The organism is Ornithinibacillus gellani, assembly GCF_003730295.1.
In the GTDB taxonomy this organism is placed as follows: domain Bacteria; phylum Bacillota; class Bacilli; order Bacillales; family Amphibacillaceae; genus Ornithinibacillus_A; species Ornithinibacillus_A gellani.
The window spans coordinates 173,014-230,684 of record NZ_QTSZ01000047.1; the positions used below are offsets into that span (position 1 = coordinate 173,014).

Sequence of the window (57,671 nt, forward strand, 5' to 3'; positions counted from 1 at the left end):
AGGCTTGAAGGCTGTAAAAGGATTTAGCGATTTAAATATCAAAACGAATGTTACATTGATATTTAATGCCAATCAAGCATTACTAGCAGCACGTGCTGGTGCAACGTATGTGTCACCATTTCTTGGACGCTTGGATGATATCGGTCAAGATGGTATGACACTTGTGGCAACAATAGCAGAAATCTTTGAACGTCATGACATCAAGACGGAAATAATTGCTGCATCTATTCGCCATCCGATGCATGTAACAGATGCTGCACTTCATGGCGCACATATTGCTACCATTCCATTCAATGTCTTGAATCAACTTGTGAAACACCCATTGACAGATCAAGGAATTGAAAAGTTTCTTGCGGATTGGAATAAGCAGTCAAAATAATTTTTTACAACCAACGATTACAAGCAGAATTGCTGTTCATTCATTATGATTTTGAACAAGGACATATTAGGATCGTTCAGAACAAATCATTTCGAACAGCCTCTAAAAGTGAGGTTTTATCATGCAGAAAATGTTAGTTGAAGGTGGACATCCATTAAATGGGAAGGTGCGGGTCAGCGGTGCAAAAAACAGTGCTGTTGCCCTTCTGCCAGCAGCTATTTTAGCAGATTCACAGGTAACAATAGAAGGCTTGCCAGATATCTCCGATGTATATACGCTTGGCGAATTATTGGAGGAAATCGGTGGGCGTGTCGTATGGGATGGTCAAACGGTTCACATTGATCCAGAACATATGATTTCGATGCCATTACCAAATGGACAGGTGAAAAAGCTGCGCGCTTCCTATTATTTTATGGGAGCCATGCTTGGTAAGTTTAAGCAAGCAGTCATCGGTCTCCCAGGCGGATGCTATCTTGGTCCACGCCCGATTGATCAACATATAAAGGGCTTTGAAGCACTTGGAGCAGAGGTAACCAATGAGCATGGTGCCATTTATATTCGTGCCAAAGAACTTATTGGGGCCCGTATCTATCTGGATGTGGTGAGTGTCGGTGCAACGATTAATATTATGCTTGCAGCCGTACGAGCCAAAGGCAGAACGATTATAGAAAATGCTGCCAAGGAACCAGAAATTATTGATGTTGCAACATTGCTCACGAATATGGGGGCTAAAATTAAAGGCGTAGGAACAGATGTGATTCGTATCGATGGGGTGCCTTCCTTACATGGCTGCCGTCATACAATTATCCCGGACCGTATTGAGGCAGGTACCTATGCGATTACTGCAGCTGCAGTTGGGAATGAAGTAATTATCGATAACGTCATTCCCCAGCATTTGGAATCTTTGCTAGCTAAATTACGGGAAATGGGTGTAACCGTTGAAGAAAGCGATGAACAACTATACATTGCTGCAAGAGACCCACTGAAAAGCGTTGATATTAAAACCTTGGTATATCCAGGCTTTCCAACAGATTTGCAACAGCCATTTACAAGTTTGTTAACGAAAGCCTCATCAACTGGTGTCATAACAGATACGATATACTCTGCCAGAATGAAGCATGTGGATGAGCTAAGGCGTATGAATGCGAACATTAAGGTGGAGGGTGGATCGATTATTGTTTCTGGACCAAATAAGCTCGCAGGTGCACGCGTAAAAGCGAGTGATCTTCGAGCAGGGGCTGCACTTATTATTGCTGGCTTAATGGCAGATGGTATCACAGAAATAACCGGTCTGGAACATATCGATCGTGGTTATGAGAATATCACCGAAAAATTAAATCAGCTTGGTGCGAATATCTGGCGTGAAGAAATGTCCGAACGGGAAGTTGTCCAATTTAAAAATTCCTAATCACTTCATCGCTTCATCACTCGATATAGAATCCATGTCAAACTCGCCTATTTTCATAAAGACCGTCTTGGGATGAGGGGATTTCTGAAAAAGGGAGAGGGATGCAACATGGAAAGAAGTTTAACGATGGAATTGGTCCGCGTGACAGAAGCAGCTGCCTTATCTTCAGCCCGCTGGATGGGAAGAGGCTTAAGGAATGAAGCAGATGACGCTGCTACTTCAGCAATGCGCACCGTTTTTGATACGATTCCGATGCAGGGTGTTGTCGTGATTGGTGAAGGAGAGATGGATGAAGCACCAATGCTTTATATTGGCGAAAAGCTTGGTACTGGTGTTGGTCCCGCAGTTGATGTTGCTGTTGACCCTTTGGAAGGAACCAATATTGTAGCCCAAGGAACCTGGAATGCGCTGGCTGTTATCGCCATTGCGGACAAAGGGAATTTATTGCATGCGCCGGATATGTATATGGAAAAGATTGCGGTAGGTACAGAAGCCGTTGGTAAAGTAGATATCAATGCATCGACTTATGAGAATTTACAAGCCGTTGCCGATGCGAAAAAGAAGGATATTGAAGATGTCGTCGCCATTGTATTGGATCGGCCGCGTCATCAGCAGCTTATCCAGGAAATTCGTCAAGCAGGGGCCCGTATTAAGCTTATTCCAGATGGCGATGTAGCTGCAGCAATTAATACCGCCTTTGATGAAACAGGAGTAGATATCTTATTTGGCATTGGTGGTGCCCCAGAGGGCGTGCTTGCTGCAGTCGCTTTAAAATGCCTTGGCGGTGAAATTCAAGGAAAACTCGTTCCAAAAGATGAAGCGGAGCGTGCCCGCTGTGAAAAGATGGGCATTAAAGATTTGGATCGTGTATTTTACATGGAGGATTTCTGCAAGGGTGATGATGCTATCTTTGCTGCTACAGGTGTAACGGACGGGGAGCTATTAAAAGGTGTCCAATTCAAAGGCACCAGGGCTACAACACAAACCGTTGTCATGCGTGCTAAAAGTGGTACTGTTCGCTTTATCGATGGTGAGCATAGCCTCAAGAAAAAACCAAATTTGGTCATGGAACCATAAATATAGAGAGAGAAAACAGGCAGCTGAACAATTTTTGTTATGCTGCCTGTTCTTCCCATCTAAGGGACTATGTTCATGTATGAATGACGGAATCCTCACATTTTTCTCCATCTAAAGGATTATTTTATTAGGAAAAGTTGAACAATAGTTTAAAAAAAGGTAATATGAGAAGGGCTTCATTTTTATATAAATATAATAAGAATTTACGGAAAAGTAGTGAATTGGTCTTCCAACCAACAACTTATTGCAACGATGCAATCTTCTATTCTAGCTTCATTTATCGCATGGACAAGAATACCCGGGGAAATTCCAAAGAATGATAAGGGAATTCAAGTCTACATATCTCCAAGGAAAAACTATCTGCATAGAAGTAGGAATCATGATATCGGGGCACTGGGATAGGAATCCCACTGGAAATAGGGTTCTCCTTCATTTTCTCCGTTTATATATAAAAGAAAATAATAGGCGTGGTGATTCGATGGGTGCATTAACAATTTCACACCTGGAAACATTAACATTAAAAGAAATTTATTCATTGGCAAGAGAGTATAAGGTATCGTATTATGCCAAGCTTACCAAAAAGGAATTAATTTTTGCTATTTTAAAAGCGCAAGCGGAAAAAGACGGTTTTTTATTTATGGACGGTATTTTAGAAATCATTCCTTCTGAAGGCTTTGGTTTTTTGCGTCCAATAAACTATTCGCCGAGCGCAGAGGATATTTATATATCAGCCTCACAGATTAGAAGATTTGATTTACGTAATGGGGATAAAGTATCTGGAAAGGTACGTCCGCCAAAAGAAAATGAACGTTATTATGGCCTGTTACATGTAGATGCCGTCAATGGCGACAATCCTGAGAATGCGAAAGAACGTGTTCATTTTCCTGCTTTAACGGCATTATATCCGGATCGCTTTATGAAGCTGGAAACAGAAACACATAAGTTATCTACACGCATTATGGATTTGATGACACCAGTTGGGTTCGGGCAGCGTGGTTTAATTGTTGCTCCACCAAAAGCTGGAAAAACGATGCTGTTGAAGGAAATGGCGAATAGTATTTCCAAAAACCATCCAGAAGCAAAGCTGATTATTTTACTTGTGGACGAGCGTCCCGAGGAAGTAACAGATATTGAACGATCCGTACATCCGGATGTAGATGTGGTCAGTTCAACATTTGACGAGGTACCTGAAAGTCATATCAAGGTTTCGGAGCTTGTGTTAGAGCGTGCCATGCGCTTGGTTGAGCATAAGCAAGACGTGATTATTTTGATGGATAGTATTACCCGCTTAGCACGGGCGTATAACTTGGTAATTCCGCCAAGTGGACGGACATTATCGGGTGGTATTGATCCGGCTGCTTTCCACCGTCCAAAACGATTCTTTGGTGCGGCGCGTAATATTGAAGAGGGTGGCAGCTTCACCATTTTGGCGACCGCACTTGTCGATACGGGTTCGCGTATGGATGACGTGATTTATGAGGAATTTAAAGGTACCGGAAATATGGAGCTGCATTTAGACCGCAGTCTTGCAGAACGGAGAATATTCCCGGCAATTGATATCCTTCGCTCTGGTACCCGGAAGGAAGAACTTTTGGTTGATAAAGGTCATCTGGAAAAAATGTGGGCCATTCGTAAAACCATGCAGGATTCCAGTGACTTTTTGGAACGTTTCTTAAGAAGAATGCGTGCCTCTAAATCGAATGAGGAGTTCTTGCAAAAAATGGATGAAGAGATGAAGCGCCGCGGGACAAAAAGATAATCGATATTGTTTTCCTTGTAATGTAATTTAGTCTTGCAATCATCTAATGACACTGTTATAATCTTAACGTGAGTTTAGAAAAGGTTAAAACCTGCGACGGCTCTTAGAATAAACTCTGTTACCAAAGGTATCAGGGCAAAAAGGAGTGGAAAGAAATGAAAAAGGATATCCATCCGGAATACAGAAAAGTAGTATTTCTTGATACAAGCTCGGATTTTAAATTCCTAAGTGGTTCTACACGTGAATCGGATGAAACAATTGAATGGGAAGATGGCAACACATACCCGTTAATTCGTGTTGAAATCAGCTCAGATTCACATCCATTCTACACAGGCAAGCAGAAGGCTGATAAAGTCGGTGGCCGTGTGGATCGCTTCAAGAAGAAATATAATATGAAATAAGCTGTCGGGAAACCGACTGAAACAGGCAAAGCGCTTTAACATTTGCCTGTTTTTTTACTGCCTATGAATGGTGTCGAGGCATATATTTGCGTCATTTGTGGTAAATAAACAGTAGCATGTTGTAAAAATATTCGCTAACAAAGTCGAATTTCATGATAAACTATAATTTATCACAGCCCCCACATCAAGCATTTTTGTTAATAACAAGAATAGTAATTGGGTGATCAACAGCCAGTAAAGACCTGATTGGTTCAACTAACAATCCGTGGGAAGTGCAAAAATACCCACTGATTGAAGTTTCACCTTATACATAGAGAATAACAATCGTTAAAGGAGTGCCTTCAGCATGTATGTAATGAAGCAGAATGGATGGATGGAAGTTATTTGTGGAAGTATGTTTTCTGGTAAATCAGAGGAATTGATAAGACGTGTACGACGTGCAACCTATGGCAACTTATCTGTTCGTGTATTTAAACCGGAAATTGATAATCGTTATGAAAAGGATTCAGTTGTATCTCATAATGGTTCTTCCATCATTGCCCGTCCTGTTAAACAATCAAAGGATATATTGGAGCATGTTAGTCAGGATATAGATGTAGTAGGAATCGATGAAGCACAATTTTTCGACGCTGATATCTTTCATGTAGCAGATGAACTGGCTAATCAAGGTATACGTGTTATTCTCGCTGGTCTTGATTCTGATTTTCGTGGAGAACCATTCGGACCAATGCCGAAGCTGATGTCGATGGCAGAGTCTGTTACGAAGCTAAATGCCATTTGCCCTGTTTGCGGTTCCCCTGCAAGTAGAACACAGCGTTTAATCAATGGAAAGCCCGCTTCATATGATGATCCAATTATATTGGTTGGTGCAGCGGAGTCATATGAACCACGTTGTCGTCATCACCATGAAGTACCCAATAAGCCGACAACGGTTGAAAAAAAACAAATCGTTCATAATAAATAGGTCGTTTACAGATTAACTGGTTGTAAGCCCCCCACATCAACCATTTTTGTTGATAACAAGAATTGTAAGTGGGGAATTAACAGTCAGTAAGGGCTTGATTCGTTCAACTTACAATCCGTGGGGGAAGTGCGCCCCCCCCACGAATTAAGGTTTCACTTTATTTTAAAAACTGCAATTGGTGAGAAGCAATCATCACCAATTGCAGTTTTTTATTTGTTTTTATCTGTTTCCGGAGCAATAATCTTCAACGGTCGCATCATATCATAGTCTTCATGCTCTAAAATATGACAATGCCAGACATAATCCCCCGTATATGGTTCGAATGTTGCGATGACGCGTGTAATTTCTCCACTATGTGCTGCTACTGTATCCTTCCATCCCCGTTCATTTGGTGCTGGTGGAACTGGGGAACCAGTATAGACAATGCTTCCATCCTTGTTGTAACGTGCTAAATCAAACGGTCGTCGGTCCAATACTTGGAATTGTATCAGGTGAATATGAATGGGATGGGTAAAATCAGTTACATTCATAAGTGACCAAATTTCTGTTGATCCAGCAGTGGGCGTTTCCGTTACAGGTTCCATCCATCCTTTGCCATCAAGCAGAAACAAGGGTCTGCCGATGTCATCAACTGTTCCATTCAGCTTAAGGTTTCGCAGTGTTTGGACAGGCTGATTGGATAAGGAAGGAATATGTGAGAGTGTGTTTGGAAGTGATGAGGTATCAGCATGTTGTTTCGAATTTTTTACGCGAAATTGCATGATTTCTGTTGTTCGATCATCTGGAGATGCATCTGGACCAAGATCATTTTTTAAATGAATTGTTTGGTTCGCATAATGGGTAAAATCAAGAATGAGATCGATTCTTTCAGCCGGTTCCAAGGAAATAGAATTCGTTGCATGGGTTCGTTTTAGCAGGCCACCGTCTGAGCCAATTTGATAAAATGGCTGATCCGAGTCAAGATAAATGGTATATGCCCTTGTATTAGAGGCATTTAATAGACGAAATCGATATTTTCGAGGTTCCACTTCCAAATAGGGCCATATTTTTCCGTTTACTACATTGACATCCCCAAGGAAAAATGGCCGGATGGAAGGGTTAGGCCAATGCGGTTCTGGGTCATCGGGTTGGGATGGATATGCAAGCCTGCCATCCTTATGAAAGGAGCGGTCCATTAAGATAAGCGGAATTTCATAATCACCAGCTGGGAGGTTTAGCCGCTTTTCGTGTTGATCACGAATGAGATACATTCCAACGAGTCCAGCATAAACGTTTAAACGCGTGATACCCATCGCATGATCATGATACCAAAGTGCAGCTGCCCGTTGATCATTGGGATATTCATATATCTCTCTTTCAAAAAAGGGACCAACCTCTCGGAAGTGCTTGGTGTACCAAGCTTCTGGATAGCCATCACTGTCTGCCTTTGTTTTCCCGCCATGTAAATGGGTAACGGTTCGCACCTCTGGCAGGCTGCCAGTATCATGAACCGTTTGATCGATTGGTAAAAAATGCTGGTCGGGCAGGTCATTGATCCACTTGACTTGAATAGGTCTGCCACGTGGAACATCAAATAAAGGGCCGGGAAATAAGCCGTGATATCCCCATAAACGGGTTGGCGGTAAGTCACGATGTACTTTTTGGCGAAACTCCTTCATACGCACTTCGTAAAAGTCATTATATTTATCCGTTCGCGTGGGCTGAATCGTCTGCAGTCGCGGTAGTGGATCCACATATGGTTGTAATCCTTGCACTTTTTTTCCTCCTTTCCATTGATCATTAGTATAGTAAATGATAAAGACCTCCATTCTGCGCGGGCATTTTGAAAAAAAGATATAGGATAGGGAGAAAATATGCATGCACATCTTCGTTTGTGTAAAAGGTTGAAGGGAGAACCTATACCCCATCATCGGTATAGCAATTGTGAAACTTCAAGATGCCTCGTAATCGAAGCGGGGTAGTACGTGATAAATCAATGGATATGCTAATAATGCAATACAGTTAGGAGGACTTTAAGATCCCCCATAATTACTTGACTCCACCGAATCAAAAATAACTTTGCCCCAAATTGTAATATATACTATAATTGTACTGTTAAATGAAAGAGGTGACCGTGATGCTGGAACGTTTGCAATCACTGGAGGATCGTTATAATAAATTAAATGAGCTATTAAGTGATCCGGAAATAGCGAGTGATCCGAAAAAACTTAGAGATTATGGAAAAGAACAATCCGATCTAGAGGATGTTGTCATGGCATATCGTGAATACAAGCAGGTTGTATCCGAATTGAAGGATGCAAAAGAAATGCTTCAAGAAGACCTGGATGCTGATATGAGCGATATGGTGAAAGCCGAGATTAGTGAGCTGCAACAACGGCAGGAAGTATTAGAAGAAGATATGAAAATTCTGCTGTTACCAAAAGATCCGAATGATGATAAAAACGTATTTATGGAAATTCGTGGTGCTGCAGGTGGTGATGAGGCAGCGTTATTTGCAGGTGACTTATACCGTATGTATTCCCGCTATGCAGAGGGCCAGGGCTGGAAAACAGAAGTCATGGAGGCGCATACGACTGGTGTCGGAGGCTATAAAGAAATTATTTTTATGATTACTGGTAAAGGTGCCTATTCCAAGCTTAAATTCGAAAACGGTGCACACCGTGTACAACGAGTTCCAGAAACAGAATCAGGTGGCCGTATTCATACATCAACTGCAACGGTCGCTGTTTTGCCGGAAGCGGAGGATGTGGAAGTTGAAGTACATGAAAAAGACATTCGTGTAGATACTTTTGCTTCAAGTGGCCCTGGTGGACAGAGTGTGAACACAACCATGTCTGCTGTTCGTTTGACACATGAACCAACCGGAATTGTTGTTTCCATTCAGGACGAAAAGTCTCAAATAAAGAACAAAGAAAAAGCGATGAAGGTATTACGCGCTCGTATTTATGATAAATATCAGCAGGAAGCCCAGGCTGAATATGATGAAACCCGGAAATCTGCCGTTGGTACTGGGGACCGTTCAGAGCGTATACGCACCTATAATTTTCCGCAAAATCGTGTAACAGACCATCGAATTGGATTGACCATTCAAAAGCTGGATCAAATTTTAGACGGCAGCTTAGATGAGTTTATTGAGGCATTGATTGTAGAAGAACAAACGAAAAAATTAGATCAGATTGGTGAATAATATGGAAAAGCCAGCAATGCAATATGAAGTCCTCAAATGGGCTTCTCTTTTTTTAGAGAAACATCATCGTGAACCGTATGTTGCAGAGCTATTATTGCAGCATCACTTGCAGCAGGAGCGGGCTGCTTTTTATGCCAATATGCGTGAACTGGTCCCTGCAGATGTTGTAGAACGATGGAAAGCAGACGTGATCAAGCATGCCCAGACAGGAATACCGATTCAGCATATCATTGGTGAGGCAGATTTTTACGGTCGAAGCTTTCAGGTGAATGATCAAGTGCTTATTCCACGAATGGAAACAGAGGAACTAGTGGAGCGGGTGATTGCATATGCAACATCACGTTTTTCCACCGATGAACGGTTTACCTTGGTCGATGTCGGTACAGGTAGCGGGATTATTGCGATTACATTAGCATTGGAGCTGCCCCAGGCAACTGTATATGCGGTTGATATATCCGAGTCTGCACTAGAGGTTGCATCCTTTAATGCGAAAAGACTTGGGGCAGATTGCACGTTTTTATTGGGAAATTTCTTGGAGCCAATAGCGGCAATAGGGGAGAAAATGCAAATCATCGTTTCGAATCCACCTTATATTGCCAAGACGGAAAGAGACGCTCTTGCCGATACCGTAAGGGACTTTGATCCGGAATTAGCGTTGTTTGCAGCCGACAATGGGCTAGCCGCTTATAAAAAAATAAGCACGCAGGTCCCACAGGTTTTGGCGAAAGATGGTGCAGTATTTTTAGAAATTGGCATGAGTCAAGGACCAGCTGTACAAGAGCTTCTTACTAAATCATTACCAAACCATAAAACTAAAGTACATCAAGATATTAATGGGAAGGATCGAATGGTTTCCAGCACACCTATCATCTAAAATTTATAAATAAAAAGCAGTCGGGATTCTAAGTACTAGAAAACCGTCTGCTTTTATTTATCACAGATCAACAGCCAGTAAAGGCCTGATTGGTTCAACTAACAATCCGTGGGGAAGCGCGAAAACCCCCCCACAGATTGAAGTTTCACTTTATTTTCACATTGGATGAATGATGATGAACAGTGAAAATATATATTGACAAAATAAATAATAGATTACTAGTTTAAAAGAAGTTTTTCCTGGCGATACTGCTGTTAAAGACATACACAGGGAGCGGGAAATGATGAAAAAAGCGATTTTATTGATTGGACTATGTGGCATGATTATGATCATATTTATGTTGGATTCAAAGCAAAGTGCAAGTGCAGATTATGAAGTTATTCCGGACGACGCCATCCGCTTGCGAATTTTAGCAAATAGTGATTCCGAAGCAGATCAACGTACGAAACGTTTAATCCGGGATCAAGTGAATGAAACAATTTCCGGCTGGGTAGCAGCTATTGACGATAAAGAAGAGGCGAAGCAGCTTATTGCATCACGAATTCCTGAATTGAACCAATTGATTGGAAAAGAGCTAGCAGCAGCTGGCATGGATATAGCCTATGAGGTGGAATATGATCGCAGTGTATCCTTTCCGACGAAGGTATATGGTAATTATTTATATCCTGCTGGTGAATATGAAGCGGTATTGATTACGTTGGGAGCTGGTAAAGGTGCCAATTGGTGGTGTGTACTTTTTCCACCACTTTGCTTCCTTGATTTTGGAAATGGTATTAGTACGGCAGATGCTGCTGCAGACATATCTGAGCAAGAAGAAGAACCGGTGAAGGTAAAGTTTTTTTTATGGGAATGGCTTGGTTGGTCATAAGCTGGACATTCTATGCATAGCATGATAGTAAATAACGGCTAAATGATAAAATGATGAATCAAAGCAGAGGTGGTAGCAAATGAAAATCATTCCCGCAGTAAAAGCCAATGAGGAAAAAGTAGCAGCATTTACAGAAATCAATCAAGAAATCGATAAAGAAAGGCTGTTAAGTGCTGGTTATGTGGTCGAAATCCAACAGGAAATACAAGGCTGCTTTGTGTTATCCACAATGGAGGAAGCAGATGAGTATTGGTTACAACAGCTTTTTATTACGAAGCAAGCGATGTCAAACCTGCCAGTCTTATTAGAAATGATTGTTGTCATAACGAAAGGAAAGCAAGCCAAAAAACTCTATATCCATAGCCACCAACCAGTAGTGGACTTGCTTCTCGATGCCCTGCAATTTCATGAGCAACAGCATCATACCCTTCCAAACCAAGCAAGAAAACAAGGGAAGTGGTGGGCGTACCACGTTTCTTAAATATCAACAGCATATCCACAATTTTTGTGTATAACCCGTCTTATATGTGGATAATTATATAAAAAATGTGAATAAGCTGTAAAACCCTGTGGATACGTTTTGGAAATCGTATCGTTACAGTGGTGATTGTGGATAAGTTATTTCGAATTCCTCCTCTCCTGTGGTGAATATCCACAGGATTTTTCTTTTGCGTAAACCGCATTGTTCCATTAATATGGAATAGAAATGAGGTTACAGCAATGAAAGATACGATCAGATGGACAATAGATATACCATTATCAGCACAAAATAAAAAGGATATAAATAAAGCAGCAAGATTGATTCAGCAAGGGGCTACAGTTGCGTTCCCAACGGAGACAGTTTATGGATTGGGGGCGGATGCAACAAATGAAAACGCAGTTGCAAACATCTTTCAAGCGAAAGGCCGTCCACAAGATAATCCACTTATTGCTCACGTAGCAACGAAGGAACAGTTGATGCAGCTTGTGCAAGACGTACCAGACTATGTTGGGACATTAATTGATACCTTTTCACCTGGTCCAATCACTTATGTATTGCCTAGCAATGGTGTGTGCGCAGTAAATGTAACAGCGGGGTTATCCACAATTGGCGTTCGTATTCCAGATCACCCGGTGGCGTATCAATTACTGTTGCAAGCAGATCGGCCAATTGCGGCTCCTAGCGCAAATTTATCTGGGAAACCAAGCCCAACATTGGCGCAGCATGTGTGGAATGATTTAGCGGGGAGGATGGATGGCCTTTTGGACGGTGGACCAACAGGTGTTGGAGTCGAATCAACTGTAGTAGATTGTACAGGTACGTTACCGATGATTTTGCGCCCGGGCGGGGTCACAAAGGAGCAGCTTGAACAAGTAATCGGAGAGGTGAAACAAGACCCAGCCTTGCAGCATAGTAAAGAACAACCTCGGTCACCCGGAATGAAGTACAAGCATTATTCGCCAGAGGTCCCGCTTTGGCTTATCCATGGTTCTGCAGAAGAAATCCAACAGCTTATTATACAAGAGCAGGAAAAAGGGAAGCGAATAGGTGTGTTGGCTAGTGAGCAAACCGCTGCAAAGTTGAATGCTCCGATTATATACTCACTTGGCAGCAATATGTCTGAAATTGCGAAGGCTCTATATCATCAACTTCGCAGTTTCAGTAGCGAGGCATTTGATCTGATTATATGTGAAGCTTTTTGTGAAGAAGGACTTGGGAAAGCGGTCATGAATCGTCTGCGCAAGGCCGCTAGTGAATATATGGATCTGAATAAATAATCTCATAATCCCCTTAGGACATGCATATAGTTAACAAGCATGTCCTAGGGGGATTGGTATGTCAGAAACGATGTTGGGCGAATTATCGTCATTGCTGTTAATGGCCATTGCATTGGGCATGGATGCCTTTTCTGTTGGGCTCGGTTTAGGGATGAAATTGCTCAGGTTAAAGCGTATTGCAATAATCGGTTTAACGATTGGATTATTTCATGTATGGATGCCTTTTACTGGGATTATGCTTGGTAAGGTGTTGTCCATTCAAGCAGGTGCTGCAGCGCAACTATTTGGTGGACTCCTCGTCACAGGTATTGGTGCACATATGTTATTTTCTGCTTTTAATCATGAACAAAAACGAGACTGGCAACCCATTGGGTTAGGTCTGATGCTTTTGTCATTTAGTGTAAGTCTGGATAGTTTTTCAGCAGGAATTGGCTTAGGTCTGTCAGGTGTGAAGACTGCTTTTGTTTTATTGTTATTCGGTATTACCAGTATGCTATTAACATGGAGTGGTCTATTGCTTGGGCGAAAAACACGACATGTGCTAGGGGCTTATAGTGAAATTTTAGGTGGAAGTATGCTCATGGCACTTGGCATGTATTTTATACTCGGTTAATAGCTATCCATTCCCAATTTTCATCGTGTGCAGTATGTTCGACTGGTTAACAGTGCCGTTTCAATTATGGTATATTAGGGAGTAGACCATGTACGATGTTGGAACAAAACAAGCTAGAATACCTATTTGGCATTGGAGGAGCAGGAATGAAAATACTTTTTGTTTGCACGGGAAATACATGCCGTAGCCCCATGGCAGAGGCGTTACTGAAAGCCGCAAGTCCAGATGTAGAGGTGCAGTCAGCGGGTGTGTATGCAGGAAATGGTGAACAAGCAAATCGCAATGCAATCCTATCTCTTGAAAATCGCGGTATTGACTTGGATCATCAATCCCAGCAGATTAATAAGCGTTTACTGAATTGGGCAGATTTAGTCTTAACGATGACTACACAGCATAAGCAATTGCTCATTGTAAAATTCCCCAACTTTCAAAATAAATATTTTACCCTTAAAGAATATGTCTCGGAAGCCGATAAAAAGATATGGGATGAGCTAAAAGTCCTATATGCCAATTATGAGGAAAAACGGTCGCTATTTATTCAAGCAAACCAGCATAAATTAGATAATGTCATCCTTGACCAGCAGTTGGCGGCGCATTTGCGTGAAGAAATTGAGCAAATTAGACAGCTGGAAGGAAATTTAATCAACTACGATATAACAGATCCCTTTGGGGGTGACCTTCAAGTTTATGAAGCGGCATTGGGAGAAATTGCTGATCAAATCGACCTGTTGGCAGAGAAGCTACAACAAAATACATAATGGGGTTGAAGCGGTAACATGAAAAAGCGCTATCGGTTTGGTCTACGGGTGAAGCTCATGCTGTTCACCACTATTTTGGCTGGTATAACGTATACGACCAGTGCATTTTTTCTGTACGTTTTATATGATATCGTACAGAAGTATTGGAATATTTCACTGGAGTTTTTCGCAGTCATTACACTTTTACTTGGAATCATTTGGTCTGGGATTCTAGCATACGTAGCAGCGGGTTTTATTACGAAATCGCTGGAAAAACTAGAACGTGCAGCTGCCCGAGCCGCAGATGGAGACTTGGAGCAAACCATTGCAGTTTCTTCATCGGATGATGAGATTCGTGCACTTGGGTTGTCATTTGAATCGATGCTGCAAAAATTAAACAGTATGGTGAACAACATTGAGACCCACTTTTCACACACGAATGCTTCTGTTATGGAAATTAAGGAAGCAACAGGGAAAGCAGCTGAACACTCTACGCTTATTGCTGCATCGATACAAGATATTTCCAAAGGGGCAGAGGGTTCCTCAGATGCAATTCAGCAAACAGTGGAAGCAGTAGAAACAGCAACGGAACTTGCAGAACAGGTACAGGATAAAGCGAAACAGTCCATGAGCAAGGCGAGTACCATGCTACAAACTTTGGAAGCAAGCAGACAGGTCGTTCGTGAATTGGTAGATGGTATTCAGATGCTCGCCAATGCACAGCAAGCATCCCTTCAAGACGTCGACCATTTAAAGCAAAATGCATTACAGGTAGAATCTATCATTACGATGGTTGGCGCCATTGCAGAACAGACGAATTTATTAGCATTAAATGCATCTATTGAAGCAGCGAGGGCTGGCGAACATGGTCGGGGATTTGCCGTTGTAGCAGAGGAAATTCGCAAGCTGGCAGATCAGAGTGCCCAAGCTGTTCAACGTATTTCTTCCTTAATTGAAGCGATTCAGCATGACGTGAATAAGGTGGTCGAAAAAATTAATGACAATGTCGACCACGCTAAAAAGGAAGCTGGACGTGGTGAACAAACCAATGTCACCTTTGCAGAAATGTCAGGTTCTGTGGAGGGAGTGGCGAATGAAATTAGTATCATTTCCGAGCTGGTGAATGAACAATTAGATTCTATTCGCTCCACTGCCTCTCAATCACAGGAGGTGGCAGCTATTGCTGAAGAAACATCTGCAGGTGCAGAAGAGGTAAATGCTGCCATTCAGGAACAAACGAGTACGATAGATAGCGTTGACCAGTTAGCCGTTGATCTGGAAGCTCAAGCAAAGCAATTACAGCAGCAAATTGCACAATTTAAGCTCGATTAGCCATATGGGACAATCACCTTTCTTTCGTGATTGTCCTTTTTCGGTTATGATAAGAATAGAAATGGAACATTATTGAAAGGGAGCTGCATCAACATGAAAGTAATTATTTCTGCGGACCATGCAGGTATGACGATTCGAAATGAAGTAAAAAATCTGTTGGAAGAAATGAATATTGAATTTGAAGATACTGGCTGCACCTGTGAGACATCAGTTGATTATCCCGACTATGCGCTTCCAGCTGCTGAACGAGTTGCTTCAGGAGAATTTGATGCGGGCATTTTAATTTGTGGTACAGGTATTGGTATGTCCATTGCTGCCAATAAAGTAAAAGGTATTCGCTGTGCATTGGTACACGATGTATATAGTGCGAAGCTAACCCGACAGCATAATGATTCCAACATGATTGCCATGGGAGAACGGGTTATTGGTCCTGGACTTGCCCGTGAGATTGCGAAGGTTTGGCTTGAAACAGCATTTGACGGCGGACGTCACGCCAACCGTATTGGTAAAATTTCCAAATACGAAACAGAACATTAATCAAAAAAGCTTCGCACCCCATCTTTTTACGCTTCAGATGAGGTGTTCCAAAAAGGGCCGCAGTCTCATATATTGCTGCTCTTTTTTACATTCTTTTGGAGGTGGTTGGAATGACTTCGATTTTAAAGCAAGTGGAAAAGGATATGAATAGCCTAATAGATGCATGGGTAGCTGATTATGAGTTGCAGCCTGGTCAACTATTTGTAATCGGCTGTTCTACAAGTGAAGTAGCCGGCAAACAAATTGGTACGGCAGGAAGTGAAGATATAGCAGCCGTTATTTATAAAAGCCTAACGAAACTACGGGAACAGACAGGAATCCGTCTTGTATTTCAATGCTGTGAGCATTTGAACCGGGCATTGGTAATGGAAAGACAGACAATGGAAGAAAATCGATTGGAAGCAGTTTATGTGATTCCTGTACCGGAAGCAGGTGGTTCAATGGCATCCTTTGCGTACAAGCAATTGAAAGATCCAGTTGTGGTGGAAACCGTTCAAGCACATGCAGGAATAGATATCGGTGAAACGATGATTGGCATGCAACTGAAGCCTGTAGCGGTACCACTTCGATTCGCTGTAAAACAGATTGGCAATGCCCGATTGAATGGTGCCTTAACACGGCCAAAGCGAATTGGCGGCGCCCGTGCTGTATATGCTTAAAAATAAGAAAGATCAGCTGGTAGTATTTTCACACGGAAATGCTGCCAGCTTTTCTATTTTTCACTAGTTTTCATTCTTTTTCAATTTATCACAGATTAACTGGCTGTAAGCCCCCACCAAGAATTTTAGTTGATAACAAGAATGATAAGTGGGGGGCAACAGCCAGTAAAGGCCTGATTGGTTCAACTAACAATCAGTGGGTGAAGTGCATAAAGCCCCCACTGATTGAAGTTTCACTGATATGAACGAAAATATCAAGTCCTAGCACAAAATTTCATTCGATGAACTGTTTTTGGCAATACGAAGCTAGAAGCACTAATTTTAGTGTTTCTTCTAGAAAAACTTTATATGGAGAGGCGGGTATGATAACCTCATTGGTGTAGCCGAATGATTCTTTAAATTTGGCGCTTGGCGTAAGAATCATGCCCGCAGAGGCTCCGTGTCAAGTTTTTCGTTCTCGAATTGAGAGTATATATAGGTACTTAAATCGTTAAACACACGGCACGAAGGCAAAACTACTCTACGACGGTAGGCAAACTGATATCCGTGGGTTTTCACATTTAATCTTTCCGTCTGGGGAGCTTCCGCGAACTTTATGCGTGAGTCAGTTCAAATTCTCAACTGTCACAAGTGAAACTCGTGGATTCTCCTTTCCGGTTTTTGACTTTGCCTTCGAGCCCTATGTTTAAATCCATCTTTCCCTATTTAAAAATATCTTGTTCCGAAATAAATTTTTATCATTTTGTTTTATGCTGCGTTCTTTTCTTTATCCCTAGCTAACTCTACTTCATTTGCAATTGCCCAAATAAATCCAGCTAATTCTCTAGCCACCGCAGTAATGGCTTTTCCGGGGGCTTTGCCCCTTCCGATCAAACGATTAAATTTGTTGTGTAAACGTTGTTGTGCCTTCCAAGATATGGCGGTAATAGAAGCAGGTTGTCCTTCCTGTCGTTTTTTTAAATTGCCTTTAACCACAGGTTTATATCGATAACTCCAAGCAGACTCAATTAATAACCATCGAACGTGCTTATTTCCTGTTTTTGTAATTTTTCCTTGTTTCCTAATTTCACCACTGGATTCCTCACTTGGAACTAACCCATTGTATGCCATAAATTGACCAGCCTTTTTAAATCGACGAAATGAACCAATCTCAGCGACTAAAGCAGTAGCCGAAAGGACACTTATCCCTCTCAACACCTGAAGTGCTTGAATCATAGGGGCATGAAATCCCTCTTCCGCTTGCTTTTGAATTTCTTTTTCAAAACGTTGCATTCGTTGTTCAAGTTCTACCAATTGTTGAAGGTATTCTTGAAAAACAATGTTTAAAGTGGATGATTCAAAGGAGAGTTTATCTAACCACTCCCGATAGGCATAGGTCCACTTCTTCTTAATTGTATTTGGCGGATTGATATCACGACGTAATAGGAACTTCGTCAAACGTTGTTTTGCACGTAATAAATCCTCTTTTGTGTCTTCTCTTGCACGAACTAAATCCCTTAATATCTCATCCTCTTCTGTAGGAACATGAATAGGTGTCAGTTCGCCTGCGCGATATAGTGTAGCTAAACGCAAGGCATCACGACGATCTGTTTTAACACGGTCACCAGGTCTTTTGGGAATTAGTCCTGGTGCAATTACCTCACAATCTATTCCTAAACTAAATAGATAGCGATAAATACCGTAGCCCGTTGGACCAGCTTCATAACATACCTTTAAATTATCAGGATTTCCTAATTTCTTCATTACCGTTCTTATCGCTGCCGGTGAATTTGGAATCATTCCGTAATATCTTGGTTCCGCTCTTCCCTCATCAGCAACCGCAACTGCAATTTTTTCCTTAGACACGTCTAAACCTACGTATTTTGTGTTATCCTTCATATTAATGGCCCCTTTCGTAATGTAGCTCTGATTTGTATTTCTTTTGTACTCAGTATTGCCAAATCAACCTACGAAATTACGATTAAGGAGCTATTTTCGTTCATGATAACTTTATCACAGATTAACTGGCTGTAAGCCCCCCCACCAAGAATTTTAGTTGATAACAAGAATGATAAGTGGGGGGCGCAACAGTCAGTAAAGGCCTGATTGGTTCAACTAACAATCAGTGGGTGAAGTGCATAAAACCCCCACTGATTGAAGTTTCACTTTATGGTCGACCAATTTTGATTTTTTAGATAGAATAAAAGAGTTGGTAGGGATGCATTCCCAAATGGGACGGTTTCCACTATAATTGGATGTAATATGTACAGGAGGGTATACATAATGAACCATGTAAAGCAGACAGATCAGGATTTATTTAATGCAATTCAGGCGGAAAAAAAGCGTCAGCAGGAAAAAATTGAACTGATTGCCTCAGAAAACTTCGTATCCGAATCCGTTATGGAGGCAATGGGCTCTGTATTGACGAATAAATATGCAGAGGGTTATCCAGGTAGAAGATATTATGGTGGGTGTGAGCACGTGGATGTCGTGGAGAACCTTGCACGTGATCGAGCCAAAGAATTATTCGGAGCGGAGCACGTGAATGTACAACCCCATTCAGGCGCTCAAGCGAATATGGCGGTTTATTTTACAGTTTTGAAGCCAGGTGATACCGTGCTGGGCATGAATTTAAGTCATGGTGGTCATTTGACACATGGTAGCCCAGTTAATTTTAGTGGAGAGCTATACAACTTCGAAGAGTACGGTGTGAATGAAGAAACAGAAGAGCTTGATTATGATGTAGTTTTGGAGAAAGCTAAAGAAGTGAAGCCAAAATTAATCGTTGCAGGTGCAAGTGCATATGCACGTACAATCGATTTTGCTAAATTTCGTGAAATTGCAGACGCAGTAGGTGCTTATCTATTGGTTGATATGGCACATATTGCAGGATTGGTTGCAGCTGGTTTGCATCAAAATCCGGTTCCATACGCGGATTTTGTTACAACGACAACACATAAAACCTTGCGTGGCCCACGTGGCGGTATGATTTTATGTAAAGAAGAATTTGGCCGAAAAATTGATAAAACCGTATTCCCTGGAATGCAGGGTGGCCCATTAATGCATGTCATTGCAGCAAAGGCTACATCCTTTAAAGAAGCATTATCTGATGATTTCAAGACTTATGCCAAACATATTATTGAAAATGCCAAAGCGCTTGCTGATGCTTTAACTGAAGAAGGTATCCGCATTGTTTCTGGTGGTACAGACAATCATCTACTATTATTAGATGTTTCCCAGCTTGGTTTAACAGGGAAAATTGCTGAGGAAGTATTGGACGAGATTGGTATTACAACAAATAAAAATACGATTCCTTTTGATAAGGAAAGCCCATTTGTAACAAGTGGCGTTCGCATTGGAACAGCTGCCGTTACGACACGTGGCTTCCAAGGGGAAGAAATGCAGGAAATCGCTGCAATTATTTCCTTAACCTTAAAAAATCATGAGGATCAATCTGTATTGGAACAAGCGGCGGCACGCGTTAGTGCACTAACTGCTAAATTCCCACTATATGCATAATAAAGGAGGATGCTCTATTGGAGTATCCTCCTTTCCGTGTGTTTAAGGCTGTATGTATGAAATTTTTCTATCCATGATACGTTTTCTTGAAAGTCATGACGATTTTCTGTACAATTTTAAAGATGGATTCATTGTAGAATTTTGACAGATGGGGATAATATCTCTAGTCTGCTAACTGCAATGTGAATGAAAAAGAATGGAATAATTTGAAGGAGGATCAACAAAATGGGAAATGTTCACGTACTGGATCATCCACTCATTCAGCATAAGCTGACATATATTCGCGATAAAAATACTGGCACAAAGGAATTTAGAGAGCTGGTAGATGAGGTTGCTATGCTAATGGCATTTGAAATTACAAGAAACCTTCCACTTCAAGATCAAACTGTGGAAACCCCGGTGATGGAAACAAAGGCAAAAGTATTAGCTGGTAAAAAAATCGGTCTCATTCCAATTTTACGTGCTGGATTGGGAATGGTTGATGGCATGCTTAATTTGCTTCCGGCCGCCCGTGTCGGACATGTTGGCTTATACCGTGACCCTGAAACGCTGGAGCCAGTTGAATACTATATCAAATTGCCAAAGGACATTTCCGAACGTGAGTTGATCGTACTAGATCCAATGCTTGCAACTGGTGGTTCTGCAAATGATGCGATTCATTCCTTGAAAAAACGTGGTGGCAAACAGATTCGTTTAATGTGTCTTGTTGGTGCCCCGGAAGGTGTGGAACGTATTCAGCAGGAGCATCCAGATGTCGATATTTACTTAGCAGCAATGGATGAAAAATTAAATGACCACGGTTATATCGTTCCAGGACTTGGTGACGCTGGAGACCGTTTATTCGGAACAAAGTAATAATGGAAAAAGTTGCATGAATCAATCAATCGGACTATTAGGCAGGCTCGCCTAGTGTCTGTTGGAGCAGGAGTGACAGCTAATATGGGGAAACGCAAAAAGGTAATGACGATTTTCGGGACAAGACCGGAAGCAATTAAAATGGCACCACTTGTAAAGGAATTGCAAAGTAGATCAGATGAATTTGAAGCAATCGTTGCAGTGACTGCCCAGCATCGGGAAATGCTTGATCAGGTGCTACAAGTATTTCAAATTACACCAGATTTTGATTTGAATATTATGAAACAGAAGCAGACACTCGCCCAGATAACGACCAAAGTGCTGGAAGGTCTGGACGACATCATGAAAACAGCGAAACCTGACATCGTTCTCGTCCATGGGGATACAACGACGACTTTCGCTGCATCACTTGCCGCTTTTTATAATCAAATTGCAGTGGGACATGTGGAAGCTGGTTTACGGACGTGGAATAAATATTCACCATATCCCGAAGAAATGAATCGTCAACTCACAGGCATCATGGCCGATTTGCATTTTTCACCTACGGAACTATCGAAACAAAATTTATTAAATGAAAATAAGCCAGCTGATCGTATATCCGTAACTGGTAATACCGTAATCGATGCGCTGCAAACCACTGTGGATATGCATTATTCGCATCCAATTTTGGAAAAAATGGGCGATAAGCGACTTGTCCTCATGACGGCTCATCGTCGTGAGAATCTCGGCAGTAATATGGAGCAAATGTTCCGCGCTATTAAACGATTAGTAGAAACCCATGATGATATTCATGTGATCTATCCGATCCACATGAATCCAGTTGTGCGGGAAACTGCCAATCAAATCCTGGGAGACGATGAACGGATTGAAATCATTGAACCATTGGGATTGGTAGATTTTCATAATTTTATGGCTAAATCATACTTAATCTTAACGGATTCGGGCGGGCTTCAAGAGGAAGCGCCATCACTTGGTGTGCCGGTATTGGTATTACGAGATACAACAGAACGTCCAGAAGGAATTAAAGCAGGCACTTTGAAGCTGGCGGGAACAGATGAGGATACGATTTTCAACATGGCCAATGAATTGCTTTCAGATGAAGCGGCTCATGATGCCATGGCAAAAGCATCCAATCCATATGGAGATGGCCAAGCTTCAAGACGTATTGCCGATGAAATAACGAAATACTTTCAATGATGGATAAAACCCTTCTACCTCGTGTGGAAGGGTTTTTTAAGTTAAAAAATTGTATTCGTGCTGAATTCTATTGCATAAGGAGTTTGTCTCCAGTTAAAGCTAATGAAAAAAAGGAGCAAGCCCACATGCGTAAACTGCTACAATTTATCCTGCTGATTGTATTTTTGACTGGTCTTACTTACTTATATACTCCGCCTGTTGCTGCATTAGAAAAAACAAAGGATGCTATCATCGTGGAGGTAGAGGGAGATCCACATGAGCATGAACAATACATAACAAAGTACCATCCGGAGGTTCAGGTGGTAGCAGTTTATGATCAGTTGTTAACTGGGTTGGCGCTTCAAGGCGAACCGAAACAGCTGGCAAAAATGACGACACTAGCGTTCGTGAAAGCCGTACATCCGACCACAGTGTACCAAATCGATACAGGGACAAATGGATCACCTGCTCCAACCGTTACAGAGCTGGAAGACAAACTTCCTGACCTTGTATTCCCCCATGTGATGAATGATACGCGCTATACTGGTAAAGGGGTGAAAATTGGTGTAATTGATACTGGAATAGATTATACCCATCCAGATTTGGAAAAAAATTATGCTGGAGGATATGATTTGGTTGATTTAGATGATGATCCGATGGAAACAACGATAGAAGAAGGAAAGCCCACTTTACATGGTTCTCATGTAGCGGGAATTATTGCCGCAAATGGCGATGTACAGGGCGTGGCGCCAGATGCTAGTTTATATGCTTATCGGGCATTGGGTCCAGGCGGTACAGGTACGTCGATTCAAGTCATAGCTGCTATGGAAGAAGCTTTGAAGGATGGCATGGACATCATGAATCTATCACTTGGTAATGCGATTAATGGACCCGATTTTCCGACAAGTATGGCTGTAAATCGAGCGATGGAGCTTGGTGTGCTTGTCGTCATCGCAGCAGGAAATAGCGGACCGGACAATTGGACGGTTGGTGCACCTGCAACTGCAACAAAAGCATTATCAGTAGGTGCGGCCGCTCATACAAGCAAGCTTCCTTACTTAGTTGAACCAAACACAGAAAAACATATTCCTATCCAGCCCATCCAAGGATCTCCAGTATGGGATTTGAAAAAGGATTACCCATTTACACAATCGCCTCAAGAGGCCACTGGACATATACTCCTTATTTCTGATAAGCAAAAAAATATTTTAAAGCATGTCCAGCAAGCAGAGCAATCAGATGTCGTTGCGATTTTGATTGAAAAAACGATAGAGGATACAGAGCGTCCACCCATAGACTGGACTGCCATTTCATTTCAGGTTCCAATCGCCAATATTTCCACCAAGCAGGCAAAATCGTTGCGTGAGGTAGCACAAACGAAACAAATTTATTTGGAAACGAAAGAACGAACTTTTAATCCGGGTGTTGCTTCTTTTAGTTCCAGAGGTCCAGTTGTAGCAAATTGGGATTTAAAACCAGACTTAATTGCACCTGGAACAAATATTGTCAGTACCGTTCCAGGCGGTTACCAAGCGCTACAGGGAACAAGTATGGCCGCTCCACATATTGCGGGTGCCACCGCGCTTTTGAAAGAGGCGCATCCGGACTGGTCCAATGAGAAAATAATTGCGGCATTAAAAACAACTGCAAAACAAATGTATAATGAGGAGAATGAATGGTTAGATCCTATTGTGCAAGGAACCGGATTGGCACAACCAAAACGAGCGATTGAAGCTCGTACTATCGTCTACAATTCCTCTTTTGCCATCGGAATGCCTGAAGGAGCTTTTGATGATAAGAAAATACAGCTAAAGATTGAAAATACTACAGATGATCCGATACGTTATTCTTTTTCCATTCCCCATGTCCAACCTGGCATAAGCTGGCAGCTACCACTAACCTTTGAATTGCAGGGAAATGAGATGCGCACAATGACAGTGGATACCAGGCTTAAGCAAACATTGCTTAAAGATAACATACATCAAGGCTGGCTCACATTAAACGGCTCTACAGAAACGATTTCCCTTCCATATGTTTTGGTACATCCGGAAGCAAGCTATCCAAAGGCGATGGGATTTGGTATTTCCCCAAATGCTTATCAACCAAAGACATGGAGCTATCAAATTTATGTAACAAAGGATGTGGAGCAGGTAGCGGTTCATTTATATAATCCCGATACGCTGATGTATGATCGAAGACTACTCTTAATTGATGACCCAGCTGTTGGCATGAACGAAGGAGAACTTACTGCAGATGAAGTAGGGGAATCCGGGTTTTATACAGCACTCATCACCATACAGCTCACAGATGGAACTTGGAAAACAGAACCAACCCCATTACTTATTGAAAATGAAACGTATGAGAAAACGGATGATGAATCCAGTTGAATCTTATTGGATGAACATTAAGAAGTCAGGGCGCGCTGGGTTCATTTTGTAATTGAAAAAGTGAACATGAACCTAAAGCGCCCTGAACATCAAATATCGGTGAACATATGTGGATAGCCTCATGTTTTGTATAGTAACCGTGAAGATAAGTTAAGCGTAATAACCCAAAAGATGTATTTTGCCTATCTCACAATTGAAAAAAACGCAGCGCATTAGGGGGGAATAGCCTCGGCACTCGTCAAAAAATTCGTCTTTTGAAGGATAAAACTAAACGGAAGAGCCCGTATCGTCAAAAAATCTGCCATCGCAAGCCTAAAACTAAACGAATCACTCCGTATCGTCAAAAAATCCGCCTTCGGGAGAATAAAACTAAACGAATCACTCCGAATCGTCAAAAAATCTGCCATCGAGAGGATAAAACTAAACTGATTCACCCGAATCGTCAAAAAATTCGCCATCGAGAGGATAAAACTAAACGAATCACTCCGAATCGTCAAAAAATCTGCCATCGAGAGTATAAAACTAAACGGATCACTCCGTATCGTCAAAAAATTCGCCATCGCAAGCCTAAAACTAAACGAAACCACTCGAATCGTCAAAAAATCCATCATCGCAAGCTTAAAACTAAACGATTCCCCCTCTGATCCTCCAAATAATCCAGCTGGGACGAACTGAGTCTTGATATACGTACCATTATCCTAACCTATACGATTTACCAAAAATTCCTTACGATCTACAAAAAATTGTCGAATAGAAAGCATTCCACTATGATTGTAGTGTAAAGTTGATATATGAACAATTTGTTCACAGAAATGTCAATTATTCACGCGAAACCCAATGCAAGGATATTGTAGAATTATCCGTGGGATGACTGTTCGATATCATTCTTTATTGAAAAATAAAAAGCGGCTTGTTTCACAAAAGCGAAAGTGATGGGATTTACCCGTCGAAAATACCCCGTTCACAGCGGTTAAAATGACGAATTCACCCCTGTTAATTTCCATTTTTGTGAAACCATAAACCGATTGACATTGAGTTGTTGCTACGGTACACTTCTTAGTGTAGAATGATAAGGTTTTCAATATAATGCTCGAAATATGCTTTCTTATAGGAAAACCTACATAATTATAAAGATGCATTTTCTTGGTATGAATCGGTTACCGGTATCATTTCGTAATTATTCCATACAGCTTTGGAGATTTGGGATGAATCATGGAAGGAAATGCTTGAAACGTGGGGAGAAGCAGAAAACATGTCGCAATATGAAAACATGGTGAAACGCCAAAGGAAATGGATGCTCTATCTTCTCTCAATCCTAGTGTTAGGGGCTGCATTGACCCCGTACAAGCATATTTTTTTTGGGCTTTTATTGGGAAGTACAGTCAGTTTCTATAATCTTTATTTGTTGCAGCGGAAGATTGATGATTTTTCAGAAGCGGTTGTTAAACAAACGCGTCCGAAAGGTCTTGGTATGATTTCTCGATTTGCTGCGGCTGCACTGGCAGTTATCCTGGCAATCCGCTTTAAAGAGCATGTGGATATGATTGCCGTCATTATTGGGTTGATGACGTCCTACCTCGTCATTATGCTTGATTTTATTTTTTACAGGAGCAAGGAATAGCGCTTGGAAAAGGGGTGAATAAGGTGGATCACGGAGCACCAATGTTAGAAAATGTTTTTGGTATTTCTTGGCTCGATTTTAACCTGTCCAACGTATTCATGATTTTTGTAACGACACTGGTTGTTTTTGTGCTATGTGTGTTAGGAGCACGAAAACTGCAAATGAAGCCAACTGGTGCACAAAACTTCATGGAATGGATTCTGGAGTTTGTCAAGGGAATCATCAATGACACAATGGATTGGAAAACAGGCAAAACCTTTTTGCCACTGGCACTAACATTATTCACATACATACTTGTGGGAAATATGCTTGGTGTCATCACGAATGGTGTGTATCAAGGAGAGGTTTGGTGGAAATCGCCAACAGCCGATCCGGCACTTACATTGACACTGTCAGGAATGGTAATTGTATTATCTCATTTCTATGGCGTGAAAATGAAAGGCGGAAAAGAGTACTTCAAAGACTACTTCCGTCCGATGTGGTTCCTATTTCCAATTAAAATCATCGAGGAGTTTGCCAATACGCTGACACTCGGTCTGCGTTTATTTGGTAACTTGTATGCGGGTGAAGTGCTGCTTGCGCTACTCGTAGGACTAACAACTTCTGGAGTGTTTGGATTTATTGGAGGATTTATTCCGTTTCTTGCATGGCAAGGTTTCAGTGTGTTTATCGGAGGAATCCAAGCATTTATCTTCACCATGCTATCCATGGTGTACATCTCGCATAAAGTCAGCGAGGATCATTAATTTTTGTTAATTAACCAGTTTTGATAACCATTATTAAAACCGGGAATTATCACTACATTTTACAACCATTTTAGAGGAGGAATTATATTATGACAGCTTTAGCAGCTGCAATCGCAGTAGGATTAGGTGCACTTGGTGCAGGTATTGGTAACGGGTTAATCGTTAGTAAAACAGTAGAAGGGATTGCACGTCAGCCAGAACTTCGTGGACAATTGCAAACAACAATGTTTATTGGTATCGGGTTGGTTGAAGCGATGCCGATCATTGCTGTTGTTATCGCATTAATGGTAATGTAATACAACTCTTAAAATGGCGAAGTTCATTGATTCTCGAATCTTCGCCGTTGTTTATGCTTGGAAATGACGATAACAAATGTATCGACGCTATTGTTTATGAATGTTGGCGAAAGGAGTGAATGATGTGCAGGCATTTACTGGTGTATCTACACTAAATGCAGTATGGGGTTTCAACGTAGGAGATATGCTCATGCAATTATTCTTCTTTCTAATTCTCATCGTATTGGTTCGCAAATTTGCTTGGGGACCGGTCATGGATATGATGCAAAAGCGGGAAGAATATGTCGCAAATGAAATAGACGCTGCTGAAAAAAGCCGTGCGGAAGCGGAAAAAGCTGCAGCTGAAGCAGCAGAACAGCTGAAGCAAACGAAGCAAGAAGCACAAGCGATTATCGAGGATGCAAAGACAGCAGGTGTTCGTCAAGAGCAAGATATTATCGAATCTGCTCGTCAAGAGGCTAATCGCATTAAGAAAGCAGCTCAAGAAGAAATTCAGAACGAAAAGGAAAAGGCATTACAAGCATTACAGGATAAGGTTGCATCCCTATCTGTTCTGATTGCGAGCAAGGTTATTGAAAAAGAAATTAGTGCACAGGATCAGGAGAAGCTGATTCATGATTATATTAAAGAGGTAGGAGAAGAGCGATGAGTGAAGCAGTAGTTGCCAAACGTTATGCAGATGCTCTTTTCCAACTCGGTGTAGAACAAGCCAACTTGGACCAGCTTTCTGAAGAATTAAAGCAGGTTCGTACGGTTTTTCTTACAACAAATCAACTGACTGATTTCTTGGAGCATCCACGCATTTCAAATGAAAAAAAGAAACAATTTTTGGATGAAGTGTTTCAGGATGTCCATATACATGTTAAAAATTTATTAAAGCTGTTGGTTGAACGTCATCGCATCAATGTAATTCCAGCGATTGCGGACCAGCTTGTGCTTCGTATGAACGAAGCAAAGGGAGTAGCTGAAGCAACCGTTTATTCGGTGCGCGAGCTATCGAATGAAGAACAAAAACAACTGGAACTTACATTGGCTAAGCGATTCAACAAGCATGCAATCCAGTTAGAAAATAAGCTTGATCCTTCTATTATTGGTGGTATCAGAGTTCAAATGGGTAATACCATTGTTGATGGATCCATTAAAGGCAAGCTGAATCGCATAGAACGGGAAATTGTTACAGCGAACAATTGATGATAGGGGTGAAATGGTATGAGCATAAAAGCTGAAGAAATTAGCAAGCTGATTAAACAGCAAATCGAAACATTCGATTCAGATATTGAAGTTAGCGATGTCGGCACGGTTATTGAAATCGGGGATGGTATCGCACGTGCTCATGGGCTGGACAATGTCATGGCCGGTGAGCTTGTTGAGTTTTCTAATGGCGTCATGGGTATGGCGCAGAACCTGGAAGAGAGCAACGTCGGTATCGTTATTCTTGGTCCATATCGCGACATTAAGGAAGGCGATGAGGTTCGCCGTACTGGACGTATCATGCAAGTACCTGTTGGTGAGGAATTATTAGGACGCGTGGTGAACCCACTAGGACAACCAATTGATGGTCGTGGTCCAATCGAAACATCCAAAACACGTCCAATTGAATCAGAAGCACCTGGTGTAATGGCTCGTAAATCCGTTCATGAACCATTACAAACAGGTATTAAAGCGATTGACGCACTTGTACCAATTGGTCGTGGTCAGCGTGAGCTTATCATTGGAGACCGTCAAACTGGTAAAACAACCGTTGCAGTAGATACGATTTTGAACCAAGCAGATCAGGATATGATTTGTATTTATGTTGCAATCGGACAAAAGGAATCTACAGTTAGAAGTACAGTTGAAACCTTCCGCCGTTATGGCGCATTGGATTATACCATTGTTGTGTCTGCAGGTGCATCTGATCCTGCTCCACTACTATACTTAGCACCATATGCTGGTGTATCCATGGGTGAAGAGTTTATGTACAATGGCAAGCACGTGCTTGTTGTCTATGATGACTTGTCTAAACAAGCTGCTGCTTATCGTGAACTTTCCTTATTGCTTCGGAGACCACCAGGTCGTGAGGCTTTCCCAGGTGACGTTTTCTACTTGCACTCCCGTCTATTGGAGCGTGCAGCGAAGCTAAGTGACGCACTGGGTGGAGGTTCTTTAACAGCACTTCCATTTGTTGAAACACAAGCGGGCGATATTTCTGCTTATATTCCAACAAACGTTATTTCCATTACTGATGGACAAATCTTCTTGCAGTCTGACCTATTCTTCTCGGGCGTACGTCCTGCAATCAATGCGGGTCTATCCGTTTCCCGTGTTGGTGGTTCCGCACAAATTAGTGCGATGAAGAAGGTTGCTGGTACATTGCGTTTGGACTTGGCTTCCTTCCGTGAACTAGAAGCATTTGCACAGTTTGGATCTGATTTGGATAGTGCAACACAAGCGAAGCTAAACCGTGGTCAGCGTACAGTTGAAGTATTGAAGCAAGGTCTGCATAAGCCACTTGTTGTTGAAAAGCAGGTTATGATTCTATATGCCTTGACACGTGGATTCTTGGACGATGTTCCTGTAGAAGATATCACACGCTTTGAGGAAGAATTCCACCTATGGATGGATCAGAATTCAGAAGCATTACTTACAACGATTCGCGAAACAGGCAAGCTAGCTGATGAGAGCGAAATGAACGGTGCAATTGAAGGATTTAAGAAGACCTTCTTACCGACTGAACATAAATAAACAATAAATATAGGAAAGCGACGCGAAATGTATCGGCATTCCGGTCGCTATCCATTCCATATTGATACGATATGAAACAAGCAACCTTTTAAATGAAAGGGTGGTGAATAAGCTTGGCATCACTTCGAGACATACAAAATCGGATTAATTCCACAACAAAAACGAAACAGATTACCAAAGCGATGGAAATGGTTTCTGCTTCCAAAATGAGTAAAGCTGAAATGAATGCACGTGCATTTGTACCATACAGCGAAAAAATAAAGGAAGTAGTTGCACAAATCGCATCTAGCAGTGTGGATGCAGAACATCCGATGTTAAAAACGCGTGATATTAAAAAGACAGGCTATCTTGTTATTACCTCAGACCGTGGTCTTGCAGGTGCATATAACAGTAGCGTGTTACGAAAACTGCATCAAACAGTTACCGAACGTCACCAATCCGAGAACGAGTATACCGTTATCGCGATTGGTCGAATGGGATATGAATTTTGCCGTAAGCGCAATATGCCAGTTGCCAAGAGTATTCTTGGTCTAGCTGATCAGCCTAGCTTTGCAGATATTAAAGAGCTCGCATCAGAGACAGTGCAAATGTTTACGGATGAAGAAATTGATGAATTGGTTATTATTTATAACCATTACATCAGTGCGATTTCACAAGAGGTTACAACAAATAAATTATTGCCGATTACAGACTTCGGTACAGAAGGAACTGCACCTGGCAGCCAGTACGAATATGAACCAAATCAAGAGCAAATTTTGGAAGTATTGCTTCCTCAATATGCAGAAAGCTTGATATATGGTGCGTTATTGGATGGAAAAGCCAGTGAACATGCGGCACGTATGACGGCAATGCGTAGTGCTACGGATAATGCAGAGGAATTGATTGATGATTTGACACTGTCCTTTAACCGAGCACGCCAGGCAGCAATCACTCAAGAAATTACCGAAATTATTGGTGGGGTAGCTGCATTAGAATAGAGCTCCAAGGAGCCATTCGCAAGTACGTTAGGAGGGAAATCGATGAACAAAGGACATGTTACACAGGTAATGGGACCGGTTGTTGACGTAAAATTCGACGATGACCAGCTTCCAGCTATTTATAATGCATTGACTGTCCAAGTGGAAACAGAAGGAGCAGATCAGGCGAACACAGAATTGACGCTTGAAGTTGCGCTTCACCTGGGAGACAATACTGTCCGTACAATTGCCATGTCATCAACTGATGGCGTAAAGCGTGGAATGACAGTGGAAAACTTAGGTAGACCGATTTCTGTTCCAGTTGGAGAAATAACACTTGGTCGTGTATTTAACGTATTAGGTGAAAACATTGACTTGGATGAGGCTTTACCAGCTGAAACAAGACTAGACCCAATCCATCGTGAATCTCCAAAATTTGAAAACCTGTCAACTGAAACAGAAATTTTGGAAACTGGAATTAAAGTAGTAGACTTACTAGCTCCTTATATCAAGGGTGGTAAGATTGGACTATTCGGTGGTGCCGGTGTAGGTAAAACGGTATTGATTCAGGAATTAATTAACAACATCGCGCAGGAGCACGGAGGTATTTCTGTATTTGCCGGTGTTGGTGAGCGTACACGTGAAGGTAATGACCTTTACTATGAAATGAAAGACTCAGGCGTTATTTCAAAAACCGCTATGGTATTTGGACAAATGAACGAGCCACCTGGAGCGCGGATGCGTGTAGCCTTGACTGGATTGACAATGGCTGAATACTTCCGTGATGAGCAAGGTCAGGACGTATTGTTCTTTATTGATAATATTTTCCGATTTACACAAGCAGGTTCAGAGGTATCAGCTTTATTAGGCCGTATGCCTTCTGCGGTTGGTTACCAGCCAACGCTTGCAACAGAAATGGGTCAGTTGCAGGAGCGTATTACATCTACCGATAAAGGTTCTGTTACATCTATTCAGGCAATTTATGTACCAGCAGATGACTATACCGACCCTGCACCAGCCACAACTTTTGCACACTTGGATGCAACGACTAACTTGGATCGTAAGCTTTCCGAGCAGGGTATTTACCCAGCTGTGGATCCACTTGCTTCCACGTCACGTGCATTAGACCCGGAAGTAGTTGGAGACGAGCATTATGAAGTTGCCCGTGAAGTACAGCGGACATTGCAGCGTTATCGTGAGCTGCAGGATATCATTGCCATCCTAGGTATGGATGAGCTAAGTGATGAGGATAAGCTTGTTGTATCCCGTGCACGTCGCGTACAATTCTTCCTATCTCAGAACTTCCACGTAGCTGAACAGTTTACTGGTCAACCGGGCTCTTATGTTCCTGTTAGCGAAACTGTAAAAGGCTTTAAGGAAATTCTGGAAGGAAAATACGATGACCTACCAGAGGATGCATTCCGTCTTGTAGGACGTATTGAAGAAGTTGTAGAAAAGGCCGAAAGCTTGGCTTAATATCAGGATAAGACAATTAGCCGGCATAGCAATGGATGGCACTTGTTGTCATTTCCGGTTGTCTTCAAGGAGGGGTTTCATTGAAAACACTAACGGTGAGTGTTGTAACTCCTGATGGTCCGGTTTTGGAAGATAAATATGAAATGGTAAGCTGTAAAGCAGAAAATGGAGAGCTTGGTATCTTACCAGGACATATTCCATTGGTTGCCCCTTTAACGATTAGTGCTGTCCGTTTAAAACGCGGCAATGATGTTGATCGATTAGCAATCAACGGAGGCTTCCTAGAGGTTCGTCCGGATAAGATTACCATTTTAGCACAGTCTGCCGAAAAACCTGCTGAAATTGATGTCGAACGTGCCCGCAAAGCGAAAGAGCGCGCAGAAAGTCGACTACAAACGAAGCAGGATCATATTGATTTTCATCGGGCAGAATTGGCACTCAAACGAGCAATGAATAGACTGGATGTCAGTAATTAATCAAAAAACCCTTCACGGTCTCCTGGCCAGAAGGGTTTTTTTGATTTCATTCCCTTAAGTGAGTGAAGGATAAAATTCCTTCATTGGAAAAGAAAAACATTTATCCACAGATGAACTGGCTGTAAGTTCCCCATGTTCAAGATTTATTGTTAATCACAAGAATAGTAAGGGGGGTTCAACAGCCAGTAAAGGCTAGCTAACAATCAGTAGCGGAAGTGCGGGAACCCCACTGATTGAAGTATATTTTATAAAATCAAATCACGACTATTATGTAGGTACACGCACCATACCTTTGATTGAAAATGTAAATCTTCATCATCACCTGTCGATATTTCCCGGGAAATGGATAAATATCCAGTTCAAGATTCACCATGTTACGATTAAAATGCTTTCAATTGACAAGAAGCAGCAAAACTGGCAAAGTTACAACTAGTATACGATAGCAATTGCATTGTTTTCTAATCCTTAACACGTTGACAAAGAACAACAAGAGCTGAAGAAAATCGCATGCTGGAATAATAATTTAGGGTGGTTATATGTATTCAATTGGACAATTAGCGATAACGGGAATTTTTTCTCATTTAATATTTATTTGGTTTGCTTGGAGATTGCTTCAAGTATTCAATCTGGAAACATTTATTCGTAAGGGGAGAGCAAAGGAAGCGCAGATCATGTTATTATTCATTGCGATTGTAATCGGTACAGGAGTCAGCCGATTTTTCTTAGATATACTACAATGGACAAAGGATATGATGTATCTGTTTTAATGAAAAAACAAAATGACCCAGGAAATATAGTAAAAGGTCTATTAAACTATGATTCTCGTATAATAGGTATACAACATATTACGTTCGCCCATACTGTAAATACAGTCGAGGGGAGCGTTTTTTTATGAAAAAAATATTAGCAATTTTTTTCGTGTTTACAATGGTTATTAATACGGTTTTGGCAAAGGATATAAATAGAGATGCAATGCAGCAATTAGGGGAAATTTTTACACAAGCAGAACTAAACATAGAAAACTGGGAGGTGCTCATCAAAGAAAAAAAACATCCATCAGAATTACATGACATGTTGTACCGCCTCAAAAAAGAATTCTCCTTTACAAAAGATGAGGACGAGCTTCGCGTAAAGTATGTGTTCCAAGACGGACAAGTTGAAACAGATTTTGTCGAATACTATACGGTAGTAATACCGAAAAGTACAGCGCAGGACTTTGAAATCATTGCAACCCTGCAAGGGAAATCTTGGTCGGAAGATCTTGCAAATGCATATGCGGAATGGAAGGAAACAAAAAGACATAAATGGTTCACAAATTCAGCTAAATTATATGCTTGTCTGACAACTGACATTGATGGTATAATGAGCAGTGATGTGTTTTTAGGTATGCTAAAGAACGAACTTGATTTGGTACATATATCGACTCAAGTCGACAATGTTAAGAAATCGAAGCATAAAAAAATGATTTACGGGTATACACCTTTATGGAGTCATACGGTAAAGATGAATGACAAGCCCGTAAACTTGCAGCTAGTCGAAATGATTAACGCATCAGGACAGGTAAAGTACACGATTGGAACACCTATCCTAATCAATGAATATTAATATAGTGAAATTGGAACTGAAGGAGATTTGAAATATGGAAAAAATCATCGTAAGAGGCGGACAACGTTTACATGGTACCGTTAAAGTAGAAGGAGCAAAGAACGCTGTACTGCCAGTACTCGCAGCAAGTTTGATTGCTAGTGAAGGGAAAAGCGTCATTCATGACGTTCCAGTTCTTGCAGATGTATATACAATCAATGAAGTACTCCGTAATATGGAAGCAGATGTACATTTTGAAAATAATACAGTAACTGTCGACGCATCTAAACGTTTAAAAACGGAAGCTCCATTTGAATATGTCCGTAAAATGCGTGCCTCTGTACTCGTATTGGGGCCGCTGCTAGCGCGCTATGGCCACGCAAAGGTTGCTTTACCAGGTGGTTGCGCGATTGGCTCTCGTCCGATTGATTTACATTTAAAAGGTTTTGAAGCGATGGGGGCTAGTGTAGAAGTAGGTAATGGCTTTGTAGAAGCTCGTGTAAATGGGCGTCTTAAAGGTGCAAAGATTTACTTGGATATGCCAAGTGTAGGTGCCACAGAAAATATCATGATGGCTGCCGCTTTAGCTGATGGCAAAACCATTTTGGAAAACTGTGCCAAAGAACCAGAAATTGTTGATTTAGCGAATTACTTAAATAAAATGGGCGCAAAGATTATTGGCGCAGGTACAGAAACTATCCGCATTGAAGGGGTGGAAAAGCTATCTGGTGCAGAGCACGCTGTGATTCCAGACCGTGTTGAGGCTGGTACCTTTATGGTAGCAGCAGCGATTACAGGGGGGAATATATTTGTAGAGAATGCAATGAGTGAGCATCTACGTCCAGTTATTTCAAAGCTTCAGGAAATGAATGTCACGGTAGAAGAAGAAAACAATGGTATTCGTGTCATTGGACCTGAAACATTAAAAGCGACAGACATCAAAACTTTACCGTACCCTGGTTTTCCAACAGATATGCAGTCACAAATGATGGCATTGATGCTTTGTGCAGAGGGTACAGGCGTATTAACAGAAACAGTTTTTGAAAATCGTTTTATGCATGTTGAAGAATTTCGCAGAATGAACGCGACAATGAAGATAGAAGGCCGAAGCGTTATTATGGAAGGTCCTTCAAAGCTACAAGGTGCAGAAGTTGCTGCAACAGATTTACGTGCAGCTGCAGCCTTAATTTTGGCTGGTCTTCGTGCGGGCGGGTTGACACGTGTTACTGAATTAAAGCATTTAGATCGTGGCTATGTCGATTTTGCAGGCAAGCTGGCAAGACTTGGTGCTGATATTGAACGCGTGAATGAAGAAGGCGATTTGGTTGAACCATTTTCCGCTCAACAAACAGAAAACAGCGAACAACCATCCGATATGATTGCAAAATTGTCTTAAGTCCTAAATCATAAATGGCATATAAAGCACGCAAAAGGAATTGTATAAATTCTTTTTGCGTGCTTTTGTTGTTTTTAATAAAGGTATCCCATATATATGTTTTAAGTACGTAAATATGTCATACGAATCCGCTGTGTGTTCAGTCTGAGCGCACATGATTCCTTCGATAGGAAATGATAAAATACCCACTATTTTAAAATATCATACTATTTCATCTTTTAATTATCCTTAATATATGATAATATTGTACAAAAATTGAGGATTGTTAGGAGCCATGTGATGAAGCTTTATTTATCAGTCGATATGGAAGGAATTACCGGCTTACCAGATCATACATATGTTGATTCAAAATTTCATAATTATGAGCGCGCAAGAAAAATAATGACACAAGAAGCGAATTATGTATCCCAAGCAGCTTTTGAAAATGGCTGTTCTGACATCGTTATCAATGACAGCCATTCCAAAATGAATAATCTGCTCATTGATGAACTTCATTCCGATGTAACATTAATCAGTGGTGATGTAAAACCATTTTCGATGATGCAGGGCTTGAATGATGATTATGATGGTGCAATGTTTATCGGCTATCATGCGCGTGCAGGCAGCTTTGGGGTAATGTCACATTCCATGGTCCATGCCGTACGTCATTTCTATATCAATGATATTCCTTTGGGAGAGCTTGGTATGAATGCATATGTTGCCGGGTATTACGGTGTACCAGTATTACTCGTCGCAGGGGATGACCAAGCGATAAAGGAAGCAGAAGAAATAATACCAAATGTGACGACCGCTTGTGTGAAAGAAACGGTTTCCCGTTCGGCAGTGAAAAGTATGACTCCTAAAAAAGCGGGAGAACTGTTAACGGAAAAAACGAAACAAGCACTAGCAAACAGAAACCAGGTAAAACCGCTTATACCACCAGAACGACCGATTTTAAAAATAGAATTTTGTAATTACGGGCAGGCGGAGTGGGCCCATTTAATACCAGGGACTGAAATAGTGGAAGGTACCACTATCGTGCAATTTCAGGCAAAAGACATGATAGAAGCCTATCGGGCCATGATTGCCATGACGGAATTAGCATTACATACAGCATTTTCCTGATGGGGGGTACATGGGATGAGAGATGTCCAGCAACGGATTGAAGCATTATGTGATGCAGCTGGTGGAAGCTGGGGAATCATGTTAATGGATTTGGATAATGGAAGCAGTTGGGGAATGAATGAGACACAACCATACACAGCAGCAAGTATTATGAAGATACCCATTATGGCAACTGTCCTGCAAGCACATGAATCAGGCAAGTTTCAACTTGGTGACAAGCTGATCCTAAAAAAAGAAGACCTGGTTGGCGGTGCAGGTGTGCTGCAGCATATGACTCCTGGAACAGAGCTGACAGTTTATGATTTAATGATGCTTATGATTATTCAAAGTGATAATACTGCAACAAATATATTAGTCGATTTGGTTGGAATAAAAACAATTCAACAATATCTGAAAGTGCATGGTTTCGAAGGTACCAGCTTTTATAATAAGCTGATGATTGTACCGGCAAAACGGAAAGGTCCGAATCTTATTACTGCGGTAGATATGGGGCGTTTACTAACGGAGATAGCACAAGGACATATGATTTCCTTGCAGGCCTCGGAAAGAATGATTGATATCCTAAAAAAACAGCAATTGCAGGACTGTTTGCCGGCGCTGTTACCTGAGCAGAATCAATCTATTGTAGGCACGATACCAGTATGGGAAATCGCGCATAAAACAGGAAGTGTTCAAGGCATTTTACATGATGTAGGTATATTGTATGTAGGCCAAAGGAAGCTGGTTGCAGCCATCCTTTCTCAGGGACTGGACAAATTAGCGGCGCAATCAGTTATCCAGAAAATAGGTCTGGAACTGTATCGTTATTTAAAGAAATGATAGAACGATAAAATGAAAGCGCATTCTTATATCGCCTGATAGCGAGAAGATAAAAAACAGATCAAGATGGGGGAGAACGCGATGCTGCGCTACATATTAAAACGGCTGGCAATTATGCTCGTTACCCTGTGGATCATTATTACACTGACCTTTATTCTCATGGTTAGTGTACCAGGGTCACCATTTAATAGTGAAAGTTCGTCTAATGAAATCGTACAAGCAAATTTAAATAAGCATTACAATTTGGATCAACCGAAATACATACAGTATCTCGAATATATTAAATCAATTGCCACGTTTGATTTTGGACCGTCCATATCCAAACCACATCAATCCGTGAATGATTTACTAGGTAGAGGCTTTCCCATTTCATTTGAGCTCGGTATTATCTCGATTGCGGTTGCCGTCTTATCCGGTATTATTCTAGGGATTATTGCGGCATTGCGGCATAACGGTATCATTGATTATTTGGCAATGGGGCTCGCCGTCCTTGGCATATCTATACCGAACTTCATTTTGGCAACTTTGCTCATTCAGCAGTTAGCAGTAAATTGGGAAATTTTTCCGGTCGCCACCTGGTCGAGCCCAGCCCATATGGTTCTGCCTGTATTTGCATTAGCTACAGGACCAATGGCGATTATTGCACGTCTAACACGTTCGACAATGCTAGAAGTCCTGACTCAGGATTATATCAAAATGGCTCGTGCCAAAGGACTTTCCCCTTGGAAAATCATTATTAAGCATGCACTCCGTAATGCCTTAATGCCAGTTATTACGATTATGGGGACACTTGTTGCTGGTGTATTGACTGGTTCATTTGTAATCGAAAAAATCTTCGCCATACCGGGAATGGGTAAATACTTCGTGGAAAGTATTAACCACCGGGACTACCCTGTCATCATGGGTACCACCGTCTTTTACAGTGTGTTTTTGATTGTCATGCTATTTTTAGTGGATATTGCGTACGGCATTCTTGACCCTCGCATTAAGTTCCATAAAAAAGGAGGGGACTAGGATGAAGGCCATTCAGAAGAAGAATCGTCATGCATCTGTACCAGACGAATGGTTTCAATGGAAAGGAAAGGATATGGAAGCAGCGGAGGTTGTAGCACGGCCATCCTTATCCTACTGGAAGGACGCATGGCGAAGACTCGTTAAAAACAAGTTAGCCATGATGGGGCTTGTATTTCTTATATTACTTGGGGTGATGGCTATTTTTGGGCCAGTCTTTTCGCCATATGATGTGAACAAGCAGGATTTGCCCAGTCAATATCAGCCTCCCTCTGCAGCACATTGGTTTGGAACAGATGGAGCCGGTAGAGATGTATTTACCAGGACATGGTATGGAGCACGTATTTCCTTATTTGTTGGTTTGATGGCTGCAATTATCGACGTCACCATCGGTATTATTTATGGTGGCATTTCAGGCTATAAAGGCGGAAGAACAGATAATATCATGATGCGCATCATTGAAGTACTTTACGGTCTGCCGTATTTACTCGTTGTCATTATGTTGCTTGTTGTGCTAGGTCCCAGCTTGACAACCATTATTATTGCTTTGACGGTAACAGGCTGGGTGGGAATGGCACGGATTGTACGAGGGCAAGTGTTACAAATAAAAAATTATGAATTTGTGCTTGCCTCGAAATCATTTGGAACGAAAACGTCAAGGATTATCCGGAAAAATTTATTGCCGAATACAATGGGACCTATTATTGTACAAATGACATTAACCGTTCCATCGGCAATTTTTGCTGAAGCATTCCTTAGCTTTCTTGGACTTGGTATCCAAGCACCGGTAGCAAGTTGGGGTGTGATGGCAAATGATTCTTTAGGCGCTATATTATCGGGGAATTGGTGGACATTGTTTTTCCCAGCGTTTTTTATATCATTTACCATGTTCGCGTTTAACGTATTAGGGGATGGCTTACAGGATGCTTTAGACCCTAAATTGAGAAAGTAGGTGTTCATTGGTGGAAGGAGAACGAATGCTAGAGGTGCAAGACCTGCACGTGACATTCACAACTTATGGGGGCACCGTAAAGGCTGTTCGCGGAGTTGATTTATATGTAAATGAAGGGGAAACATTAGCCATTGTTGGTGAGTCAGGTTGTGGTAAAAGCGTTACTTCCAATGCGATTATGCGACTTATTCCCAGCCCGCCAGGCAAAATTACGAGAGGGATGATTCGTTTTAAAGGGGAAGATCTTGTATCGCTATCAGAAAAAGCAATGCGAAATATCCGCGGAGTTGATATATCGATGATTTTCCAGGATCCAATGACAGCACTTAATCCAACCCTGACGATTGGTACGCAGCTCATGGAAGGATTATATGAGCATCAAAAGGTGACTGGTCAGGAAGCAAAGCGTCGCGCATTGGAAATGATGGATCTTGTTGGGATACCGAATCCTGAGGAACGCTTAAAACAGTATCCCCATCAATTTAGTGGGGGGATGCGCCAACGGATTGTTATTGCCATTGCCTTAATTTGTGAACCAGAGCTATTGATTGCTGATGAACCAACAACAGCATTAGATGTTACCATCCAGGCACAGATTTTGGAACTGTTTGAAAAAATTCAAAAACAAACGGGTGTATCGATTATTTTAATTACCCATGACCTTGGCGTTGTTGCGAAAATAGCGGACCGAATTGCAGTTATGTATGCGGGGAAAATAGTGGAGGTTGGAACCAAACGTGAAATATTTTATCAACCGGAACATCCGTATACGAAAGGTTTGCTGCGGTCCGTTCCCCGCTTGGACTTGAAGGGGGGGAAGTTAGCGGCTATTGAAGGAACACCTCCAGATTTATTTTCACCACCAGAAGGTTGTCCATTTGCTGCCAGATGTGCCTATGCGATGGAAGTGTGCACGCATGTACATCCAGTCAAAACGTCACTCAGTCCATCACATCAGGTGGATTGCTGGTTGCAGGATGAACGAGCTAAAAAGCTTTTAGCCACCTCATCACCCAAATAGTTTTGTTTGTCGGAATCATAATACATGGTTGACAAGTTATTTGTTCAAAAAAATAAAGGGAGGAAAACGAATTGAAAAAGATGCTCTTGTTTTTACTAACGCTGCTTACAGTCGTCATGTTGGCGGCCTGTACAGCAAATGATGATGCGGGGAAAGAAGAGCCAGCTGAAAATACTGATCATGCAGAGGGCGATGCAGAAGCTGCAGAGAATGAGGATGATGGCAAAGTATTGCGCTTAAACAATGGCATTGAGCCAAAGTCATTGAATCCTTCGATTGGCTTTGATTCCGTCTCTTGGACACCGTTGAATAACCTGATGGAAGGTTTAACAAGATTAGATGAGCAATCAACGGCCCAGCCTGGAGCAGCAGAGAAGTGGGATATTTCTGAGGATGGAAAGACATACACCTTCCATATTCGCGAGGATGCTAATTGGTCTAATGGTGATCCTGTCACAGCAGAGGATTTTGTTTTTGCTTGGAAGCTGATGCTGGATCCGGAACAGGATCCGCCTTCTCCAGCAGCATTTCTAGGTTATTTTATTAAGGGTGGAGAAGCTTTTAACAGTGGCGAAGGATCTGCTGACGATGTTGCTGTAAAGGCAGTTAATGAAAAAACATTAGAGGTGGAATTGGAAGCACCAACAGGTTTCTTCTTAGATTTACTGACAAATCCAGCATTCTTCCCAATTCATCATCAAGTTGCTGAAGAAAATCCAACCTGGCATGCAGAAGCTGATTCATTTGTTTCCAATGGACCATTTAAGCTGACTGAATGGGAGCATGAAAGCGAAATGGTTTTTGAGAAAAACGAAGAATACTGGGATGCGGATGCGGTAAAGCTTGATAAGGTTCATTGGGCGATGGTAAATGACGACAATACCCAATATCAAATGTTTGAACGTGGTGAACTCGATACGGCGAGTATTCCTGCTGAAATGTCTGATCAATTAATTGATGGAGATAATGTCTTTATCGGAGATTATGGTGGATTAGAATTTTATCGCTTCAACTTAACGATGGAGCCGTTCCAGAATAAGAAAATCCGTCAAGCATTTGCATATGCGATTAACAGACAGGACATTGCTGAATTTGTTGTGAAAAATGGTGTTGACCCAGCATTTGGATTTGTATCGCCTGGATTCACTGGTCCATCTGGTTCCGATTTCCGTGATGCCAATGGAGACCTCGTTACCTTGGATGAAGATAAAGCGAAGCAATTACTAGAAGAAGGTATGAAAGAAGAAGGCTATGATGAGTTGCCGGAAGTCGTTCTTTCCTATAACACAAGTGACACGAACAAAGCTGTTGCTGAAACAGTGCAGGATATGATTAAAGAAAATCTTGGTGTAGAAATTAAACTGGAAAACCAAGAATGGGAAGTCTTCTCAGCAGCACAACAAGACTTAGAACTGCAATTCTCCCGTAGTTCCTTTATCAATGATTATAATGACCCTGTAAACTTCTTGGAAAGCTTTATTACAGATTCATATATGAACCGAACTGGTTTTTCGAATGAAAAGTATGATGATTTGATAGCGAAGGGTAAATCTGAAGTGGATGAGGAGAAGCGTTGGGAGTATTTATATGAGGCAGAGAAGCTATTAGCAGAAGAAATGATTATTTTACCAATTCGTTACTACAATACCGTAGCGTTAGAATCCGATAAAGTATCCGGTATTCTACGTCACCCCGTTGGATATATGGATTTGAAGTATGCGGATAAACAACAATAAAAAGTCGTTTCTAAGCATAGCTGGAAAAAGGTATCTTTCATGAAGATACCTTTTCCTCCTATTTCTATTCAGGAGTCGAATGCCATGTTTTTTGTAATGAAGCTTAAGCTATAGTGTGGCTACACCCCATATAACCCTCATGGGAAGCCCATCGATAGATCAACTTCTAAATCTTAATAAACCAGGAATGCAGAAGGTACCAGCAGAAATAACCTAAACAAACGTTTGATTTACATAGAAAAAACTTGTGTGGATGGCTAGAGGAGGAAACGGAATGGTAGAAAGAATTCTTGAAATTAACCATTTGAAGAAACATTTTGATATGGGTAGGGGAACCATGTTAAAGGCGGTAAATGATGTTAGTTTTCACGTGAATCGTGGCGAAACCTTTGGACTCGTTGGGGAGTCCGGTTGCGGGAAATCAACGATTGGGAGAACGATAATGACCCTATATGATCGTACAGCGGGTGAAGTCTTATTTAATGGAAAAAACGTACACGAACTGCCTACAAAGGAAAAATTTAAATATTACCGCAGCATGCAGATGATTTTTCAGGATCCCTACGCCTCTTTAAATCCACGTTCCACTGTAAGAGAGGTTATCTCAGAGCCAATGGAGGTTCATGGTATTTTCAAAAATAAAAAGGAGCAGCTGGAAAGGGTTTATCAGCTTTTGGAGGAGGTCGGGCTAAACCGTGATCATGCCAATCGTTATCCGCATGAATTTAGTGGTGGACAAAGGCAGCGAATCGGTATCGCTAGAGCACTTGCGCTAAATCCTGACTTTATAATCGCAGATGAACCAATTTCAGCGTTGGATGTTTCTGTACAGGCACAGGTAGTAAATTTATTGAAGGAGCTGCAGGTGGAAAAAGGGCTAACCTTCTTATTCATTGCCCATGACCTATCCATGGTGAAGCAAATTTCTGATCGAATCGGTGTGATGTATCTAGGGAACATGGTAGAGATGACGGCAGCTGATCAATTATATGAACGCCCTCTCCATCCATATACAAGGGCATTGCTATCAGCCATCCCAATTCCAGATCCGGATATTGAAGAAAGCAGAGAAAGAATTATCTTGGAAGGAGAATTACCGAGCCCCATTAATCCACCAAGTGGTTGTGTATTCCGTACAAGATGTCCGATGGCGATGGATATTTGTGCCAAAGAAAAACCAGTTTGGCAAGAAGTCGAACAGGAACATTATGTAGCCTGTCATCTGTATCAGGAATCGAGTGGGACATCTGCTGAGCCAAAAGTAAATATCTTAAGTAAATAATGCATGAAAATAGAACATCTATCCTAAAGCAACTAAAAGGGTAGATGTTTTTTTGTTGCAGGACAATCGGGTACCTATTCTTAGTTTCCTTTACGTCTTAGCTACGCTGAAAAGCCAAGCATTATTAGTTGGGGCCAAAAAATGTCGTGTACGTATGCGGATGCCATTTTTCTTGTTTCCATTCACTAGAAATTCTTTGAAAACCCCCAGTTATGCTCCACGATTCTCCAATATATTTGATAGGCTAACAACGTTTTTAAACGGGAACAAACATTTTAATGATGACAAGGAGAAGACATACAATCTACCTACACCAGGTACGCTCCGTATGCGCGACACAGTTTTTTTCAATATACCAATGGTGGAACGGTCAGATAATAGGATAGCTGGTTGTTATTCTATTTTTTAGTTCTATTCGATTGTATTTTTGTATAAGTTAAATAGTAGGGATGCTAGGGAAAACAGGCACTCCCTATAACAATTTAGTGATACAGGTAAATATGCTTTATTAGGGAGGATGCGCATGAAAAAATACAAATCAAGCTTAAATAAGAAACAACGTCCCCTTGCTCAAATGCTTAAAAAGAAAAAAAGATTTCATCGGCGCCCGAAAATCATGCACGCGCCATTCTCTAATCGAAAGCTCGGACCGAAAAGAGGCCCCCGTTGGCAAATTCCTAGTGTGATGTTCTTTATGGTAATGGCATTTGTCATGCTCATACTTCCATCTGTCATCGTTATTCCCTTTATCACAAATGAAAAGGTGGAATCAGGAATGCAAGAAAAAATGACACCAGCATCGAAGGAAGCCGAGACAGATCTTGGGGAAGCTGTATCTGTCGCAGTGATGCGCACCAAATCGGAAAAGGTGGAAAATGTCCCATTGGAGTCATATGTAGCTGGGGTCGTTGCATCAGAAATGCCGACAAAGTTTGAACTAGAGGCGTTGAAGGCGCAGGCACTTGCAGCTCGCACCTTTGTTGTTAATCATTTGATACATCAGCAAGCTGATTCCTCCGATTATATATCTGACTCTGTTCAGCATCAAGTGTATAAAAATGAAGAAGAGCTTCGTAAAACAATGGGGGATGAATTTCAGAAAGGGATGCAAAAAATTAAGGAGGCAGTCGCTGCAACAGAGGGGCAAATACTTACTTTTCAAGGTAAGCCCATACATCCTGCATACTTTTCCACTAGTAATGGATATACGGAGAACTCAGAGGATTATTGGGATAATAAAATGCCATATCTTCGCAGCGTGAAAAGCCCCTGGGACGAAAAGGTCTCTCCAAAGTTTTTGGATCAAGTGACATACAGTATAGAGGAAGTTGCAACAGCATTAGGGATTGAATTGTCAGGAGAGGGCGCCATTTCATTTGAAGCAACACGTACAAAGGGACAGCGCATCAAGGCACTAACCATTGCGGGTGAAACATTCACAGGTCGCGAAATTCGGGAAAAATTACAGCTGCGATCAAGTGATTTTACGATAAAACAAAAAAACAATCATCTTATTTTTCGAACGAAAGGCTATGGTCATGGAATTGGCATGAGTCAATATGGCGCTAATGGGATGGCATTAGAAGGAAAGAGCTATGAAGAAATTGTTAAATACTATTATCAGGACGTTGAAATAAGTACGGTAGATTCTATTGCACCAGCTCTAGCAGCGAAATAAAATGAACTTCAATCAGTGGGCTTTTCGTCCTTCACCCACTGATTGTTAGTTGAACCAGTCAGGCCTTTACTGGCTGTTGATCCCCATTTGGTCTTACAGCCAATTAATCTGTGATAAATAGTTAGAAATCACCTCACAACTGCTTAGGATACCCCAAAAATGAAAAAACATCACAAAAATATGGTATCTGACGTATAGAATGCTGCATTTCTGTTCAGAATGGTTGTTGAGGTGATGAATGAATGAAAGAAGAAAACAAGCGTGCTTCAAAATGGAGCCAAATTACACGTAAGAAATGGTTTTTCCCAACGCTGTACCTAGCCGTCGCTGCCATACTACTAACAGTTGTCGTCTGGTATCAAAATGTAGACAAGCAAATTTCAGATACAACTCAGCAGCCGGATACTGAGGCTAGTGACCTGCCAAATTCATTTGGCGATGATGTTCAGGCTGTGATGGATCAGCAGGAAACCATTAAGATGCCAATAAGGGACCTGGAACAAGCAGAAATCGTAACTAAATTTTATGATTACAACGCAGATAAAAAGGATAAGGAATTAGCGCTTGTCCTTTACAACAATCGCTATTATCAGAGCACAGGAATTGATATTGCTGCATCTGATGGCAGCGCATTCGAGGTTCTTGCATCTTTAAGTGGAACAGTGGCAGAGGTCAAGGAGGATCCAGTGCTAGGCATGGTCGTCCATTTGGAACATGAGAATGACGTTACGACTTATTATGCTAGCCTTGGAGATGTACAGGTGAAGGCTGGGGACAAGGTGAAGCAGGGAGAAACCATTGCCAAAGCAGGCAAAAATCTATTTGGCAAAGACTTAGGTAACTATTTACACTTTGAGTTACGTAAGGATGGCAAGACGGTGAACCCGGAAACGTTCTTTAATCAACCAGTATCCAAGCTTGATGCAGTTCAAGCAGATGAAGCAAGCCAAGAGCAGGAATCACAAGAATCAGCAGAAAATGAAGAGGCACCAGAGGACGCGGAACAAACGCAAGATGAAAGTGATGCTTCCGAGGAAGAACCTGTTGAAAATGAAGAGCCAGCTGAAGGTGAAGAACAAGAAGAACCAGTAGAAGATGAAGCAACAGATACGCCAGAACAATAAGAAGAACGAGAGAAGGGACTGAAACATAACTAGTCCCTCATCATAAAAAAACGGTCATGTTTATCACGAAAAGATAACCATGATCGTTTTTTTGGTTCAGGCCGGTCCATGGAACGCGAAGGTGATTAATAAAAGGGAGAGGAGTTCCAGTACCATTCATTTACTGAAACTCTTTTTGTTATGTTTCACTAGGTTTTGTCCCAGATGCTTCTTTTTTCTTTTATACAGAACAAACAGTGAGAAATTTGTCGAACGATAGTTGAAAAAAATGACAAATAATATGTTAATATAATGAATACATACAAAAATCCAAAAAGTATTAGACATTATGTCATATTTTGAATGGAGCGTCATGCGAAAGGTAAGAAAGTCCTTAAACGACTTTTGATTGACATCGTCCACTAAATGAAAAAACATTGCCATAAAGCGGAAAGGAAAGTTAGGAATGGAGCGTACGAAGTATAGCCTGTACGATGAATTACTTACGGACGCGAATGATCCGAGTCTTGCGTTCGAGCAGGTTTTTCACCAATTGTTACAGAAATATCCACGGTCAGAAGCAATTGAATTCATGCGCGATTATTGCCTACAAAACAAATCCAGTTATTCAAGCAGAATTGGAATGGAATTTTTGTATATGAACGGCTTGTATAACGATCTTCAGAAGCTTATTCATATCAACAAGCAATCCCATGTATTGAAAAATAAACAATGGGCAGCTGTTTATCAACTCATCATCGATCGCCGCACAAATAAAATTCCAACGTATGTATGTGTTCAAAAGCTTAATCGTATCCACACAGATGATATTATTCTATATTGCTTAATTGAATTGACGAAGGTCGGCTGTTATTTCGATGTAAATAATTACGATAAAATTGGTAAATTTTTAGATGTCCAATTTGAGTTATTTTCTAAAATTGAAGATCCATTTATGCTTTCGTGTTTGGATTTACGTTTACATCAGCAGCTCGTATTTTATCATTGGATGCGAAATGAAGTCATTATGGCAAGAAAGTATGCCTTTCGCGCGCTTAACCAGACAAACAGTCCGCAAACAAAGGCATCCTTGCACATTAACCTTGGTTTAACCTACACCTTTGATACGTATTCACAGGGGATGTATCACTTTAATGAAGCGTTGAAAATCGCAAAGGAAAACGAAATGGACAAATATATACATGCGATTTGTAATTACAATATCCCTTTTATTTCAGCCCATTTTAATCAAGTGGATGGTATATCAAGTGAGGATCCAAGTGAACAGGCACATATTGAGATTGCAAAAGGTAATTACAAAAGAGCAATTGAATTATTGGAAAGTATTCCATTAACGAGTCCTTTTGGGATTTATTATATGGGCATGGCTAAACAGGATGAACAACTGCTGATGAAGTCTTACAATTGTTTTATTAATCGCCGCAGTGATTACTTTTTTAGTCGTTTGCCCCTGAATGCAATGAAAAATTTATCCAGTGCTTAATAACTAGCATGCAATAATGGATAGTCACTCATCTGGAAATGGCTTCGCTTAGCCACCATGAAAGGGTCGCCTCTCCTTCCTTTGTGAAGGGAGTATGCTACATGAATTTTTTTCACCACCTCCAATGTTTTGCAGGAGAAGATGAATGCCGATCTGCTGCACATGAAATGAAACTGTATGAGCCAAGGGAAGCTATAGCATCAAAGTTTGCTTTGAATTTGCTATAAAAGGGTTCAATGAATAAACATTTCATCAAAAGGAAATGGAGGGGGTACCATGAAAGTACTCAAAATGTTTCTTGGTGCAGTTTTGATTGCTTTTGTCATTGCTGTCGGTTCGATGAATGCTGGACAGGAATTGGCGGATCCTGAGTTTGGTCAGGTTGACGGCAATCCAAGCACTATAGGATAAATTTATTTTTATTGAGGGACCTAATAATCGAATAAGTGAATGATATTTGGAATGGTATATGCGAAATGGTTTTAAACAAAGAACCCTTTTTAATAGAGCTAGAGCTCCATGATATGAAATCATGGGGCTTTTTGCTGTCTTCCACATCTGATCTTCCATAGGCTGTTCAGGCCAGTCCAATTGTAATACCTCCCGCTAAAGACTTCAAAAATAATCATAATACTGAAAGCTTGGTAATAAAATGTTACAAACCAAGCAATGAGTCAAGTCTGAGGTGAGAGCTTGTGTGGTTCCTTTAATACTGAGTGACATCATTTGAAATGGATACATATTGTTTAAAGTACATGCAAATCGCATACATCATGATATGGAAGCAGATACATTGGAATGCCAGTTTATTGGATCACCATACTGGAAGGATTATAAGCGGCTTCACGACATCTGGAAGAATGGGCTGCTTAAATATACGTAGCATGATAAGCGGCCTTGCTACAGCTGGCTTTCCAATCACCTTGTCTCAAACCGCACCTCGGAAATTATCCAACATAGGAGGCGAAGGGTGTGCACGATTACATCAAAGAAAGGACAATCAGGATAGGTGAACATGTTGTAGAGACAAGGAAAACCGTCCGTATGATTGCAAAGGAATTTGGTGTATCAAAGAGTACAGTTCATAAGGATTTAACAGAACGTCTGCCGGAAATTAATCCGGAATTGGCAGCCCAGGTAAAAGAAATTTTGGAATATCATAAATCCATCCGTCATTTACGTGGTGGCGAGGCGACAAGAAAAAAATACAAGCTGGAAAATGCCGCTGCTGAACCGACAAGCTAGAGTATTACCTGCTTGGAGTTGGTGCAATGTATGGCTGTCACCACTCCAAGCCATCGTTAAATGCCCATTCTGCTATGGTATAATCTATTTCTTCCCTTCTCATATTTCTTTCGTTATTCTCTTCTGACATATGTCTTAAAAAAATCACAACCTTTTTCCTATAAATGCAGTTAATTGTAGAAAGATGTGGTAAAATATAATATTAGTAGCATTATGTTTTCTAACAGGTGCAAGATAGTTATTAAGCTAGGAGGATCTCGATTCATGTTTTCCAGAGATATAGGAATTGACCTTGGAACTGCCAATGTTTTGATTCACGTAAAAGGTAAAGGAATTGTATTAAATGAACCAGCCGTCGTTGCAATGGACCGTGTAACTGGAAAAGTCCTGGAAGTTGGAGAAGCTGCACGTCGTATGGTTGGACGGACACCAGGAAATATTGAAGCCATTCGCCCGTTAAAAGACGGGGTGATTGCTGACTTTGATGTAACAGAAGCAATGTTAAAGCATTTTATAAATAAAATTAATGTTCGAGGTTTTTTATCTAAACCGAGAATGCTGATTTGCTGCCCGACGAATATTACGAAGGTGGAGCAAAAGGCAATCAAAGAAGCCGCCGAGAAATCAGGCGGTAAAAAAGTGTATTTGGAAGAAGAACCAAAAGTTGCAGCAATTGGTGCCGGAATGGAAATTTTCCAACCAAGCGGTAATATGGTTGTAGATATTGGTGGTGGAACAACAGATGTTGCTGTACTTTCGATGGGAGATATTGTAACGGCAGAATCCATCAAAATGGCCGGTGATGACTTTGATTTTGAAATTCTTCAGTACATCAAAAAGAAGTACAAGCTTCTGATTGGGGAACGTACAGCTGAGGATATTAAGATAAATGTAGCCACTGTCTTTTCGGGTTCTCGTAAAGAATCAATGGATATTAGAGGACGTGACATGGTTTCAGGTCTTCCACGCACCATTACGATTCATTCTGAAGAAATTGAAGAGGCGTTACGTGAACCAGTATCGCTCATTGTTCAGTCTGCCAAATCCGTATTAGAACGTACACCTCCTGAGCTTTCAGCAGACATCATTGATCGCGGCGTTATTTTAACTGGTGGTGGAGCATTAATTCATGGTATTGATGAATTACTTGCAGAAGAATTAAAGGTACCAGTATTTATTGCTGAGGAACCTATGAATTGTGTAGCAAAAGGTACCGGAATGATGCTTGAAAATATTGATAAAATTGAACGAAGAAGCATCATTTAATCACGCGAATGGATTTAGTGTCCATAGAGAGGAGTTGTCATCTTGCTTAGAGGATTTTATACAGCTGCGAGCGGCATGATTGCACAGCAGCGCCGACAAGAAGCATTGTCTAATAATATTGCAAATGCTCAAACACCGGGCTTTAAAGCGGACCAAGCGTCATTGCGTGCATTTCCGGAAATGCTGTTGCATGAGATGGGCACGAAGCAAAGTCCATTAAAAAATGGGACAAACATGCCAGTAAATCGTCCTGTTGGTCCATTGAATACAGGTGTTTATGTACATGAGATACTACCTGATTTTTCACAGGGAGATATTCGTCAAACGGGTCTTCCAACAGATTTTGCATTGGTAGATGGCGCATATCCAGATGAAACTGGAAAAGCTTTTTTTACCATTCAAAATGCAGCTGGTGAAATTCGCTATACAAGAAACGGTAATTTCTCAGTGGACGGGGAAGGATTTTTAACGACAAACCAAGGCTATTATGTATTGAATCAGGCAGGTAATCGAATTCAAACAAATGGTCTTTCAGTAGACAATGGTATGGTGGAAACAGCTGGATTAGATTTAGGTATTGCCTATGTAGCGGAGCCGAATAGCTTAGCGAAGGAAGGCGAAGGTATTTACGCTGGAGAAGCGGAAAATATGCCACTCCAATCAAGCTATCAAGTAAAGCAAGGGTACCTGGAGCAATCCAATGTAGATACGATGCAAACCATGACAGAAATGATGAATTCTTATCGTATGTTTGAAACGAATCAGCGTGTATTAAAGGCCTATGATGAGAGTATGGGCAAAGCTGTTAATGAAATTGGTCGTATTGGTTAAAACTTGTAAATAATATGTGTTTTTCTGTGTAGGAGGAATAAAGAATGTCACGGACAATGATCCAGGCAGCTGCAACAATGAATCAGCTCCAAAATAAACTAGATCTCATTGGTAATAATATGGCAAATAGTCAAACAGCAGGTTATAAAAGTAGACAAGCTGAATTTTCTTCTTTGCTTTACCAGCAAATCAATAATATGCAGCATCCAGCTAATATGGATGGACGTACGACTCCCAATGGGGTTCGTGTTGGTTCTGGGGCAGCTCTTGGCTCTATTCGTTCAGACTTAACGCTCGGATCCGTGAACCAAACGGGACGAGGCTTAGATATAGCTCTACTACAGCCACAGCATTTTTTACAAGTGCAAGTTCAAGCTGATGATGGTCAAATGGAAACCCATTATACAAGAGATGGTGCTTTGTATTTGTCACCGACAGCAGATCAGACTGCAGTCACGCTTGTAACAAGTGAAGGTAATCCAATCCTGGGCGTAAACGGTCCGATTGTGATTCCAGATGGATTTGAAGATATTTCAATCGATACAAATGGAAGCATCCATATTTATAGAAATGGAATGGAACAAACAGTTGGTCAGCTTGCGTTAGTAGAAGCTGTTCAACCACATTTACTGGAAGCAGTAGAGCATAATCGTTTCCGTATCCCTGTAATAGATGGTGCGCCATATGACGTTAATCAATTGATGCAAGCGGTACAGCCTGTTACAAATGTACTGGAGAGTGGTGCATTGGAGCAATCCAATGTTGATCTATCCGAACAAATGACAGAGATGCTAATGACCCAACGGGCGTACCAATTTAATGCAAGAACCATCTCGATGAGTGATCAAATGCTTGGACTCATTAATTCACTTCGCTAAGTGCCCAGTTTTATGAAATGCATGCTGAAGTGAACATTTACCCAAGTATTTTTCAGATGGATGAAGGAGAACCAAGCCATGTCAATAAAACAATCAGAAAGACCTGTAAAGGAAAGCAAGACGAAACAAAAGCAGACGAGCGCGAAACAATCAACAGCTGCCAAAGAGAGTCGCAATGAACGTGCAACGAGAAAAGAGCAGAAAGCGCTTCAAAAACAAGCAACTGATGCTGGTAATGTGACCAATCGCAAAAGTCAAAAAAAGCTTCGCAAACAAGAAAAACGCAGGAAGAAAAAACCGCGTCGGCGGGTCTTCCCAATTTGGCTACGCGTCATTATCATTCTTCTGCTTGCAGCTGCAGCCTTTATTATTGGAATAATGATTGGTTATGGCGTCATTGGAGAAGGAGTTCCAAAGGATGCATTAAACAAAGAGACATGGCAGCATATCGTTGACATTGTGAAGAAAAAATAATATAGGCATGATTGAAAAGGGCTTGCACCAAATGGATGCAAGCCCTTTGATTATGGTTTTCGTCCACCGGTAACCAAACGAATGATTAGGATAACAAGCGCAATAACAAGTAGAATGTGGACAAGTCCACCTGCGATTTTGAAAGAAAATCCTAGGATCCATAATATCAATAAAATACATATTAATGTCCAAAGCATGAACGATGCCTCCCCTCTACCGGAACGCTTCCAGTTAATAATATAGTTTTACCTCAAAATGCATATTTTCAAACATTTTTCTGCTATAATGAACAACATATATGTAGTAAGAATTGATATACATACGAGAGGAAGTGTAGGAAATGGAACTTGATATTAAAGAAATAATCCCACATCGATATCCATTTTTACTTGTAGATCGTGTCTTGGAAATGGAAGAAGGAAAACGCGTAGTCGGATTGAAAAATGTTTCCTTCAATGAACCTTTTTTTCAAGGGCATTTTCCAGAATATCCTGTTATGCCAGGTGTCTTAATTATTGAGTCACTTGCACAGGTTGGAGCAATCGCAGTTTTGGGAAAAGAAGAGAACAAAGGAAAGATAGGATTTTTAGCAGGGGTGGATAAATGTCGTTTTAAACGCCAGGTGAAGCCAGGTGACCAACTACGACTGGAAGTAGAAATTACTCGTGTGAAGGGGCCGATTGGTAAAGGGAAAGGCAAAGCTACGGTAGATGGTGAAGTCGCATGTGAAGCGGAAATAACATTTGCTATTAAATAAATCATAAATAAAAAAGCTGTTTCATTCCTTTGGGTGAAGCAGCTTTTTCTGTCTGTCATACTAACTTGATATATTTTTGTATGGATAGAAAAAAAACGGGCAAACTACCTTTGAAAGCGAACATACAAAGGAGGATGCTTCATGTTTAAGAAAGGTTTGATGAAGTTTGGTGTACTATTTTTGGCGTTATCATTAATTACTGCTTGTAATGTGAATGACGATAATAATGATAATGTACCAAATAATGACGATAATGTTCCGAACAACGAAGCACCAAACAATAACAATGATAACAACAACGATAACCTGGAAGAAGATTTAAATCAAGACCTGAACGAAGATGTGGATGATGGCAACCGTGACACGAATCGCTAATACATTTCGTGTAAGAAGCAGTCTGGGTTAAACCTAGGCTGCTTTTTTGAGTAAGATGACGCACGAATGAAATTCAACGTAACTTAGAATAGAAAAGAATCGAATCTTTGATAAGATTCGATTCAAATCACATAGCGAATGTATTTCATTTACAGTTACTTGAAATATTAAATTAATTGCATGGTTGTAATGCAAGTATTGTCGCCTTCAAAAGTAGAAATCTCAGATTCAACGGTTTTTGAATCATATTGGATCTTTACTTGAAAGTTTTTGTCACGTGGTAACCATAAATCGATAAAGCCATTTTTCAGTGAAGTCAGCTTTTCATCAATGATGATATTACCATCCTCATCTTCAATAAATACATCGAATTCTTTTTCTGCTAATTCCCCTTGACAGCCGGTTAAACTATGAATGCTGCAAGGATGGGTCTCCTGAACAAATGGTGCAATGGAGACAAAGAACTCATCCTCTGGCAGGTCATATGTGGTCTCCTTATCTTTGGCATCTGTTACAATAAGCTCCTCAGAAGTGATGGAGGCGGAAACCTCATCATTTGAAACCTTCGTACTGTATTCCTCAACCATTTTCTTAATATCCTTCGTTTCACCTTTGTCAGATGTGTCCTCACCACATGCAGCCATTATGAATAGAAACGTGAATCCGAGTAAGATCAATATACTTTTTTTCATCATGAACACTCCTCGTATAGTATATTTAGACTATTTATAAACCATAAAAGCCAAACCAACCTGCCAAAAATGAGGTTAATTTGGTCATCCAGTCAAAGTACAACGCAATTCCCATGAAAATCATCATGTAGCCACCGACTTTAACGAATAGGCGACTATGTTTTTTAAACCATTTTAATTTCCCTACAAAAAAGGCTAACAATAAAAATGGAATAGAAAAACCTAATACATAACTGATCATCATCACCATACCAATTTCAGGATTGGTTGCAGCTAAAGATAATACAATTGCTAAGATTGGTCCCATACAAGGTGTCCATCCCAACGAAAAAGCCATACCAATAATAAAAGAACCCACAAATCCTCCAGGGCGATTTTTAAAGGCAATGGTTTTATTTTTCATTAGAAACTTGAAGTTGAGAATACCAACAATTACTAATCCGAAAAAAATAATTAAAATAGCTCCGATTTGTCTAATAATCCCCTGGTACGTTAGTAGAAATTCAGATAGAAGTGATGTGGTAAATCCAATCATTATAAAAACACTTGAAAACCCGAATAGAAATAAAACAGTGTGTAAAATAGCCTTTTTATTTAAACCCTTATTTTCTTCACTTATTTCACTGACGCTCATTCCAGTAATATAGGATAGAAATGCAGGGTAAAGTGGCAATACACAAGGTGAAATAAAAGAAAGGAAACCAGCACCAAAAGCTAGAAATATGTTAATCTCCGCCAAAATATCAAGCCCCTTTTTTAATAGACATCCACCCTTATTATATTACGAGCTCGTCTTATTTTAGACGCAACATGTGCATAAATTGTCAAGATATATTGTAGTCTTTATGAACGGACTCATTTTTGTGACAAATCGCCGTAAATTCATACATTCTTGATATTTGAATTGTATACTAGGGAAGGGAAACGGGCGTATTTATGGACTATGATTTGAGCAAGGCTGAATCATCATTTGCTCGGAAATTGGTACTTAGATTCGATGCATGAGAAGTTTTGGTGTAATGGAGGGAGAACGTTGTTTGACTTCTTTAATCAAATGAGCCAAGCTTTAAGCGGACCTATACATGGAATTGCTTATGGATTTGAGCATATCCCATTATTATTTGCTTTCTTTTTAGGATTGGTTGGGGCTGTGGCTCCATGCCAGCTAACGAGTAATGTGAGTGCAATCACGATATATGGCAACAAGACAATAAAAGAGCAGATTCCCTGGTTACATATATGTCTATTTATATTGGGGAAGCTTGTCGTCTTTTCCTTGCTGGGTATGCTGATTTGGATGCTGGGGAATGAAGTGAAGAACACGCTCGTACCATTCTTCCCCATGATAAGAAAAGCAATTGGACCAATACTTATTGTGATTGGTTTATTTATAGTAGGGGTATTTCAATTTAATAAATCCTTTGGCCGAATTAAGTTCCCTAAAAAATTAACAGATAGCTATGTTGGTAGTTTTTTAATGGGAGTTAGTTTTACATTGGCATTTTGTCCAACGATGTTCATTCTCTTTTTCATGACCTTAATGCCAATAGTATGGACGACATCCTATGGCGTGTTTTTGCCAGCTGTATTTGGGATTGGAACCTCCATCCCACTTTTGTTGGTGGTTTTTTTGATTTGGTATGTTGGCGCGAGTGGCGTAATCTTGAAGAAAAGCAGAAAAATAGGTGTCATTACCCAAAAAATTGCTGGTGGATTACTGATAGGGATTGGTCTATTTGATACATTAACCTATTGGTTGTAGAGAGGACAAAAATGATGTTTAATAAATTGTCTTTAAAAATAGGATTATTGTTTTTCGTGTTTATTGTCATTATTGAAGCATTTCTTTTTTTCATTTTATATACAAACCTTGTCAATGATCGTATCGATGAAATCATGAATAATTTATTAGCGCGGGCCAATACACATCGGGACGTATTAGAGGATGATTTCACCCCTTCCACTTTAGAGCATGTGGGCGTAATGGAATCTGCTTCAGATTTTGCTGTTATCGTTACAGATGCAGCTGGAAAAATCATGATTGCTTCAGATCCGGTTGAAAGTGAAATGAAGGATGTCATTCGTCACAATGATTATAAAAACATTCCTACAATGGGTAAAATTATTGAGGATCGTTGGGATGAAAAGAAGTATATTGTAGCAGATAGTCCGATTACAATAGAAGGCGCTCATCAAGGACATGTATTCATGTTTGCCCATACCAATATTGTTAAAAATACAGTAGATCATTTAAGTAATCAGTTTTTCTTAGTAGGGCAAATGACCGTTCTGTTGACGATTATTACTATTTTTATATTATCTCGGTTTATTACATTACCATTAATTAAGATGAAAGAAGCAACAGAGCAACTAAGTAAAGGGAAAACCAAAGTTGATTTATCTACAGATCGCCGGGATGAGCTTGGAGAATTAGCACGTTCCATCATGTCTTTATCCAGTGATCTCGAACGGTTAAAAAAGGATAGGAATGAGTTTCTTGCAAGTATTTCTCATGAGTTACGAACACCATTAACGTATATTAAAGGGTATGCAGATCTGATCAGCAAACGAGACTTTTCCGATGAAGAACAGAAAGAATATCTATATATTATCCAAGAAGAGACAGAGCGTGTTACAGTACTGGTCAAAAATCTATTCGATTTGGCAAAAATGGATGAGAATACGTTCGTTATTTATCCTGAAAATATACAATTAAGCCAATTGATTCATAGCATTGAAGAGCGAATGAGACCAGTTATCGAACAAAAGAATATCCGTTTTGTCGTGTCCTGTCCGGAAAATCTGGATGTGAAGCTTGATCCTAAACGAATGCAGCAGGTCTTGATAAATGTGCTGGACAACGCTAGCAAGCATACCAGGGAAGGAAAGAAAATAGCTTTAGAGGTGAGTCAAACCGATACCGATGTTGTTATTACGGTTTCGGATGAAGGGGAAGGTATACCTGACGCGGATTTACCATATATATTTGATCGCTTATACCGAGTGGAAAAATCTCGTTCCAGAGAAAGTGGTGGGACAGGGATAGGGCTGGCAATTGCGAAAGAAATTATCGAAGCGCATGGAGGAACGATAGCGATACGAAGTGAGCTGGCAAAAGGAACGACCGTAATCATTTCATTAAGGAGAGGCCATATCGATGAGGAAAGTGCTATTAGTAGACGATGAAAAAAGAATGCTG

The 57,671-nt window shown here is 40.9% G+C and carries 59 protein-coding genes (2 of these 59 only partly in view); 53 read left to right on the forward strand and 6 right to left on the reverse strand.

Annotated features, from left to right (window positions below; translation table 11 throughout):
- The 6 genes from fsa to DX933_RS14405 all read left to right on the forward strand — a co-directional run.
- Positions 1-379, forward strand: the 3' portion of a protein-coding gene (fsa, locus tag DX933_RS14380) for a fructose-6-phosphate aldolase (protein ID WP_123317126.1). Its footprint begins 266 nt before the window's first position; only the last 379 of its 645 coding nucleotides appear in the window; the start codon falls outside the window, past its left edge; the stop codon is at positions 377-379.
- A gap of 121 nt (positions 380-500) precedes the next feature.
- Positions 501-1,787 carry a UDP-N-acetylglucosamine 1-carboxyvinyltransferase gene (locus DX933_RS14385; protein WP_123317127.1) on the forward strand — a complete coding sequence of 429 codons (1,287 nt, stop codon included), beginning with the start codon at positions 501-503 and terminating at the stop codon, positions 1,785-1,787.
- Between the two features lie 108 nt (positions 1,788-1,895).
- Positions 1,896-2,864 (forward strand): class II fructose-bisphosphatase, encoded by a 969-nt coding sequence (gene glpX / locus DX933_RS14390; protein WP_123317128.1) that lies wholly within the window; start codon positions 1,896-1,898, stop codon positions 2,862-2,864.
- A 478-nt stretch (positions 2,865-3,342) separates the two neighbouring features.
- Positions 3,343-4,623 (forward strand): transcription termination factor Rho, encoded by a 1,281-nt coding sequence (gene rho, locus DX933_RS14395; protein ID WP_123317129.1) that lies wholly within the window; start codon positions 3,343-3,345, stop codon positions 4,621-4,623.
- Positions 4,624-4,778: 155 nt separating this feature from the next.
- A complete protein-coding gene (locus tag DX933_RS14400; RefSeq protein WP_123317130.1) occupies positions 4,779-5,024 on the forward strand; it encodes a type B 50S ribosomal protein L31 in 246 nt (81 codons plus the stop codon).
- Between the two features lie 346 nt (positions 5,025-5,370).
- Complete coding sequence (locus DX933_RS14405; protein WP_123317131.1) at positions 5,371-5,988, forward strand: thymidine kinase; 618 nt, start codon at positions 5,371-5,373, stop codon at positions 5,986-5,988.
- A 209-nt stretch (positions 5,989-6,197) separates the two neighbouring features.
- Here the strand turns inward: DX933_RS14405 and DX933_RS14410 are convergent, their stop codons facing one another.
- Positions 6,198-7,742, reverse strand: coding sequence for a multicopper oxidase family protein (locus DX933_RS14410; RefSeq protein WP_223805976.1), 1,545 nt, complete (start codon positions 7,740-7,742; stop codon positions 6,198-6,200).
- 362 nt (positions 7,743-8,104) lie between these two features.
- Between DX933_RS14410 and prfA the strand changes: the two genes are divergently transcribed.
- The 10 genes from prfA (at position 8,105) to DX933_RS14460 (ending at position 16,553) form a co-directional block, all read left to right on the forward strand.
- Entirely contained in the window at positions 8,105-9,175 is a 1,071-nt protein-coding gene (gene prfA / locus DX933_RS14415; protein ID WP_123317133.1) for a peptide chain release factor 1, read from the forward strand.
- A 1-nt stretch (position 9,176) separates the two neighbouring features.
- Positions 9,177-10,049, forward strand: a complete 873-nt coding sequence (prmC, locus tag DX933_RS14420; protein ID WP_123317134.1) for a peptide chain release factor N(5)-glutamine methyltransferase — start codon at positions 9,177-9,179, stop codon at positions 10,047-10,049.
- 283 nt (positions 10,050-10,332) lie between these two features.
- A complete protein-coding gene (gene spoIIR / locus DX933_RS14425) occupies positions 10,333-10,917 on the forward strand; it encodes a stage II sporulation protein R (protein WP_123317135.1) in 585 nt (194 codons plus the stop codon).
- Between the two features lie 79 nt (positions 10,918-10,996).
- A complete protein-coding gene (locus DX933_RS14430) occupies positions 10,997-11,398 on the forward strand; it encodes a hypothetical protein (RefSeq protein ID WP_123317136.1) in 402 nt (133 codons plus the stop codon).
- Between the two features lie 239 nt (positions 11,399-11,637).
- Positions 11,638-12,675 (forward strand): L-threonylcarbamoyladenylate synthase, encoded by a 1,038-nt coding sequence (locus DX933_RS14435; protein WP_123317137.1) that lies wholly within the window; start codon positions 11,638-11,640, stop codon positions 12,673-12,675.
- Between the two features lie 58 nt (positions 12,676-12,733).
- Entirely contained in the window at positions 12,734-13,288 is a 555-nt protein-coding gene (locus DX933_RS14440) for a manganese efflux pump MntP (RefSeq protein ID WP_223805978.1), read from the forward strand.
- Positions 13,289-13,434: 146 nt separating this feature from the next.
- Positions 13,435-14,046 (forward strand): low molecular weight protein arginine phosphatase, encoded by a 612-nt coding sequence (locus DX933_RS14445; RefSeq protein WP_123317215.1) that lies wholly within the window; start codon positions 13,435-13,437, stop codon positions 14,044-14,046.
- 18 nt (positions 14,047-14,064) lie between these two features.
- Complete coding sequence (locus tag DX933_RS14450) at positions 14,065-15,357, forward strand: methyl-accepting chemotaxis protein (RefSeq protein ID WP_123317138.1); 1,293 nt, start codon at positions 14,065-14,067, stop codon at positions 15,355-15,357.
- A 93-nt stretch (positions 15,358-15,450) separates the two neighbouring features.
- Positions 15,451-15,894 (forward strand): ribose 5-phosphate isomerase B, encoded by a 444-nt coding sequence (gene rpiB / locus DX933_RS14455; RefSeq protein ID WP_123317139.1) that lies wholly within the window; start codon positions 15,451-15,453, stop codon positions 15,892-15,894.
- 110 nt (positions 15,895-16,004) lie between these two features.
- Positions 16,005-16,553: a TIGR01440 family protein gene (locus DX933_RS14460; protein ID WP_123317140.1), complete on the forward strand. Its 549-nt coding sequence runs from the start codon at positions 16,005-16,007 to the stop codon at positions 16,551-16,553.
- Positions 16,554-17,300: 747 nt separating this feature from the next.
- Here the strand turns inward: DX933_RS14460 and DX933_RS14470 are convergent.
- Entirely contained in the window at positions 17,301-18,431 is a 1,131-nt protein-coding gene (locus DX933_RS14470) for an IS110 family RNA-guided transposase (RefSeq protein WP_123317142.1), read from the reverse strand.
- Positions 18,432-18,815: 384 nt separating this feature from the next.
- On the opposite strand from DX933_RS14470, the gene DX933_RS14475 reads away from it, so the two are divergent.
- The 4 genes from DX933_RS14475 (at position 18,816) to DX933_RS14490 (ending at position 24,469) form a co-directional block, all read left to right on the forward strand.
- Positions 18,816-20,051, forward strand: a complete 1,236-nt coding sequence (locus DX933_RS14475; RefSeq protein ID WP_123317143.1) for a serine hydroxymethyltransferase — start codon at positions 18,816-18,818, stop codon at positions 20,049-20,051.
- A gap of 225 nt (positions 20,052-20,276) precedes the next feature.
- Positions 20,277-20,906 (forward strand): uracil phosphoribosyltransferase, encoded by a 630-nt coding sequence (upp, locus tag DX933_RS14480; protein WP_123317144.1) that lies wholly within the window; start codon positions 20,277-20,279, stop codon positions 20,904-20,906.
- An 84-nt stretch (positions 20,907-20,990) separates the two neighbouring features.
- Positions 20,991-22,103, forward strand: coding sequence for a non-hydrolyzing UDP-N-acetylglucosamine 2-epimerase (gene wecB / locus DX933_RS14485; RefSeq protein ID WP_123317145.1), 1,113 nt, complete (start codon positions 20,991-20,993; stop codon positions 22,101-22,103).
- A 125-nt stretch (positions 22,104-22,228) separates the two neighbouring features.
- Entirely contained in the window at positions 22,229-24,469 is a 2,241-nt protein-coding gene (locus DX933_RS14490; RefSeq protein WP_123317146.1) for a S8 family peptidase, read from the forward strand.
- Positions 24,470-24,681: 212 nt separating this feature from the next.
- On the opposite strand, the gene DX933_RS14495 is transcribed toward DX933_RS14490, so the two are convergent.
- Positions 24,682-25,068 carry a hypothetical protein gene (locus DX933_RS14495; RefSeq protein WP_145962283.1) on the reverse strand — a complete coding sequence of 129 codons (387 nt, stop codon included), beginning with the start codon at positions 25,066-25,068 and terminating at the stop codon, positions 24,682-24,684.
- Positions 25,069-25,691: 623 nt separating this feature from the next.
- On the opposite strand from DX933_RS14495, the gene DX933_RS14500 reads away from it, so the two are divergent.
- The 28 genes from DX933_RS14500 (at position 25,692) to DX933_RS14630 (ending at position 52,648) form a co-directional block, all read left to right on the forward strand.
- Positions 25,692-26,090 (forward strand): ATP synthase subunit I, encoded by a 399-nt coding sequence (locus DX933_RS14500; protein WP_223805980.1) that lies wholly within the window; start codon positions 25,692-25,694, stop codon positions 26,088-26,090.
- A 23-nt stretch (positions 26,091-26,113) separates the two neighbouring features.
- Positions 26,114-26,836, forward strand: coding sequence for a F0F1 ATP synthase subunit A (gene atpB / locus DX933_RS14505; RefSeq protein WP_123317148.1), 723 nt, complete (start codon positions 26,114-26,116; stop codon positions 26,834-26,836).
- Between the two features lie 89 nt (positions 26,837-26,925).
- Positions 26,926-27,132 carry a F0F1 ATP synthase subunit C gene (gene atpE / locus DX933_RS14510; RefSeq protein WP_123317149.1) on the forward strand — a complete coding sequence of 69 codons (207 nt, stop codon included), beginning with the start codon at positions 26,926-26,928 and terminating at the stop codon, positions 27,130-27,132.
- A gap of 124 nt (positions 27,133-27,256) precedes the next feature.
- On the forward strand, positions 27,257-27,781 hold the full coding sequence (gene atpF, locus DX933_RS14515) for a F0F1 ATP synthase subunit B (protein ID WP_123317150.1): 525 nt from the start codon (positions 27,257-27,259) through the stop codon (positions 27,779-27,781).
- A complete protein-coding gene (locus DX933_RS14520) occupies positions 27,778-28,323 on the forward strand; it encodes a F0F1 ATP synthase subunit delta (protein ID WP_123317151.1) in 546 nt (181 codons plus the stop codon). Before atpF ends, DX933_RS14520 begins: the two co-directional genes overlap by 4 nt.
- 18 nt (positions 28,324-28,341) lie before the next feature.
- Entirely contained in the window at positions 28,342-29,856 is a 1,515-nt protein-coding gene (gene atpA, locus DX933_RS14525) for a F0F1 ATP synthase subunit alpha (protein ID WP_123317152.1), read from the forward strand.
- 113 nt (positions 29,857-29,969) lie between these two features.
- The gene (gene atpG / locus DX933_RS14530; RefSeq protein ID WP_123317153.1) at positions 29,970-30,833 is read left to right on the forward strand and encodes an ATP synthase F1 subunit gamma; all 864 of its coding nucleotides are present in this window, start codon (positions 29,970-29,972) and stop codon (positions 30,831-30,833) included.
- Positions 30,834-30,875: 42 nt separating this feature from the next.
- On the forward strand, positions 30,876-32,288 hold the full coding sequence (gene atpD / locus DX933_RS14535) for a F0F1 ATP synthase subunit beta (RefSeq protein ID WP_123317154.1): 1,413 nt from the start codon (positions 30,876-30,878) through the stop codon (positions 32,286-32,288).
- A gap of 80 nt (positions 32,289-32,368) precedes the next feature.
- Positions 32,369-32,764, forward strand: coding sequence for a F0F1 ATP synthase subunit epsilon (locus tag DX933_RS14540; protein ID WP_123317155.1), 396 nt, complete (start codon positions 32,369-32,371; stop codon positions 32,762-32,764).
- Between the two features lie 536 nt (positions 32,765-33,300).
- Positions 33,301-33,531, forward strand: a complete 231-nt coding sequence (locus tag DX933_RS14545; protein WP_123317156.1) for a DUF1146 family protein — start codon at positions 33,301-33,303, stop codon at positions 33,529-33,531.
- Between the two features lie 124 nt (positions 33,532-33,655).
- Positions 33,656-34,369, forward strand: coding sequence for a YwmB family TATA-box binding protein (locus DX933_RS14550; protein WP_123317157.1), 714 nt, complete (start codon positions 33,656-33,658; stop codon positions 34,367-34,369).
- Positions 34,370-34,403: 34 nt separating this feature from the next.
- Positions 34,404-35,744 carry a UDP-N-acetylglucosamine 1-carboxyvinyltransferase gene (murA, locus tag DX933_RS14555; protein ID WP_123317158.1) on the forward strand — a complete coding sequence of 447 codons (1,341 nt, stop codon included), beginning with the start codon at positions 34,404-34,406 and terminating at the stop codon, positions 35,742-35,744.
- Between the two features lie 279 nt (positions 35,745-36,023).
- Positions 36,024-36,848, forward strand: a complete 825-nt coding sequence (locus DX933_RS14560; protein ID WP_123317159.1) for a M55 family metallopeptidase — start codon at positions 36,024-36,026, stop codon at positions 36,846-36,848.
- Between the two features lie 15 nt (positions 36,849-36,863).
- Entirely contained in the window at positions 36,864-37,667 is an 804-nt protein-coding gene (locus DX933_RS14565; RefSeq protein WP_123317160.1) for a serine hydrolase, read from the forward strand.
- 81 nt (positions 37,668-37,748) lie between these two features.
- Complete coding sequence (locus DX933_RS14570; protein WP_123317161.1) at positions 37,749-38,681, forward strand: ABC transporter permease; 933 nt, start codon at positions 37,749-37,751, stop codon at positions 38,679-38,681.
- Between the two features lies 1 nt (position 38,682).
- Positions 38,683-39,630 carry an ABC transporter permease gene (locus DX933_RS14575; RefSeq protein WP_123317162.1) on the forward strand — a complete coding sequence of 316 codons (948 nt, stop codon included), beginning with the start codon at positions 38,683-38,685 and terminating at the stop codon, positions 39,628-39,630.
- Positions 39,631-39,655: 25 nt separating this feature from the next.
- Positions 39,656-40,651, forward strand: a complete 996-nt coding sequence (locus DX933_RS14580; protein ID WP_123317217.1) for an ABC transporter ATP-binding protein — start codon at positions 39,656-39,658, stop codon at positions 40,649-40,651.
- A gap of 80 nt (positions 40,652-40,731) precedes the next feature.
- Positions 40,732-42,387 (forward strand): peptide ABC transporter substrate-binding protein, encoded by a 1,656-nt coding sequence (locus DX933_RS14585; RefSeq protein ID WP_123317218.1) that lies wholly within the window; start codon positions 40,732-40,734, stop codon positions 42,385-42,387.
- Positions 42,388-42,661: 274 nt separating this feature from the next.
- Entirely contained in the window at positions 42,662-43,669 is a 1,008-nt protein-coding gene (locus DX933_RS14590) for an ABC transporter ATP-binding protein (RefSeq protein ID WP_123317163.1), read from the forward strand.
- 523 nt (positions 43,670-44,192) lie between these two features.
- Positions 44,193-45,347 carry a stage II sporulation protein D gene (spoIID, locus tag DX933_RS14595; RefSeq protein WP_223805982.1) on the forward strand — a complete coding sequence of 385 codons (1,155 nt, stop codon included), beginning with the start codon at positions 44,193-44,195 and terminating at the stop codon, positions 45,345-45,347.
- Positions 45,348-45,589: 242 nt separating this feature from the next.
- Positions 45,590-46,471, forward strand: coding sequence for a M23 family metallopeptidase (locus DX933_RS14600; protein WP_123317165.1), 882 nt, complete (start codon positions 45,590-45,592; stop codon positions 46,469-46,471).
- A gap of 445 nt (positions 46,472-46,916) precedes the next feature.
- The gene (locus DX933_RS14605) at positions 46,917-47,954 is read left to right on the forward strand and encodes an AimR family lysis-lysogeny pheromone receptor (RefSeq protein ID WP_123317166.1); all 1,038 of its coding nucleotides are present in this window, start codon (positions 46,917-46,919) and stop codon (positions 47,952-47,954) included.
- 276 nt (positions 47,955-48,230) lie between these two features.
- Positions 48,231-48,365 carry a hypothetical protein gene (locus DX933_RS18755; protein ID WP_263363201.1) on the forward strand — a complete coding sequence of 45 codons (135 nt, stop codon included), beginning with the start codon at positions 48,231-48,233 and terminating at the stop codon, positions 48,363-48,365.
- 561 nt (positions 48,366-48,926) lie between these two features.
- The gene (gene spoIIID / locus DX933_RS14610; protein WP_123317167.1) at positions 48,927-49,199 is read left to right on the forward strand and encodes a sporulation transcriptional regulator SpoIIID; all 273 of its coding nucleotides are present in this window, start codon (positions 48,927-48,929) and stop codon (positions 49,197-49,199) included.
- Positions 49,200-49,463: 264 nt separating this feature from the next.
- A complete protein-coding gene (gene mreB / locus DX933_RS14615) occupies positions 49,464-50,465 on the forward strand; it encodes a rod shape-determining protein (protein WP_123317168.1) in 1,002 nt (333 codons plus the stop codon).
- A 42-nt stretch (positions 50,466-50,507) separates the two neighbouring features.
- Positions 50,508-51,296 carry a flagellar hook-basal body protein gene (locus DX933_RS14620; protein WP_123317169.1) on the forward strand — a complete coding sequence of 263 codons (789 nt, stop codon included), beginning with the start codon at positions 50,508-50,510 and terminating at the stop codon, positions 51,294-51,296.
- A 44-nt stretch (positions 51,297-51,340) separates the two neighbouring features.
- Positions 51,341-52,174, forward strand: coding sequence for a flagellar hook-basal body protein (locus DX933_RS14625; protein WP_123317170.1), 834 nt, complete (start codon positions 51,341-51,343; stop codon positions 52,172-52,174).
- Between the two features lie 78 nt (positions 52,175-52,252).
- Positions 52,253-52,648 (forward strand): DNA-directed RNA polymerase subunit beta, encoded by a 396-nt coding sequence (locus DX933_RS14630; protein WP_223805984.1) that lies wholly within the window; start codon positions 52,253-52,255, stop codon positions 52,646-52,648.
- 50 nt (positions 52,649-52,698) lie between these two features.
- On the opposite strand, the gene DX933_RS14635 is transcribed toward DX933_RS14630, so the two are convergent.
- Positions 52,699-52,845 (reverse strand): lmo0937 family membrane protein, encoded by a 147-nt coding sequence (locus tag DX933_RS14635; RefSeq protein ID WP_123317172.1) that lies wholly within the window; start codon positions 52,843-52,845, stop codon positions 52,699-52,701.
- A 143-nt stretch (positions 52,846-52,988) separates the two neighbouring features.
- On the opposite strand from DX933_RS14635, the gene fabZ reads away from it, so the two are divergent.
- Positions 52,989-53,405, forward strand: a complete 417-nt coding sequence (fabZ, locus tag DX933_RS14640) for a 3-hydroxyacyl-ACP dehydratase FabZ (protein WP_123317173.1) — start codon at positions 52,989-52,991, stop codon at positions 53,403-53,405.
- A gap of 141 nt (positions 53,406-53,546) precedes the next feature.
- The gene (locus tag DX933_RS14645; protein WP_123317174.1) at positions 53,547-53,780 is read left to right on the forward strand and encodes a hypothetical protein; all 234 of its coding nucleotides are present in this window, start codon (positions 53,547-53,549) and stop codon (positions 53,778-53,780) included.
- Between the two features lie 167 nt (positions 53,781-53,947).
- Here the strand turns inward: DX933_RS14645 and DX933_RS14650 are convergent, their stop codons facing one another.
- Positions 53,948-54,472, reverse strand: coding sequence for a CueP family metal-binding protein (locus tag DX933_RS14650; protein WP_123317175.1), 525 nt, complete (start codon positions 54,470-54,472; stop codon positions 53,948-53,950).
- A gap of 34 nt (positions 54,473-54,506) precedes the next feature.
- Positions 54,507-55,211 (reverse strand): cytochrome c biogenesis CcdA family protein, encoded by a 705-nt coding sequence (locus tag DX933_RS14655; protein ID WP_123317176.1) that lies wholly within the window; start codon positions 55,209-55,211, stop codon positions 54,507-54,509.
- 294 nt (positions 55,212-55,505) lie between these two features.
- Here DX933_RS14655 and DX933_RS14660 point away from each other — a divergent pair, with 294 nt between their 5' ends.
- The 3 genes in view from DX933_RS14660 to DX933_RS14670 are tightly spaced (at most 14 nt apart) and all read left to right on the forward strand, a layout consistent with a single transcriptional unit that may run on beyond the window.
- A complete protein-coding gene (locus DX933_RS14660) occupies positions 55,506-56,234 on the forward strand; it encodes an urease accessory protein UreH domain-containing protein (RefSeq protein ID WP_123317177.1) in 729 nt (242 codons plus the stop codon).
- Positions 56,235-56,248: 14 nt separating this feature from the next.
- Positions 56,249-57,658: a sensor histidine kinase gene (locus DX933_RS14665; RefSeq protein WP_123317219.1), complete on the forward strand. Its 1,410-nt coding sequence runs from the start codon at positions 56,249-56,251 to the stop codon at positions 57,656-57,658.
- Positions 57,630-57,671, forward strand: the start of a protein-coding gene (locus DX933_RS14670) for a response regulator transcription factor (RefSeq protein WP_123317178.1). It continues 639 nt past the right edge of the window; the window shows 42 of its 681 coding nt (coding positions 1-42); the start codon lies at positions 57,630-57,632; its stop codon lies beyond the right edge, outside the window. Before DX933_RS14665 ends, DX933_RS14670 begins: the two co-directional genes overlap by 29 nt.

Bases quoted from the DNA above. Each gene is read 5' to 3' on its own strand.
- DX933_RS14385 (WP_123317127.1), top strand. From the start codon at position 501: ATGCAGAAAATGTTAGTTGAAGGTGGACATCCATTAAATGGGAAGGTG.
- glpX (WP_123317128.1), top strand. From the start codon at position 1,896: ATGGAAAGAAGTTTAACGATGGAATTGGTCCGCGTGACAGAAGCAGCT.
- rho (WP_123317129.1), top strand. From the start codon at position 3,343: ATGGGTGCATTAACAATTTCACACCTGGAAACATTAACATTAAAAGAA.
- DX933_RS14400 (WP_123317130.1), top strand. From the start codon at position 4,779: ATGAAAAAGGATATCCATCCGGAATACAGAAAAGTAGTATTTCTTGAT.
- DX933_RS14405 (WP_123317131.1), top strand. From the start codon at position 5,371: ATGTATGTAATGAAGCAGAATGGATGGATGGAAGTTATTTGTGGAAGT.
- prfA (WP_123317133.1), top strand. From the start codon at position 8,105: ATGCTGGAACGTTTGCAATCACTGGAGGATCGTTATAATAAATTAAAT.
- prmC (WP_123317134.1), top strand. From the start codon at position 9,177: ATGGAAAAGCCAGCAATGCAATATGAAGTCCTCAAATGGGCTTCTCTT.
- spoIIR (WP_123317135.1), top strand. From the start codon at position 10,333: ATGAAAAAAGCGATTTTATTGATTGGACTATGTGGCATGATTATGATC.
- DX933_RS14430 (WP_123317136.1), top strand. From the start codon at position 10,997: ATGAAAATCATTCCCGCAGTAAAAGCCAATGAGGAAAAAGTAGCAGCA.
- DX933_RS14435 (WP_123317137.1), top strand. From the start codon at position 11,638: ATGAAAGATACGATCAGATGGACAATAGATATACCATTATCAGCACAA.
- DX933_RS14440 (WP_223805978.1), top strand. From the start codon at position 12,734: ATGTCAGAAACGATGTTGGGCGAATTATCGTCATTGCTGTTAATGGCC.
- DX933_RS14445 (WP_123317215.1), top strand. From the start codon at position 13,435: ATGAAAATACTTTTTGTTTGCACGGGAAATACATGCCGTAGCCCCATG.
- DX933_RS14450 (WP_123317138.1), top strand. From the start codon at position 14,065: ATGAAAAAGCGCTATCGGTTTGGTCTACGGGTGAAGCTCATGCTGTTC.
- rpiB (WP_123317139.1), top strand. From the start codon at position 15,451: ATGAAAGTAATTATTTCTGCGGACCATGCAGGTATGACGATTCGAAAT.
- DX933_RS14460 (WP_123317140.1), top strand. From the start codon at position 16,005: ATGACTTCGATTTTAAAGCAAGTGGAAAAGGATATGAATAGCCTAATA.
- DX933_RS14470 (WP_123317142.1), bottom strand. From the start codon at position 18,431: ATGAAGGATAACACAAAATACGTAGGTTTAGACGTGTCTAAGGAAAAA.
- DX933_RS14475 (WP_123317143.1), top strand. From the start codon at position 18,816: ATGAACCATGTAAAGCAGACAGATCAGGATTTATTTAATGCAATTCAG.
- upp (WP_123317144.1), top strand. From the start codon at position 20,277: ATGGGAAATGTTCACGTACTGGATCATCCACTCATTCAGCATAAGCTG.
- wecB (WP_123317145.1), top strand. From the start codon at position 20,991: ATGGGGAAACGCAAAAAGGTAATGACGATTTTCGGGACAAGACCGGAA.
- DX933_RS14490 (WP_123317146.1), top strand. From the start codon at position 22,229: ATGCGTAAACTGCTACAATTTATCCTGCTGATTGTATTTTTGACTGGT.
- DX933_RS14500 (WP_223805980.1), top strand. From the start codon at position 25,692: ATGCTTGAAACGTGGGGAGAAGCAGAAAACATGTCGCAATATGAAAAC.
- atpE (WP_123317149.1), top strand. From the start codon at position 26,926: ATGACAGCTTTAGCAGCTGCAATCGCAGTAGGATTAGGTGCACTTGGT.
- DX933_RS14520 (WP_123317151.1), top strand. From the start codon at position 27,778: ATGAGTGAAGCAGTAGTTGCCAAACGTTATGCAGATGCTCTTTTCCAA.
- atpA (WP_123317152.1), top strand. From the start codon at position 28,342: ATGAGCATAAAAGCTGAAGAAATTAGCAAGCTGATTAAACAGCAAATC.
- atpD (WP_123317154.1), top strand. From the start codon at position 30,876: ATGAACAAAGGACATGTTACACAGGTAATGGGACCGGTTGTTGACGTA.
- DX933_RS14545 (WP_123317156.1), top strand. From the start codon at position 33,301: ATGTATTCAATTGGACAATTAGCGATAACGGGAATTTTTTCTCATTTA.
- DX933_RS14550 (WP_123317157.1), top strand. From the start codon at position 33,656: ATGAAAAAAATATTAGCAATTTTTTTCGTGTTTACAATGGTTATTAAT.
- murA (WP_123317158.1), top strand. From the start codon at position 34,404: ATGGAAAAAATCATCGTAAGAGGCGGACAACGTTTACATGGTACCGTT.
- DX933_RS14560 (WP_123317159.1), top strand. From the start codon at position 36,024: ATGAAGCTTTATTTATCAGTCGATATGGAAGGAATTACCGGCTTACCA.
- DX933_RS14565 (WP_123317160.1), top strand. From the start codon at position 36,864: ATGAGAGATGTCCAGCAACGGATTGAAGCATTATGTGATGCAGCTGGT.
- DX933_RS14570 (WP_123317161.1), top strand. From the start codon at position 37,749: ATGCTGCGCTACATATTAAAACGGCTGGCAATTATGCTCGTTACCCTG.
- DX933_RS14575 (WP_123317162.1), top strand. From the start codon at position 38,683: ATGAAGGCCATTCAGAAGAAGAATCGTCATGCATCTGTACCAGACGAA.
- DX933_RS14580 (WP_123317217.1), top strand. From the start codon at position 39,656: ATGCTAGAGGTGCAAGACCTGCACGTGACATTCACAACTTATGGGGGC.
- DX933_RS14585 (WP_123317218.1), top strand. From the start codon at position 40,732: ATGCTCTTGTTTTTACTAACGCTGCTTACAGTCGTCATGTTGGCGGCC.
- DX933_RS14590 (WP_123317163.1), top strand. From the start codon at position 42,662: ATGGTAGAAAGAATTCTTGAAATTAACCATTTGAAGAAACATTTTGAT.
- spoIID (WP_223805982.1), top strand. From the start codon at position 44,193: ATGAAAAAATACAAATCAAGCTTAAATAAGAAACAACGTCCCCTTGCT.
- DX933_RS14600 (WP_123317165.1), top strand. From the start codon at position 45,590: ATGAAAGAAGAAAACAAGCGTGCTTCAAAATGGAGCCAAATTACACGT.
- DX933_RS14605 (WP_123317166.1), top strand. From the start codon at position 46,917: ATGGAGCGTACGAAGTATAGCCTGTACGATGAATTACTTACGGACGCG.
- DX933_RS18755 (WP_263363201.1), top strand. From the start codon at position 48,231: ATGAAAGTACTCAAAATGTTTCTTGGTGCAGTTTTGATTGCTTTTGTC.
- mreB (WP_123317168.1), top strand. From the start codon at position 49,464: ATGTTTTCCAGAGATATAGGAATTGACCTTGGAACTGCCAATGTTTTG.
- DX933_RS14625 (WP_123317170.1), top strand. From the start codon at position 51,341: ATGTCACGGACAATGATCCAGGCAGCTGCAACAATGAATCAGCTCCAA.
- DX933_RS14630 (WP_223805984.1), top strand. From the start codon at position 52,253: ATGTCAATAAAACAATCAGAAAGACCTGTAAAGGAAAGCAAGACGAAA.
- DX933_RS14635 (WP_123317172.1), bottom strand. From the start codon at position 52,845: ATGCTTTGGACATTAATATGTATTTTATTGATATTATGGATCCTAGGA.
- fabZ (WP_123317173.1), top strand. From the start codon at position 52,989: ATGGAACTTGATATTAAAGAAATAATCCCACATCGATATCCATTTTTA.
- DX933_RS14645 (WP_123317174.1), top strand. From the start codon at position 53,547: ATGTTTAAGAAAGGTTTGATGAAGTTTGGTGTACTATTTTTGGCGTTA.
- DX933_RS14650 (WP_123317175.1), bottom strand. From the start codon at position 54,472: ATGAAAAAAAGTATATTGATCTTACTCGGATTCACGTTTCTATTCATA.
- DX933_RS14665 (WP_123317219.1), top strand. From the start codon at position 56,249: ATGTTTAATAAATTGTCTTTAAAAATAGGATTATTGTTTTTCGTGTTT.